Annotated in this window: 59 protein-coding genes (2 of these 59 only partly in view); 27 read left to right on the forward strand and 32 right to left on the reverse strand. The window is 42.2% G+C overall.

Features of this window, described 5'->3' with window-relative positions; all coding sequences use genetic code 11:
* Positions 1-500, reverse strand: partial view of a class I SAM-dependent methyltransferase gene (locus tag CWC29_RS10925; RefSeq protein ID WP_010370946.1) — the 5' portion only. The gene continues 250 nt to the left of window position 1, outside the view; the window shows 500 of its 750 coding nt (coding positions 1-500); the start codon lies at positions 498-500; the stop codon falls past the left edge of the window.
* Positions 501-552: 52 nt separating this feature from the next.
* Between CWC29_RS10925 and gloB the strand changes: the two genes are divergently transcribed.
* On the forward strand, positions 553-1,320 hold the full coding sequence (gloB, locus tag CWC29_RS10930; protein WP_128726884.1) for a hydroxyacylglutathione hydrolase: 768 nt from the start codon (positions 553-555) through the stop codon (positions 1,318-1,320).
* A gap of 227 nt (positions 1,321-1,547) precedes the next feature.
* On the forward strand, positions 1,548-3,122 hold the full coding sequence (locus tag CWC29_RS10935; protein ID WP_128726885.1) for a lytic transglycosylase: 1,575 nt from the start codon (positions 1,548-1,550) through the stop codon (positions 3,120-3,122).
* A gap of 230 nt (positions 3,123-3,352) precedes the next feature.
* On the opposite strand, the gene CWC29_RS10940 is transcribed toward CWC29_RS10935, so the two are convergent.
* The 4 genes from CWC29_RS10940 to CWC29_RS10955 all read right to left on the reverse strand — a co-directional run bounded on the left by CWC29_RS10940 (position 3,353) and on the right by CWC29_RS10955 (position 5,253).
* A complete protein-coding gene (locus CWC29_RS10940) occupies positions 3,353-3,553 on the reverse strand; it encodes a hypothetical protein (RefSeq protein WP_039496929.1) in 201 nt (66 codons plus the stop codon).
* 205 nt (positions 3,554-3,758) lie between these two features.
* Positions 3,759-4,202, reverse strand: coding sequence for a flavodoxin (locus CWC29_RS10945; protein ID WP_128726886.1), 444 nt, complete (start codon positions 4,200-4,202; stop codon positions 3,759-3,761).
* A complete protein-coding gene (truC, locus tag CWC29_RS10950; RefSeq protein ID WP_128726887.1) occupies positions 4,202-4,936 on the reverse strand; it encodes a tRNA pseudouridine(65) synthase TruC in 735 nt (244 codons plus the stop codon). The genes CWC29_RS10945 and truC overlap by 1 nt, the downstream gene beginning before the upstream one ends.
* Entirely contained in the window at positions 4,936-5,253 is a 318-nt protein-coding gene (locus tag CWC29_RS10955; protein ID WP_099029380.1) for a YqcC family protein, read from the reverse strand. The genes truC and CWC29_RS10955 overlap by 1 nt, the downstream gene beginning before the upstream one ends.
* 158 nt (positions 5,254-5,411) lie before the next feature.
* Between CWC29_RS10955 and CWC29_RS10960 the strand changes: the two genes are divergently transcribed.
* Together CWC29_RS10960 and CWC29_RS10965 are read left to right on the forward strand one after the other, a co-directional pair.
* Complete coding sequence (locus CWC29_RS10960) at positions 5,412-6,440, forward strand: DUF3549 family protein (RefSeq protein ID WP_128726888.1); 1,029 nt, start codon at positions 5,412-5,414, stop codon at positions 6,438-6,440.
* On the forward strand, positions 6,441-6,746 hold the full coding sequence (locus CWC29_RS10965) for a DUF3301 domain-containing protein (RefSeq protein ID WP_039496919.1): 306 nt from the start codon (positions 6,441-6,443) through the stop codon (positions 6,744-6,746). It begins immediately after the preceding gene.
* Between the two features lie 69 nt (positions 6,747-6,815).
* Here CWC29_RS10965 and CWC29_RS10970 read toward each other — a convergent pair whose 3' ends face one another.
* From CWC29_RS10970 to CWC29_RS10985, 4 genes are all read right to left on the reverse strand, one after another.
* Positions 6,816-7,109 carry a hypothetical protein gene (locus CWC29_RS10970; RefSeq protein WP_128726889.1) on the reverse strand — a complete coding sequence of 98 codons (294 nt, stop codon included), beginning with the start codon at positions 7,107-7,109 and terminating at the stop codon, positions 6,816-6,818.
* A complete protein-coding gene (locus tag CWC29_RS10975; RefSeq protein ID WP_128726890.1) occupies positions 7,088-7,351 on the reverse strand; it encodes a hypothetical protein in 264 nt (87 codons plus the stop codon). The genes CWC29_RS10970 and CWC29_RS10975 overlap by 22 nt, the downstream gene beginning before the upstream one ends.
* Before the next feature lie 22 nt (positions 7,352-7,373).
* Positions 7,374-7,721, reverse strand: a complete 348-nt coding sequence (locus tag CWC29_RS10980; protein WP_128726891.1) for a DUF805 domain-containing protein — start codon at positions 7,719-7,721, stop codon at positions 7,374-7,376.
* A 1,095-nt stretch (positions 7,722-8,816) separates the two neighbouring features.
* Positions 8,817-9,449: a GNAT family N-acetyltransferase gene (locus tag CWC29_RS10985; RefSeq protein ID WP_128726892.1), complete on the reverse strand. Its 633-nt coding sequence runs from the start codon at positions 9,447-9,449 to the stop codon at positions 8,817-8,819.
* Positions 9,450-9,718: 269 nt separating this feature from the next.
* Between CWC29_RS10985 and CWC29_RS10990 the strand changes: the two genes are divergently transcribed.
* The 3 genes from CWC29_RS10990 to CWC29_RS11000 all read left to right on the forward strand — a co-directional run bounded on the left by CWC29_RS10990 (position 9,719) and on the right by CWC29_RS11000 (position 11,051).
* On the forward strand, positions 9,719-9,946 hold the full coding sequence (locus tag CWC29_RS10990; protein ID WP_128726893.1) for a DUF2789 domain-containing protein: 228 nt from the start codon (positions 9,719-9,721) through the stop codon (positions 9,944-9,946).
* Between the two features lie 71 nt (positions 9,947-10,017).
* The gene (locus CWC29_RS10995; protein ID WP_045964353.1) at positions 10,018-10,278 is read left to right on the forward strand and encodes a hypothetical protein; all 261 of its coding nucleotides are present in this window, start codon (positions 10,018-10,020) and stop codon (positions 10,276-10,278) included.
* Entirely contained in the window at positions 10,278-11,051 is a 774-nt protein-coding gene (locus tag CWC29_RS11000) for a Zn-ribbon-containing protein (protein WP_128726894.1), read from the forward strand. The genes CWC29_RS10995 and CWC29_RS11000 overlap by 1 nt, the downstream gene beginning before the upstream one ends.
* A 28-nt stretch (positions 11,052-11,079) precedes the next feature.
* Here CWC29_RS11000 and syd read toward each other — a convergent pair whose 3' ends face one another.
* Positions 11,080-11,631, reverse strand: a complete 552-nt coding sequence (syd, locus tag CWC29_RS11005; protein ID WP_128726895.1) for a SecY-interacting protein — start codon at positions 11,629-11,631, stop codon at positions 11,080-11,082.
* Between the two features lie 127 nt (positions 11,632-11,758).
* Here syd and queF point away from each other — a divergent pair, with 127 nt between their 5' ends.
* Positions 11,759-12,604 (forward strand): NADPH-dependent 7-cyano-7-deazaguanine reductase QueF, encoded by an 846-nt coding sequence (gene queF / locus CWC29_RS11010; protein WP_138521218.1) that lies wholly within the window; start codon positions 11,759-11,761, stop codon positions 12,602-12,604.
* A 251-nt stretch (positions 12,605-12,855) separates the two neighbouring features.
* Here the strand turns inward: queF and CWC29_RS11015 are convergent, their stop codons facing one another.
* From CWC29_RS11015 to CWC29_RS11030, 4 genes are read right to left on the reverse strand one after another with little or no spacing between them, the layout of a single operon-like run.
* Positions 12,856-13,725 carry a peptidylprolyl isomerase gene (locus tag CWC29_RS11015; protein WP_138521216.1) on the reverse strand — a complete coding sequence of 290 codons (870 nt, stop codon included), beginning with the start codon at positions 13,723-13,725 and terminating at the stop codon, positions 12,856-12,858.
* Positions 13,726-13,727: 2 nt separating this feature from the next.
* On the reverse strand, positions 13,728-14,549 hold the full coding sequence (locus CWC29_RS11020) for a type 2 periplasmic-binding domain-containing protein (protein WP_138521214.1): 822 nt from the start codon (positions 14,547-14,549) through the stop codon (positions 13,728-13,730).
* The gene (gene tamB, locus CWC29_RS11025) at positions 14,546-18,205 is read right to left on the reverse strand and encodes an autotransporter assembly complex protein TamB (RefSeq protein ID WP_128726899.1); all 3,660 of its coding nucleotides are present in this window, start codon (positions 18,203-18,205) and stop codon (positions 14,546-14,548) included. Before tamB ends, CWC29_RS11020 begins: the two co-directional genes overlap by 4 nt.
* Positions 18,205-19,941 (reverse strand): autotransporter assembly complex protein TamA, encoded by a 1,737-nt coding sequence (locus CWC29_RS11030; RefSeq protein ID WP_138521212.1) that lies wholly within the window; start codon positions 19,939-19,941, stop codon positions 18,205-18,207. The genes tamB and CWC29_RS11030 overlap by 1 nt, the downstream gene beginning before the upstream one ends.
* 239 nt (positions 19,942-20,180) lie before the next feature.
* On the opposite strand from CWC29_RS11030, the gene CWC29_RS11035 reads away from it, so the two are divergent.
* Complete coding sequence (locus CWC29_RS11035) at positions 20,181-20,513, forward strand: ribonuclease E inhibitor RraB (RefSeq protein WP_128726901.1); 333 nt, start codon at positions 20,181-20,183, stop codon at positions 20,511-20,513.
* A 35-nt stretch (positions 20,514-20,548) separates the two neighbouring features.
* On the opposite strand, the gene CWC29_RS11040 is transcribed toward CWC29_RS11035, so the two are convergent.
* From CWC29_RS11040 to pyrC, 3 genes are all read right to left on the reverse strand, one after another.
* Positions 20,549-22,291: a DEAD/DEAH box helicase family protein gene (locus CWC29_RS11040; protein ID WP_138521210.1), complete on the reverse strand. Its 1,743-nt coding sequence runs from the start codon at positions 22,289-22,291 to the stop codon at positions 20,549-20,551.
* A 112-nt stretch (positions 22,292-22,403) separates the two neighbouring features.
* Entirely contained in the window at positions 22,404-22,709 is a 306-nt protein-coding gene (locus CWC29_RS11045; RefSeq protein WP_128726903.1) for an H-NS histone family protein, read from the reverse strand.
* A 171-nt stretch (positions 22,710-22,880) separates the two neighbouring features.
* The gene (pyrC, locus tag CWC29_RS11050; RefSeq protein WP_128726904.1) at positions 22,881-23,918 is read right to left on the reverse strand and encodes a dihydroorotase; all 1,038 of its coding nucleotides are present in this window, start codon (positions 23,916-23,918) and stop codon (positions 22,881-22,883) included.
* Between the two features lie 185 nt (positions 23,919-24,103).
* Here pyrC and CWC29_RS11055 point away from each other — a divergent pair, with 185 nt between their 5' ends.
* Positions 24,104-26,464, forward strand: coding sequence for a bifunctional diguanylate cyclase/phosphodiesterase (locus tag CWC29_RS11055; RefSeq protein ID WP_138521208.1), 2,361 nt, complete (start codon positions 24,104-24,106; stop codon positions 26,462-26,464).
* Between the two features lie 47 nt (positions 26,465-26,511).
* Here the strand turns inward: CWC29_RS11055 and metE are convergent, their stop codons facing one another.
* Positions 26,512-28,788 (reverse strand): 5-methyltetrahydropteroyltriglutamate--homocysteine S-methyltransferase, encoded by a 2,277-nt coding sequence (gene metE / locus CWC29_RS11060; protein ID WP_138521206.1) that lies wholly within the window; start codon positions 28,786-28,788, stop codon positions 26,512-26,514.
* Between the two features lie 290 nt (positions 28,789-29,078).
* Here metE and CWC29_RS11065 point away from each other — a divergent pair, with 290 nt between their 5' ends.
* The 3 genes from CWC29_RS11065 to CWC29_RS11075 all read left to right on the forward strand — a co-directional run bounded on the left by CWC29_RS11065 (position 29,079) and on the right by CWC29_RS11075 (position 31,348).
* Positions 29,079-29,966 carry a LysR substrate-binding domain-containing protein gene (locus tag CWC29_RS11065; protein WP_010370874.1) on the forward strand — a complete coding sequence of 296 codons (888 nt, stop codon included), beginning with the start codon at positions 29,079-29,081 and terminating at the stop codon, positions 29,964-29,966.
* 100 nt (positions 29,967-30,066) lie between these two features.
* Positions 30,067-30,831, forward strand: a complete 765-nt coding sequence (locus CWC29_RS11070; protein ID WP_138521204.1) for a YdcF family protein — start codon at positions 30,067-30,069, stop codon at positions 30,829-30,831.
* A gap of 145 nt (positions 30,832-30,976) precedes the next feature.
* Positions 30,977-31,348, forward strand: a complete 372-nt coding sequence (locus tag CWC29_RS11075; protein ID WP_010606607.1) for a hypothetical protein — start codon at positions 30,977-30,979, stop codon at positions 31,346-31,348.
* Between the two features lie 59 nt (positions 31,349-31,407).
* Here the strand turns inward: CWC29_RS11075 and CWC29_RS11080 are convergent, their stop codons facing one another.
* Positions 31,408-32,742, reverse strand: coding sequence for a PepSY-associated TM helix domain-containing protein (locus CWC29_RS11080; protein WP_138521202.1), 1,335 nt, complete (start codon positions 32,740-32,742; stop codon positions 31,408-31,410).
* Positions 32,743-33,091: 349 nt separating this feature from the next.
* Here CWC29_RS11080 and CWC29_RS11085 point away from each other — a divergent pair, with 349 nt between their 5' ends.
* A complete protein-coding gene (locus CWC29_RS11085; RefSeq protein ID WP_138521200.1) occupies positions 33,092-35,248 on the forward strand; it encodes a TonB-dependent siderophore receptor in 2,157 nt (718 codons plus the stop codon).
* 184 nt (positions 35,249-35,432) lie between these two features.
* On the opposite strand, the gene CWC29_RS11090 is transcribed toward CWC29_RS11085, so the two are convergent.
* From CWC29_RS11090 to CWC29_RS11110, 5 genes are all read right to left on the reverse strand, one after another.
* Positions 35,433-37,058 (reverse strand): methyl-accepting chemotaxis protein, encoded by a 1,626-nt coding sequence (locus tag CWC29_RS11090; protein ID WP_138521198.1) that lies wholly within the window; start codon positions 37,056-37,058, stop codon positions 35,433-35,435.
* Between the two features lie 216 nt (positions 37,059-37,274).
* Positions 37,275-37,469: a hypothetical protein gene (locus CWC29_RS11095; RefSeq protein WP_408004173.1), complete on the reverse strand. Its 195-nt coding sequence runs from the start codon at positions 37,467-37,469 to the stop codon at positions 37,275-37,277.
* Between the two features lie 38 nt (positions 37,470-37,507).
* The gene (locus CWC29_RS11100) at positions 37,508-37,675 is read right to left on the reverse strand and encodes a DUF1328 domain-containing protein (RefSeq protein WP_010378934.1); all 168 of its coding nucleotides are present in this window, start codon (positions 37,673-37,675) and stop codon (positions 37,508-37,510) included.
* A 10-nt stretch (positions 37,676-37,685) separates the two neighbouring features.
* Positions 37,686-38,132 (reverse strand): PA2169 family four-helix-bundle protein, encoded by a 447-nt coding sequence (locus CWC29_RS11105; protein ID WP_128726911.1) that lies wholly within the window; start codon positions 38,130-38,132, stop codon positions 37,686-37,688.
* Positions 38,133-38,297: 165 nt separating this feature from the next.
* Entirely contained in the window at positions 38,298-39,182 is an 885-nt protein-coding gene (locus CWC29_RS11110) for a mechanosensitive ion channel family protein (protein ID WP_138521196.1), read from the reverse strand.
* Between the two features lie 236 nt (positions 39,183-39,418).
* On the opposite strand from CWC29_RS11110, the gene CWC29_RS11115 reads away from it, so the two are divergent.
* The 5 genes from CWC29_RS11115 to CWC29_RS11135 all read left to right on the forward strand — a co-directional run bounded on the left by CWC29_RS11115 (position 39,419) and on the right by CWC29_RS11135 (position 42,402).
* Positions 39,419-39,982 (forward strand): BON domain-containing protein, encoded by a 564-nt coding sequence (locus tag CWC29_RS11115; protein ID WP_138521194.1) that lies wholly within the window; start codon positions 39,419-39,421, stop codon positions 39,980-39,982.
* Positions 39,983-40,044: 62 nt separating this feature from the next.
* Positions 40,045-40,620: an outer membrane beta-barrel protein gene (locus tag CWC29_RS11120; protein WP_128726914.1), complete on the forward strand. Its 576-nt coding sequence runs from the start codon at positions 40,045-40,047 to the stop codon at positions 40,618-40,620.
* 774 nt (positions 40,621-41,394) lie between these two features.
* A complete protein-coding gene (locus CWC29_RS11125) occupies positions 41,395-41,724 on the forward strand; it encodes a hypothetical protein (protein ID WP_138521192.1) in 330 nt (109 codons plus the stop codon).
* Between the two features lie 2 nt (positions 41,725-41,726).
* Positions 41,727-42,164, forward strand: coding sequence for a phage holin family protein (locus CWC29_RS11130; protein WP_128726916.1), 438 nt, complete (start codon positions 41,727-41,729; stop codon positions 42,162-42,164).
* Positions 42,148-42,402: a hypothetical protein gene (locus CWC29_RS11135; RefSeq protein WP_128726917.1), complete on the forward strand. Its 255-nt coding sequence runs from the start codon at positions 42,148-42,150 to the stop codon at positions 42,400-42,402. Before CWC29_RS11130 ends, CWC29_RS11135 begins: the two co-directional genes overlap by 17 nt.
* A 28-nt stretch (positions 42,403-42,430) precedes the next feature.
* Here CWC29_RS11135 and CWC29_RS11140 read toward each other — a convergent pair whose 3' ends face one another.
* The 6 genes from CWC29_RS11140 to CWC29_RS11165 all read right to left on the reverse strand — a co-directional run bounded on the left by CWC29_RS11140 (position 42,431) and on the right by CWC29_RS11165 (position 49,745).
* A complete protein-coding gene (locus tag CWC29_RS11140) occupies positions 42,431-44,383 on the reverse strand; it encodes a response regulator (protein WP_138521190.1) in 1,953 nt (650 codons plus the stop codon).
* Between the two features lie 113 nt (positions 44,384-44,496).
* Positions 44,497-44,946 carry a response regulator gene (locus CWC29_RS11145; protein WP_010606594.1) on the reverse strand — a complete coding sequence of 150 codons (450 nt, stop codon included), beginning with the start codon at positions 44,944-44,946 and terminating at the stop codon, positions 44,497-44,499.
* Positions 44,936-46,420, reverse strand: coding sequence for a sensor histidine kinase (locus tag CWC29_RS11150; RefSeq protein ID WP_138521188.1), 1,485 nt, complete (start codon positions 46,418-46,420; stop codon positions 44,936-44,938). The genes CWC29_RS11145 and CWC29_RS11150 overlap by 11 nt, the downstream gene beginning before the upstream one ends.
* Entirely contained in the window at positions 46,417-46,632 is a 216-nt protein-coding gene (locus CWC29_RS11155; protein WP_128726920.1) for a histidine kinase, read from the reverse strand. Before CWC29_RS11155 ends, CWC29_RS11150 begins: the two co-directional genes overlap by 4 nt.
* A 15-nt stretch (positions 46,633-46,647) precedes the next feature.
* A complete protein-coding gene (locus CWC29_RS11160; protein WP_138521186.1) occupies positions 46,648-48,051 on the reverse strand; it encodes a sigma-54-dependent transcriptional regulator in 1,404 nt (467 codons plus the stop codon).
* Positions 48,052-48,134: 83 nt separating this feature from the next.
* Positions 48,135-49,745 (reverse strand): diacylglycerol kinase family protein, encoded by a 1,611-nt coding sequence (locus tag CWC29_RS11165; RefSeq protein ID WP_128726922.1) that lies wholly within the window; start codon positions 49,743-49,745, stop codon positions 48,135-48,137.
* Positions 49,746-50,105: 360 nt separating this feature from the next.
* Here CWC29_RS11165 and CWC29_RS11170 point away from each other — a divergent pair, with 360 nt between their 5' ends.
* Together CWC29_RS11170 and smrA are read left to right on the forward strand one after the other, a co-directional pair.
* Positions 50,106-50,345: a hypothetical protein gene (locus CWC29_RS11170; protein ID WP_128726923.1), complete on the forward strand. Its 240-nt coding sequence runs from the start codon at positions 50,106-50,108 to the stop codon at positions 50,343-50,345.
* A gap of 108 nt (positions 50,346-50,453) precedes the next feature.
* Positions 50,454-51,035 carry a DNA endonuclease SmrA gene (smrA, locus tag CWC29_RS11175; protein ID WP_128726924.1) on the forward strand — a complete coding sequence of 194 codons (582 nt, stop codon included), beginning with the start codon at positions 50,454-50,456 and terminating at the stop codon, positions 51,033-51,035.
* Between the two features lie 27 nt (positions 51,036-51,062).
* Here the strand turns inward: smrA and CWC29_RS23990 are convergent, their stop codons facing one another.
* Together CWC29_RS23990 and CWC29_RS11180 are read right to left on the reverse strand one after the other, a co-directional pair.
* The gene (locus CWC29_RS23990; protein ID WP_268960311.1) at positions 51,063-51,197 is read right to left on the reverse strand and encodes a hypothetical protein; all 135 of its coding nucleotides are present in this window, start codon (positions 51,195-51,197) and stop codon (positions 51,063-51,065) included.
* Between the two features lie 136 nt (positions 51,198-51,333).
* Entirely contained in the window at positions 51,334-52,260 is a 927-nt protein-coding gene (locus tag CWC29_RS11180; RefSeq protein ID WP_138521184.1) for a 2-hydroxyacid dehydrogenase, read from the reverse strand.
* Positions 52,261-52,376: 116 nt separating this feature from the next.
* On the opposite strand from CWC29_RS11180, the gene CWC29_RS11185 reads away from it, so the two are divergent.
* From CWC29_RS11185 to CWC29_RS11210, 6 genes are all read left to right on the forward strand, one after another.
* The gene (locus CWC29_RS11185; RefSeq protein ID WP_128726926.1) at positions 52,377-54,098 is read left to right on the forward strand and encodes a GNAT family N-acyltransferase; all 1,722 of its coding nucleotides are present in this window, start codon (positions 52,377-52,379) and stop codon (positions 54,096-54,098) included.
* An 83-nt stretch (positions 54,099-54,181) separates the two neighbouring features.
* A complete protein-coding gene (locus CWC29_RS11190) occupies positions 54,182-54,664 on the forward strand; it encodes a TlpA family protein disulfide reductase (RefSeq protein WP_138521182.1) in 483 nt (160 codons plus the stop codon).
* Between the two features lie 109 nt (positions 54,665-54,773).
* The gene (locus CWC29_RS11195; protein ID WP_138521180.1) at positions 54,774-56,837 is read left to right on the forward strand and encodes a TonB-dependent receptor plug domain-containing protein; all 2,064 of its coding nucleotides are present in this window, start codon (positions 54,774-54,776) and stop codon (positions 56,835-56,837) included.
* A gap of 60 nt (positions 56,838-56,897) precedes the next feature.
* Positions 56,898-57,176 (forward strand): peptidylprolyl isomerase, encoded by a 279-nt coding sequence (locus CWC29_RS11200; RefSeq protein ID WP_010378882.1) that lies wholly within the window; start codon positions 56,898-56,900, stop codon positions 57,174-57,176.
* A 92-nt stretch (positions 57,177-57,268) separates the two neighbouring features.
* Positions 57,269-57,532: a GrxA family glutaredoxin gene (locus CWC29_RS11205; RefSeq protein WP_128726929.1), complete on the forward strand. Its 264-nt coding sequence runs from the start codon at positions 57,269-57,271 to the stop codon at positions 57,530-57,532.
* Between the two features lie 129 nt (positions 57,533-57,661).
* A protein-coding gene (locus CWC29_RS11210) for a DEAD/DEAH box helicase (protein WP_128726930.1) crosses the window boundary here: on the forward strand, positions 57,662-57,671 show its start. The gene runs 1,796 nt beyond the window's last position; the window shows 10 of its 1,806 coding nt (coding positions 1-10); it begins with the start codon at positions 57,662-57,664; the stop codon falls past the right edge of the window.

The raw sequence follows: 57,671 nt of genomic DNA on the forward strand, positions 1-57,671 counted from the left end.
CCGAGTAAGTCTAGCCAATCCTTCACCCGAGATGGAGTAAAGAAGCGCCCTGACCAAGGGAGTTTTTCTTTACTAAAGGGAAGCATTTGCGCCACACCACATAAACTAAACGGATTAAAACCTGAGATCACAATATAACCACCGGGAATAAGTGTGCGATGGGCTTCGCGTAGAATATGATGCGGATCAGAATGATATTCTAAGCACTGGCTTAAAATACAAGCATCGACTGAGTTTTCGTAAAAAGGTAGCTCGTCAATTTCAGCAAATACTCCGACATGTTTGCCTTGTGGGGCAACACAAACTTGATGCTTAATCGGGCTGGCAGAGGTATTCATTTGACCGCTCAAACAGCCGAGTTTTAGCATGTGGTAACCAAACATTCTTGGTAGCCACTCATCCAGTCGTTTTTGGATCCCCACTTTTAAATATTCACCGTGAGGAAAGTCCTGCCACTCATCGGGTTTGGGTCCTTGTAAAAAACTTAACGCTGGTTTCATTTACTAAGCTCGTTATACTGGTGTTATTAATCACTTTATAGAGCATTGCGTTATGGTGCAAGTCGATGCAATCAAAGCATTTGATGACAATTATATCTGGCTGATAAAAGACCCTCTACGTTCAAACTGTTGGGTGGTTGACCCCGGTGACGAACAACCTGTTTTAGATTACCTCGCCAAGTTTGATTTAACACTCCAAGGCATATTAGTCACCCATCATCATTGGGATCACACTGATGGCATTGCCCCGCTTTTATCACATTTTCCTAGCTTAACAGTCTACGGACCTAAAAATGGTAAATATAAAGGCATTACTCACGGCCTCAGTGAACATGATACGATCACACTTTTCGATACCACGCTGAACATTATTGCCACCCCAGGTCACACCTTAGATCATATCTGTTATGTAAATGATGAGCTGGCTTTTACGGGGGATACCTTATTCAATGCAGGTTGTGGCAGGCTTTTTGAGGGAACACCAAGCCAAATGTGGCACTCCTTTGAAAAGCTACTCACACTACCTGACACATGCAAAGTGTATTGCACGCACGAGTATACGCTCGCAAACCTTGCTTTTGCTGAGGCTGTTGAGCCCACTAACCAAGCACTGATCCAGTATCACCAACAAGCAAAGTCATTACGTGCCAGTAACGAGCGCACAATACCTACAACAATTGAACAACAAAAAGCAATCAATCCTTTTGTACGTGCCGCGAATGAAGCCATCCTCACCCATATTCCACCACAATTTATCACGTCAGAAAATACACCTGAAGCTCGCTTTAGTGCGCTAAGAAAATGGAAGGATAACTTCTAAAATATTCAATAGTGACCTAATGTAACGCCAAAATGACGCTTTTTTGGCGTACTTACATGGGAAGTATTGAATAAATTATCCATTTTCTTAGCAATGCCGCCAAAGATAAGCATTTCTAACGATTTTTAGGAAGTCGAAATAAAATAATAAAGAAGCTTTAAATGCTGATACAAACTCGGTAATATTGCCGAGTTTTTGTCCGAACCCCCAAGCAAAAGAACGCATTTATGAAAAAGCTCGCCTTTATTATTGCATCAACAGCAATATTAAGTGGTTGTGAAATCACACAAGAAACCCCATTGGAAGCTGCAACTGAACAAGTGAAGCAGGCCAACTTAGATCACGCGAGCCCTTATGATATCTCTCAAACACTCAGCACCTCATGGCAAGACGAAGATGAAGAGGCTGTGCCTGTATTTGACGATGTATGGGAGCGGATCCGTTATCAGTTATCTATCGAAGTACCGCAAAATAGACCTGTGGTCGCCGAACGTAATTACTATCAACGTCACCAAGCCTATTTAGACCGTATCGCAAAACGTGCAGAGCCTTACCTCTACTACATTGTTGAAGAAGTAGAAAAGCGCAATATGCCTGTCGAGATCGCGTTATTACCTATTGTAGAAAGCGCATTCGATCCCTTTGGCTATTCACACCGCACCGCTTCCGGTATTTGGCAATTTATGCCTCAAACAGGTGAACGCTTCAACCTCAAACAAAATTGGTGGTATGACGGCCGTCGCGATATTGTTGCATCAACGCAAGCGGCACTTGATTACCTCACCTACCTCCATAAAACGCTGGAAGGCGACTGGTTAAACGCAATTGCCGCTTACAATTCAGGTGAAGGTCGATTGCTCAGAGCAATCCGAAAAAACCGTAAAAAGCATTTGCCCACCGACTTTTGGTCTCTCGATTTACCTCGCGAGACCACTGCGTATGTTCCTAAATTACTTGCTTTGTCCGACCTATTAAAACGCTCAGATGAGTTTAAGGTCACGTGGCAACCTATCATCAATGCCCAAGTAGTTGATACTGTTGAAGTAGGGTCACAAATTGATCTAGCGCTTGCCGCTGAAATGGCTGATATTTCTTTAACTGAACTCTATCGCCTAAATCCAGGTTTTAATCGTTGGGCCACCGATCCAGATGGTCCACATCAGTTATTATTACCTATGGAAAAGGTTGACGCCTTTCAAGAGAAATTAGCTAAGACAGAAGTAAAAGATAGGCTTCGTTGGCAATATTATACGGTGCAAAAAGGAGATAGCCTGTCGGTCGTTGCGACTAAGTTTAATACTAGTATCGGCGCCATTCGCTCACTCAATAGCATCGATGGCAATATGATCCGTGTTGGCCAGAGGCTATTGGTGCCACTCAGTGATGGCGAATTGCAAAGTGAGCATTTACCACCAGAGGTGCGCCTTGCCGCCAACAAAGTGACCAAGAAAAAGCTCAGCCACACGGTAAAGTCAGGCGATACATTGTGGGATATCAGCCGCGAATATGATGTTACCGTTAAGCAATTAGCTAGCTGGAATAAGTTAAAAACCAATGCCGTTTTGCGCCTTGGACAAAAGCTTACCGTCTTTAAAGATGAAAAAGCAGCAAATCAAACCGTCCTCGTCAATACCGAACGCACAATCACTTACAAAGTGCGTAAAGGCGACTCACTAGCACGTATCGCCACTAAATTTAACGTTAGCGTGAATGAAATCGTCAAATGGAACAACCTGACTGGGCAGAAGTATCTCCAGCCAGGTCAAAAGTTAAAACTGAAAGTTCAGACGAAACGTGTTTAGCGCTAAGAGCTAGGGTTTAAAAATAAAAATCCAATATCAGTGATGATATTGGATTTTTACATATTAAAGCAGCACTTTTAACTCACTTTCCCTTAAAGATTACGATAGTTCTATCGTTTAAATACACAACTTTTCAACGTCGCTTATAGCTGATTTAAACCCAAAACTTTGGTTAGGCTTCAATACTGATTAAAATTATCTAAAGGAAGTTTCATAAAGAACTTATATCGTTAGTACATTATTGGCGTACCACCAATTCTCCTGCAAATTCTCGATGCGTTATCCGCGTCTCGATAATCAGTAAAAGAGTCAGCCCATAACAACTCACCATTTTTGTAACATTCAAGGTAAATTTCTTCGAATGCGGTAGCATTAGACGACATCGCGGTGGCAAAAATAGCAGATACAGCAAATAGAATCGGTTTAATCATTATTTTTTCCTTTTCATTAGTTTGAACTTTATAATATCGGTCAATTTTCATACAGCCAAGACTAATGTCACACAACGTAACCGAAATGTAAACATTTATGTTTTTTTGGTTACTATGACTATGCCGATGAGTTTGCTATTTAAGCAGGCAACGCGACCTATTAAGCCGCGTAAATTGAAAGGTAATGCTGAACAGAAGATAAAACCTAAAGGTTTTTTGCCAATGCTTGAAGCCAAGGCTCAGCAGGCTCCCAAGGCTCAAAATATTCACAGGCATCGATGTCTAGACGCGGTTGTACTCGAGTGGCGTTCAACTCTTCAATCAGGGTATCAATTTGTTTTCCTGCACCACAAAAAGTATCGCCATAACTAGAGTCCCCCAATGCGATGACCGCTACTTTTTTGCCCGTTAGCATCGGAAATTCGCTTTGCATTTGCAAAAATAAAGGCAACAAGTTATCGGGAATATCACCAGAGCCGGTAGTAGATGAAATAAACAAAATGTTTTCTGCTTGCGTTACATCAGTGATGGAAGCTGGTTCAATAACACTTGCCTCATGACCCGATTTATTCAAAAACTCAGCACTGTCATTTGCCAAGTTTTCAGCATTGCCGTACATACTTCCTACAAAAATGGAAACTTTTGCCATTATTTATAATCCTTCTCGTTATCTGACCAACCGAGCTGAGCGAAGACAGCTAATGCTTCTTCCCCCAAATCCGCGGTAATTGAAATCGTCGTGTTGGTATAAGGATGTACAAATTCCAATTTAGTTGCAAATAACATCAATCGACGTAAGCCAAAATGATCGACAAAAAAGTGGTTGTGTTTATTATCACCGTGATTAACATCACCAATAATCGGATGTGCTAAATAGTTGAGGTGGCGCCTGATCTGATGTTTTCTACCGGTTTTAGGAAAACACTCCACCAATGAGTAGCGGATACTTGGATACTTGCCAAGAGGAATTGGCAAGCTACCCTGCAATAAACAATTTATCTGTGTTTGCGCCTCCTGAGGAGCTTTATCCTGACAGGCAAACTTATCAGCGATTTTATCGAGCTCTTCTTTGAGTGGTCTGTCGACGAATCTAGATTCCGGAGCAAATCCGCGAACAAGCGCTAAATAGCGTTTTTGAATATTACCGCTAATAAAGACTTCATTCATGTCTCGCGCGGCCTCAGAACTTAGCGCAAACAGCAGCACGCCTGACGTCGGTCTATCTAAACGGTGAACGGGGAAAACATGTTGACCAAGTTGATCACGCAGCATTTGCATCGCAAATTGTGTTTCTCGCTTATCCAAAAACGAGCGATGAACCAATAACCCTGACGGCTTATTTATCGCAACATAATGCGCATCTTGATATAAAATCTCAAGCATTACGCGCTCTTTGCAATTGTATTATCAAGGTTTTTTAAGCACTGGTGCACTGCATTAAAATAAAGATGTTCACTCAATACCATTTCAGCCATTGGCGCAATCGCCATGTTTTCCGGTAATGCTTCGCCGCTCTCTACCATCGTTCGCATTTTACCCAAGAATACAAATTGCAACCACTGCGCGAAGGTCATCGTATCGCAACAAAATGGCTCTGTTGAGGTAAGCGCCTTAGCCGAAATTGGCTCATCTTGCCAAAGACCCGTTGCTTTTAAACAAGCCTCTAGTTCGTCTAACTGAATCAATAATTCCGAGTTCATCGGTTCCGTCTCTTTCTCAATTTTTTACATTATAGCAATTTGCATTATTTAGGAGCTAGCCAATTCTCTCAAGTGCACCTTTTTCATAGGCTTATCAGCGCCTCCAAAAGTAGCTATAATTGCCGCTATTGAAAATATAAGTAACATATAGAGCATTCATGACAGCGCAAATTTCAACTTTAGGTGAATTACTAACAAACGCCGGTACCCAGTGGCGAGTCTATGATATGGGTCGACGTATCACAAAAATAGATAAGAAGCAGTTTGCGCAAATCGAGAATACTCAAGTCCCTTATCCGTATCCGCTTGGTGGTCATGCCATCATGGCAATTCAATTTTGGGATAATGAAGCAACCGTTGATCCTTATGTTTGGTTTTTAAAATTTCCACTGGATGAGCAAAGCAAACTCATTATCGCCAGCCGTGACCACTTTGCCTCCATGGTACTCGAAGCATTAGGTACACAACTCACGGGCGAAACCGCTCAAGGGAAGCTTGATAACAACCCTTATGTCTTCACACCAAATGCGAACAAACTCGCAGCGTTCAATGCGCTATTAAAGCGTGAACTTAATCGCCCGGCTTCTCAATATTACGAGCACGCCGAACTCTATTTTTCTGGTAAGCTCGGGTTTGAACGCTGGCAAGAAATAGCGCTACAAGGCATTGCTGATTTTGCCCTACGTCTAGACCATGGTCATAATGCGAGCAACCTGCAACAGGTTTGGTCTGTTTTGCCGGCAGAAGTTAAAACCCCATTAGCCGCAATGCTTGAGCACGTTACGATCTCAACACCACAAACCGAAGACTTTTTAGCCGCTTTAACCCGCGCATGCTACGAGCAAAATAAGGACGCTGTAGTCACCAATTTGCGTGCAATGTCGGGAAGTCACGCGCTTGGTCTCATCGCGCAAGCAGTAGACACTATTTTAGCATCCGAGTTGGGTTCAGATGCAGATTGCTTACTCACTATTGCAGGGCGTGCTTGGGAGACATTAACCGACCAGCAAAGGCTCTTTATCTTTATGGAAAAAGCCGCTGAAAATAATCAAATCGATGGACTTTTCAGCAGTATTTTCGCAGACTTAGTTGCAATACCTATATTACGCCCACATGTTTTAGGGATTATTAGGGCAGAAAATCGCAGTGAAACTCTGTCTCGTGCAATTGGAAGGTTATTTTCTTAAATGACAACGCTTTGGCTTTTTATCATCGTATCATCTGTTATCGCGCTATTTTGGTATAGCCGTCAGATCGCAGAAGCGGCAAATAGGCATGCACAGCATCAAGCTGAAAGTTTGCAAGTGCAACTGTTAAGTGTTGCCTGCATTAAGCGCCGTTTCGGCGTATTAAAAGACGGCAAACTTGGAATAAAAAGCCAATTTATGTTTGAGTTTAGTTCAGATGGCGAGTCAGCCTATCAAGGTAAGCTTTACTTAGAAAATGAACGATTAGTCAAAAAAGAATTGCCCGCTTATAAAATCGCGAGCTAGTCTATTAAGTGTTGAAGTAGGTACTTAAATTAAATCGAATTTAAGTACCTATCAAAAGTGTTTAAGCCATCACTCAAAGCAAAATATACACACCCCGCGACGATGAGCCGTTGCCCGTTCTAAAAAGCCAACCAACTCTCTTAAATCGTCCTCGTCAATGCTATCTTCATCATACCGCTCTTCGGTCAATACAGTTTGAAACTTATGATGATAGTCTAACAGCGACTTGTTATTTCTGTATATTACTGCAGGCACACCATCGACACTGATAGGCATACCAAAATCATCTTCATCCCAATCATCAAATGGAAAGTCAAATAATTCAGGGGCGATATCTTCATCTAGGGTAAATTCAAAAGACACGGCTTGCCCATTAGTAAGATAAATACATGCTGAAGTGCTATGATAAGTTCGGCTGCATCTTTACTTTCAAGCGAGTCAGGGTGGCGACTATAACTTTTATCAAAAAGCCTTCTTAGCCCCCTTACCTCTTCATCACTTTTGTTCGCCACTATTTGTGAGAAAATCTCGCTATTAGAACCTGAACTGATCACATTATTAATGTCTTGATGCTCAACTTCATATAGATACATGGTGTGGCTCATTTTATTACCCCTGTGTCGTTAGTTACACATATCCTTTAACACTTGGTCCGTATTCATTCTCTCCAACATCACTATCCAGTACAGTAAAATATATGATGGCTATCAAACCAATAATAGGTACAAAACTTACCAAAACCCACCAACCAGAACGCCCAGTGTCATGAAGACGGCGAATGGATACAGCGACAGTGGGTACTAGTACCACTAAATAATAAATACCAGTTAAAATAAGGGTCCCTAAGAGCCCGTCAACTATCCCAATTACAAAGCCTATCAGCGCGTTGATCAGGATAAACATCCAATACTCTTTACGTCTTGAGCGTCCGCTAAAATCAGAATATCTTTTTAATACAGTTAGGTACCATTCCATTTTTTTTCCTTAGCTATTTTTGTTTGTTATAAGTTTCTGAGTACTGGATAGTCTCTCAATAAAGAGAGCCTGTAGCGCATTGACACCAATTGAATGAATTCTTCGACTACTTTGAAAGATGAAATAACATATGAGCTTCGTTAAAAATGTTTCTTTTAACCAAAAAAGGAAGCTTTTTACCCAGCGACTAAAGTTATTTTCACGTTTCGATGTAAATCAATTACTTAATAAAATCGGTATAAAACTAAAATGAAGGACTAATATTGCAATAAGCATAGAGATGGTTTGAAACTACAAGCCGATAGGTTTTGAGTATGATTCCAGAATAAGGAGCGATTACAGACTCGAGACGCCAAAAAACTAAGGCGCTAGCCTATTTGCTGCGCCTCAATCCTGACGATTATCCCAAGAGGTATCCGATTCCTCTGCTTTACAACCCAAAAGCAATCCGCCAATTCTTCTTCCCCTGAACGGGTATGTACTCCGACTTACCCTACTCTCATCCTTGTGTCATCCATTAGCACTTCCAGTGCATCTCCATTTTAGCCCTCTTGGCCTCCACTTCGCTTCCCGCGCTCCAACACCATCTTGGCTCCGCTTCACATAGTCCTTATGTGCTCCCTATACATTGTTACATCCAGTGTAACCCATCCGCTTCGCAATCATCCAGATTGCGCTCCTTCATCCTAAAGCCTTGCTCATCCCTATTTACTCTTCCTTGCTCCACTACGCTTCCCGCGCTCCTTGACACTCCGTGTGTCTCCTTATCCCTAGTGAAGTTCCACTTCACACTCGCTTCCTCGAGTTCCAGATCTTCCTTGCCTTATGCAATACATCCTTCTCTTGTTGTCAAATTCCTTATCCTTTGACGCTGAGCTCCTGCTCTTGTGTTTCCTTACATTGTTAAGTTTACGGAGATTGAGCATTTTTGTTAGATAGCTAGGAACAATCTTTTTCTTGTCATCTAAAGGAAAAATAAAGTAACTCTTTTAAAATCAGCACCATAACTCAAAAACACACTACAAATTCGGTACTACAAAGCGCCTTTACCCACATTCTCGTACGAGATCTCTCACATAGTAATTTCCATTGTTGCTATTTGTTCTTAAATAACAATGTGCCCTCTACAGAGCTAAACTCCATATTTTGTAAGATTTGATAACCATGACCTGCAAAAAACTGCGCTTGTTCCGGTTTGGTAATAAATACAGCCATCCCGTTTGTTTCTTTACTTTGTGTAATTAAGTCATCAAGTGCAGTAAGTAAATAGTGACCATAACCAAGCCTTTGAACATGAGGGTCAACAGCAATTAGGGATAAAAAGTGACACGGCTCATGTGCTTGCAACGCTTGTCTAATCGACTTTTCTTTCTCAATCAGCTGTTGCGTTTGCAAATACCCTGCGCTCATCATAAGTCGTAATCGCCAATGCCATTGTCGATTTGCACTCAATTCATCACTATTTGCAATAACACATGCTACCGCGACCAATCTATCTTGATGATATAACCCCACCATCGGCTGACCCGTTTGGCCAAATGCTGAAAGCTCTTCACGTATTAAAGATCTGAGCTTTTTTTCAAAGGTGGCTTCTTGTTTTGCCTCCAGTACCTGCTTGAGTAGCGGATCATCATGGTAAGCCTGATACAACACACTCGCGGCTACATTGATATCTTCTGGATTTAAATATCTAACGATTAATTCATGCTGAGAAGTTTCTACTGACATCACGGTTCCTTATTGTTATTGCCCCAAGCTTCTGATAATCATGTCGAAATACTACTTAATATCAAAACCTCAAAATTTTTGTGTACTCCAATAATGTGCGACTATTAATGACAGAAATTGATACTAGTCACAATTTATTCAGTCGTAGACTTGTATATTTATCATCGCATTGGTCATTATGGTTTTTATCGATGACGACTTGCTAAAGGTTTTACAACCACCTTTACTATAGTTAGTGAGTAAAATTCAAGCAAACGAGGGAGAATGATATGGATACTAGTCGCCACACTATGAGTACTTTATTTGCCCAACTTGGGCTGGATAACAATCCCAAGGCGATTGAAGGGTTTGTCAAACAACACCGCCTTCCTGACGGTATGCTGTTAAGCCAAGCACCATTTTGGAATGAAGGACAGCGTCACTTTATTGAAGAATCGCTGAAAGAAGACGCCGATTGGAGTGAAATCATTGACGAACTAGATGCGATGTTAAGATAGCTAAAGCAATCGCTCCTTGCGTAACTTGGTGCTATGATCAATTCCTATGATTAAGGCGTTTAGGAACCTCTATGCACCCTGCTGTTGCCAGAGCTATCAAAAAATTAGTCGATAGTGGAAAGACTCCAACCGTCGCGCTAACAAAAAGCAAATTAACTCAAAGCGTCGCAATGCCAGACGTTATCTCGGGCATTGCTGCGTACAAACAAGACCCTACCTGTATTGATCACTATCAAGAGGTTGAAGAGGTCGTCAAAGCAAGTTCACAAAGCCAATTAGATAGAATTGAAGCTAAGCTTGATAAGCTCATTGCATTATTGGAGAAGTCGTAGTGTTTGTTGTCGACTTAACGTTTGATTGCTATGAGGAAACCACCTTAGATGCTGCTGAGCAGGCCATCAACCGTGTGGTCAACGCACTTCGCTTTAATGGTCAAATCATTGGTGACGAATTTCCAACCGTACTTAAAGATGGTTATTTCATTACTCGCGTGATGTGTCCTGAAGAAGACGCTTTGCATCCATTAAACCATAGTCCTTTTGTGAAGTTTGCGATTGACCAACTACAGCAATCAGGCTTACTTGCACCTAAGGTCAAAGTTTTTGGACAAGATATACATGCCAACAGCGCTGATGCCTGTCATGAACCATCAAGCTACATTCTCTACACCACATACGTACACACTTGTAGTCCACTGTATTGTGGCGACGACTTTTTGCCAGTGCCTTTATATAAAATCCCAGCGATTGCCAACGGTGATTACAAAGCACTGATCAAATGGAAAGAAGATTGGCAAGCCTGCGACCAAATACAGATCAATGGTGCGACTCGCTGCGAATTTGCTGCACTGGAGGAAATTTCCAGCATGAGTAGCGATTTGTTTAGACGTGGCATGGATTTGAGCAAACGTATTCGCTATCTCACGAAAAAGCCGGTTTACTATTATCTGTATCGTGTTGGCGGCGAAAACCTCGCCGCAGAAAAAGCAAGAAAATGCCCAAGCTGCCAGGGAGACTGGTTACTCGAGGAGCCTTGGTTCGGCCTTTTCGACTTTCGATGTGAAACTTGCCAATTGGTCTCGAATATTTCGTGGGACTTTCAATAAGGAGCGCAAGCTCCTTTATATCAATTAGCTATATTGGATAGTTAACGGTCAGCTTTTCCACAAACTCCGCGATAGAATCTGCCAAAACATGGTGCTGCTTCTTACCGACAAACTCTAACCCAACTTGACCCGTAGCGACATCGACCGACACCAATAAGTCATCTGCTTCTGTTAAGCCAATAAATACGGTTTCAGGTTGTTTGAGCCTGCGCTTCATTAAAATATGCCCGGTGATATTTTGCTGCAAGCGCTCGAAGTCATCTTCATTCCATGCTTGCAGTAGCTCAATTTGCTTACCCTCAATAAATGCCACGATATTGCCAGCAAAGAAATCACCATACAGTCCGTTCAATCCCTCAGGAAATTGCGTTTCCAACGCTTTGGCTAAATCATTTAAATGCCCCACTGGCGAGCGCTCTACCGCTAGCCATTTTATCTCGTTAAGCTTGTTCGGTTCACCCTGCTCACATGGGCTTGGCCAACTTTCATCATACTCGGTACTCGGTAAATCTTTAAAGATCTGTTGATGATAATCTACATAGGCTTGATGCAAGCGCGCCATATTTACGGGCTGAGTCATATATAAAGCTCTCTTTATTTTTCTCACCTCGGGCTGAATACTTGTTTCGTTTAATTAAGCAAAATGCTATTAATCCCGAGGTAAACATTCGTTATAATGACCGCATTGTAACGAGATTTGAATTAACATGACAGACTACAGTAACTCGCCAGAGCTGCAATCTTCTGTGCTTGGTAAAACCACAGAATACGCCAGTGTTTATACTCCAAGCCTGCTGCACCCCATTGCACGTAAACTTAATCGTGACCAAATCAATGTTGATGAGTCCGCTTTACCATTCAAAGGTGAAGATACCTGGACAGGCTACGAACTGTCTTGGCTCAATAACAAGGGTAAACCTCAAGTTGCGGTTGCCACTTTTGTGTTTCCTTGCCAAAGCTCACATATCATTGAGTCAAAATCGTTCAAACTTTACTTGAATAGCTTTAACCAAAGTCGCTTTGATACGATGGAAACCGTGCGTCAAACGCTAGCTGCGGATCTGTCCACAGCATCAAATAGCCAAGTTAGCGTGACATTATTTGGCGCAGATGAATTCAATTGTATTCCTTTCACACGTCTCCCTGGTGAATGTATCGATGAGCTGGATATTGAAGTTGATACCTACACACCAAATAGTGACTTACTAAAGCTTGCCTCTGATGAAATGGTTGAAGAGACCCTTCACAGCCACTTACTCAAGTCAAATTGCCTGATCACTTCACAACCAGACTGGGCAAGCGTAGTGATCAGTTACCGTGGTAAGCAAATCGACCGAGAAGCGCTGCTTAAGTACCTAATCTCATTCCGTGACCACAACGAGTTCCATGAGCAATGTGTAGAGCGCATTTACTGTGAGCTTTGGCGCACCTTTAGCCCAGAAAAATTATCCGTTTATGCGCGCTATACTCGCCGCGGCGGGTTAGATATCAATCCTTATCGCTCGAGTGAACAAGATCAAACTCCGTATGCGGTAAGAACTAACCGACAGTAAAACGTAAAAAAGCCATGTTCTCACATGGCTTTTTATCACATCTAAGTATTACTATTTAACCTGAGGTTTGGATAAGGAATGTTCCAACTCATTGTTGTTAAAGCAAAACTTAGTTTTTTCCTTGTCTAGCCAGAGAGTTTTAGGGAAAACAAGGCGAATTTACGCACCAATAGCTGGCTATTGGAAGTGAATTCAACGCAGTTAGCGCTAAAACTAGCTGCTAGAAAGGCATTAATTATCCGCAGCTCAGGTTATTTATTCCCCTTCGCGTCTTCCATTTCAACCGGGACGGAGACCGAACATATATCTATATGGTTTGGCGTATCAACAAACCAATCTCCCGCTCTATTTTTACGCGCAGCAATTAGCGACTCAAAAATCGGCGTATTTGTTTTTAGCCTTTTAAACGAAGGCGCACCTTTTACATCAGCCAATACCGTAACGCCTTTGATAACATTGAACGCTTGTCCCGCAATCGGCTTACGATCTAGGTGCTGAACATGCTCCATTCCCGATAACAACTGTCCAAACACAGTGGTGTTTTTGTCTAGATATCGCTGCGGCGTCAACGTGATGTAAAACTCAGTACCACCACTATTAATATCGTTGGTTCTAGCCATGGCAAACGAACCAACGCAGTGTGTCATCCAAGTTTTGGTTCCAGCTTCATTTTGTCCTACGGCAAAACCATTTAGAAACCCGGTACGTGGCGCGTAGCCGTCCACAGCATCTAGCGATGTGATCTTCAAGGTTGATTCTGTGCTATGAAAAAACTCAGCGGCAATCGCTTTCTTTCCTTTTTGTGGCATTTTTTTGTCCGACATATCGCCACCTTGGGCCACAAAGTTTTCCACAAACCGATACATACTCAAATTAGTGTAAAAGCCCTCTCGTGCTAACGCTTTAATATTTGCCACATGATTAGGTGCAAGTTCAGGATTGAGCACGATGTAGACCGATCCTGTTTGTAATTCTATTTTGAGAATATTTTCAGGATCCAGTTGCTGCCAGTCGCTGCTGTTGGCCTCAGCAACGACTTCAGATGGTGACTTTGTGTAAGGTTTTGCTAAGACAAGAGATGAACTTATGACAAGCGCAATAGATAGTAGGGTTTTTTTCATTATTATTTTCCTTGTTTATACCAATAAAATGGTACCTCCAACGGCGCACTGGGTGGCAGACTTGGATTGTCTAATTCTATGACTGTTTTGTTTTTAAGATCTAGCTTTTCAAGGCGAGCGGAAAAATGTTTTAAAAATAAAGCCTCAAACCGGCCATCTTGCAGTGCATTTTTGAGACCTTTCTCAATTTGACTATGGAGCAACGGGTTGTTGTGAGAAACAAAAAAATATACCGCAGAAGGATAGTAAAACACCACATGCTGATCTGCTACCAAATCAGTGTCACTCAGAGCAGCTTCAATACTCACTAAATCACTTGGCAACACATCAAAACGTTTTTTCAACAGCATGTCATAACCACTGTCTTCTTGTGAAAAAGAGGTCACGCTGAGGCCATTACGCTCAAAAATCTGATGGTCAGGCCAATCTCTGCGTAAACCAAAAGTAACTCGACGCAAGTCGCCTGTATAACGCACGCCACTCAGTAAGGTTTTATTATGCTTGTGCACTAAAGGAATGCGATAACCTAAAATCCCTTTCACTAAGGGAATGCGAATTGCACTTGCGGCCTTTTCGCGCTGTGAGTTAGTCACTAACCAACTGACATCCAGCCCTCCTTTTTCTCCAAGCAGGCGCACCGCTCTGTCTTGAGAAGGGATGCTTCTCACTGATACAAGCCTTGATGACTCTACCTGGTAAGAGAGAGCTAAAGTGAGCAATTCTATAATGTACGGATCGGCACCAGCGCTAATTCTAATTTCCGTCGTTTCTTGTGCTTTGAGAGGAAATATCACAAAACCTAGAGCGAGCCAGAGCAGTTTCATTTGTCATCCCAATCAAACTTGTATAAGAAGTCTATACTGTTGTACAAACCGCTCGTGGCTTCAACATAAAACTTCGAAAAAACACGATAGCGCAGTGCAATTTCATTGATTGACTCAAACACCCCAACACGATAACTGACCTGAACATTGGGGGTGATATAGCCTGACACCTCGACTTGTGTATCGTCGCCACTGCCTTTTGCTGATAGATTGACATCCGAAAGTCCAAGCGATTCACCTGCCTTACTAAAGAATCCTTCACTGCGGTCAATTCCCTGTGAGAGTAAAAACTGCGTGAGTAGCGCATTGTTAGAGGTTTCAGACTCCCCTAAAGGCTGACCGTTAAGTAGGTAAGACAGCGCTTTGGCTTGATCCATTGCTGGCTCTGAAAATACAGTCAAACGCGGCTTAGCAATATTGCCTGTGAGCTCAACACCGGCTATCACATCATTGGCGGTTGTCGCTGGATTTCGAATAGCTCGAATGTTCAAATACGGTTTATCTAGTGCGCCATTGAAGCCAATTTGTCCTGTGCGGATCAACAAGTCTTGGCCAAATGCACGATATTTACCCTCTCTTAGTTGTAACTCTCCTGTTGCTAACATTGGCGACTCAACTTGCTTATCAATTTCGATTGCACCGGTAACAAAGCTATCTAGTCCTAAAGCCTTCACCCTAAAGTTATCTTTAACGGTCAGTTTTAAATCTATTTCGTGTTGCACTGGCACCGACATCTGCTTTTTCACCTTGGCATCAACAATGATTTCATCGTCGCTTGGAGATGTAACTCCCTCTGGCAGAGATTCAATATTTACTCGACCAAACGGCACCACAATTTCTCCAAGTATTCGCGCAATTTTATCTTTATAGGCAAGTGTTAAATCCGGGCTTGCGGTTAGTTCAATCTGCGAGTCTGGCTGCACGTAAATATTTTCGCCCTTTATTTTGATTTCGGCAGAGAGCTCAGGTGACCAAAAAGCTTCGCCAGTGAGCGCGACCTTACCGCCTTTTGCTGCAGTTAACTCAGCCTCTAGTTGAGCGGAAGTAGTATCAAAATCAAGATTGATGTGACCTTTATCGATTTCCACGGGCAAAGAGTCTGAAGACATAAATAAGCGCTGAGCCGTTAGTTTACCGTTCACTTCAGGGGCTGCGAGACTACCTGAGATATTTATATCCCCTAACACTTCCCCTTGCAGGTCAAAGCTTTGTTCCGTTACTCGGTTTAGTAGCGCTGACAAGTTAGCCAACTCAATTGACTCTATTTTTACGCTACCAGCTAATTGGGGGGACTGTTTATCTAACGGCACACGCGTATCACCACTGAACTGACCTAAAGTATCGGAGGTCATGCGCCAATCAGCGTGAATTTGTTTGTTATTGGTTTTTAATAACGCTCTAAATTCAGCAATTGAAAATGTTTGCCCATGAGTCGTAACACCGGCATCAACAATGTTCAGCTCGCCATCAGCTCGGGTCACTTGGCCGTTTTGCCACGCAAGTTTAGCCACGGCCTGAGTTTCACCTGTTATTTTGAGCTCTGCTGGCAACCAAGTTTGTAGTTTAGCCAGTGCCAACTTCTCTAGTTTAACATCGGCCTGCCCTTGTGTGCCTTTTTGCTCGGCTGCAAAACACAAATCAGTATCATCCATCTGCCAACACTGCTTTGCAATGCGCTGACTGACATCACTGATCATGATTGCGGCAGGACTTTGCAATGCTATCGTTTGCCCGTGAGAAGTTACCTCACCAGACGACAACTCTCCCTGCCAAGTAGACTGCTGCATCTTGCCATTGACTTCAAAGCTTGCAACCACTCGCTTATCACGAATATCCAATGTCGCATTATGTTGCTGCTGATTGCCTTTCACAGCTAAACGAATGTCTTCAACCATTTCAGAGTCAACAATCAAACGGTCTAGTGCCAGTTTAATTTGCCCAGTCATTTCATTGGCAATATCAACCGTGCCTTTCGTCGTGAGATCGTGTAGTGCTATATTCTGGTAACGCACGGAGTCAAACTTAATATCGGTCTGAATCCTCGGCTTGAGGTGGTCGCCCTGAACAAAGATTTCACCACTGCCCTTTAAGTCGGCTGGAATAAGCGTATTTGCCGCCTGCTCAAACTGAAAGTCAATATCGAGGTCCAACTGCTGACCAAGCTCACCGCTTACCGTCAGTCTATTTTTGCCATAATTCAGGCGTGCATGGCTAAACTCACCTAGTAGGCTCTCATCCACAACGACCTTAACGTCCGCATTAAGCGGGGCACCCGCTACTTTACCATCGAGCTTAAAGCGCTCAACATTAACCTGCCACTGCTCACCTTGACTGATAAAATCAAGCGCGAATTGACCTGCCAACATATCGTTTTCCGTAAGCCCTGCATCGTATTGCACTAGCCCTAGCAATCTATCGACGGGTAGCTGAGAAAAGTCCCCGTTCACTTTACCCTTCAATCCTTGCGACCAGTTCACTTGTCCCGCTATTTGCGCTTGTGCTTTTTCAAGCTGAAGCGCTGCTTTAGCTAGAGTAAACGCTTGTAGTCCACCTTGCCCTTCAAGTGTCGCGGTAACATCACCAAACTGCACAGTATTAACAGCGAGTGAGCCTGACAAATTATATTTTGAGGCATCTCCGCTCAAGCCGAGTGTCGCACTTTTTAAAGTTGTGGGCTCCGACGGAATAACTAATTTATCTATTTGACCCTGTAAATCAAATGGCCAGTTTGTCGTTGTCAAATCTGCATGGGCTTGCAGTTTTGCAAACGCCATCCCCTCGGTATTCAAAGTAAGCGTAAGATCATGAGGGCGACCCACCAGCGTTAAACTGGCTAAACCCTGTGGCGCACTCAAGGTTGATCTCAGGTCAATAGTCCAGTCGCTAAGCAAGACTTCTGCCGCCGCTGATATAAACCACTCTTGATAGTTAAGCTGAACCTGCTCCACGTCCACATTTTCATCTACTATAACTTGAGAAAGCTTGATATTCTCAAGCGTCTGCTCATCTATCGCGAGGTTGCTAATCTTTATCTCACCGAGCTCAGCGGTTAGCGGCAGGTCTATCTTAGGTAGTTGGAGTGGCGCTAATGCATTAAGTGGTGCCGACGATTTTGTAGGCACTGGCTGATCGGTTGCCTTTGCGGTCAACTTCACGCTGTCTAACAGCAAAGATGGGACATTAAAATGTGAGCCAGAACCTGAAAGCTGCGTGTCCAAGCCTTGCAATTGCACTTTAATATCAGGCGTTTCCAACGAAAATTGCTGAACTTGCGCACGTTTTATTGCAATTGGCAGTGGTAACTCAACTTGGCCACTTTCAGTAGTTTCCTCTTCGTTGACACTTTTCTGCTTTTGTACAATCGCTATCGCTTTTGCGTCTAGCTCAATGCAAACGCTGGCACAGGTCAACCACTCAACAGTGACTTTGGTGTCTCTAAGGCGAATATCAATATCGTCATTGTGATAACGCAACGTAAGATTGGCGCCAGATAGTAAGCGCTTGTCTAAACCATCGATTTCTATGCCTGAAACCGTTTTATTCGCTACCCAAACCAGTAACTTTTGCCCGGGCAAGGTAAAGCATAAACAAACCAACAGTAAAAATAGGCTAATAATGGCAGTAATAATTTTGATTCTTAAGCTTCTGAACTGCATTAGATTTCAGGTCCTATAACAATACTGAGACGCGTACTTTTACTTTCTTTGGTCAGCCCCCAAGCATGGTCGAGCCGGATTGGACCAACGGGGGTTAAATAACGAAAACCAAACCCAGCCCCAACTTCCCAAGCGTCCGAGAAATCGTTCGTCGCAGTACCCGCATCAACAAACAAAGCGGCTCGCCAACTTGGGTGGAATTGATAGTTATATTCCACTGTACCTGTGGCTAAATATCTGCCGCCAAGTATGCGCCCTTCGTCATCGCGAGGACCGATGGATTCATAGGCAAAACCACGGATACTTTGATCTCCTCCAGCAAGGAAACGGTGGGTAAACGGAATTTGGTCAATATCCTTTGTCACGATCGCCCCTAAGTCTAAGCGACCAAAAAATAAATGTTTGGTTTCAAAGCTTCTTAGCCATTCATTGTTCCATCTCACTTTCAACATATTTGCAGACGATAGTACAGAATCTGCTGCAGCTTCAATGGAGATCAGGCGCTCATTACCCCAATACGGTAGCGCGCCACCTTTACTTTCTTTCTTTAAGTAGCTAATGCCTGGAATTAACATTTCCGTGCGCTGCTTTTCGCCCAGCTGTTCCGTGGTTTCGTGTTCACGTTTCAAAAACGCCGTTCTCACCCACTCGTCATCCGTTAGCCATTGTCGCTGTACCTGCACGTTCCAAATTCGACTGTTGATCCCTTCCGTTACTTCATCCTGCACCTTATAACCACCTAACACACGCCATAAATCGTCGTTAGGATTGTCTACCGGGATAGTATAACTTGCTGTGATATCTTGTTGCTTTTGCGACAGCCTCAGATTGGACTCAAAGGAGTGGCCATCCTCAGTGATCCAGGGTTTAGTCCACTTAAAACGGGTTTTTGCACCCACATCATCACTGTAGCCAGCACCCACTTCAAAGCTATTTGCAGGTTTGTCTTCAACACTCACTCGAACTGGTACCTGATCGTTCGTACGGTCCTTTAACAGCGGATAAACCTTTATCGCACTAAAATAAGGAGTTGCATTTAAAGACAGATTAAAGTCAGACAAAAGACTCGCTTCAAAAGGTTGCCCTTTCGAAAATGGGCTTAGTGAACGTATATAGTTAGCCGCTTTGGTGTTTCCCTCAATAGCAAGATCACCAAATTGGTAACGTTTACCAGTGTTGAGCAGCAGTCGCACGCCAGCATAGCGATTCGCTTTATGAACAAGCAATTTGGACTCTTGCCATTGATAATCAAAATATCCAAGCTCTAGCAGCTCGCTCTCAAAGCGGCTTTTCGTTGCCTGGTAATCACCATGATTGACTTGCTTGCCAACTTGAATAGGTACATCTTTGATAAGCGAAACTAAATCCACATTATCCTTACCCGTGCCCGCAAGCTCAATATTAATATCTTTCCATTTCAGTGGTGCTTCAAGTTTGACTTCGGCTATGACGTTTTGTCCTTCTCCACTGATTTGAATATCAAAGTGATAATAACCTAAAGCATGCAAAGCGCGACGTATGTCCGCACGCACCTCTTTCATTACCCGAGGTATTTTTGGTTTACCTTGGTAAGATTTTAAAAAACCAGTGATGTTGTCTTCGACGTCGCCGTTTTCGACTTTGACTTCAATGTTGGAGATTTTTACTGATGCAGGGCGAGACTCAGCACCTACGTAAAACGAGGAAAAACAGCACAAAAAAAGCGCTAGTGTTAAACAAGAGAAATACGGCTTCATTAAAATAAAACGACCTAAATATCGCGACTTATGGGCATCGATAATGCCATTGTGCTTGCGAAAATGGATACTGTAAAACGACTTTTAAGAGAAAGTGCAATTTTACTGAGCTGAAGCTGAACATAGGGTGTATTTTATTGTAACGCAGTGGGTTTTATCGCACATTTATTTACATTCATCCTTTTTATTTTCTTGCAGATGACGGACAATAGCAGCAATTGAACCTGCAGAGTAAAATTATGCAATTTCCAAATGATGATAACGGTGAGCTTCTAGCTGAGATTGCCGCTGCTGGCGTTGATCTGACGCAAATGCAGAATATCGATTTTTATATTCTTTTCGAGCAAGCTGATGATGCTAAGCGTTTCATTAGCGCGATTGGAAAAGACGAATTAGCACCGAAAACCCAGTTACAACAATGTCCTGACACAGGTGTTTGGGAAGTTATCACCACGGTAACTATGGTCCCGATGCATGAGCTACTGAGTCAGACTGAACAATACCTAGAAAGCATAGCCAATGGCTATGAAGGGTATGGCGATGGCTGGGGCTTAATGGCTTCAGAAGAATAAATCGCCACGGAAAATCCGACTTTTATATAGAAAGGCTAACTTTTGTCAGCCTTTCTATAGCTACCTTGATAGTCAAACAGTTTTTCAGAAACCTGCCAACCAAACTTCTTGTGTAATTTAGCAATCACGAAATCCGGTGCAATTAAGTCAGTATCTACCACTTCTTCAGCTAACCGCCATTTCGCAGGTGCCGACGTAGACTTTCGCCGCTTTGCAAATTGCTGGTGGAATATAAATAGACTCTTTTGATTAGAAAAGTCATAGACCTCACAGCAACTTGCTCCATCCTCATCAAAGTAAGTGACTTTTAATCTGTTACCACTGAGCACTTCGCTACATAGCCCGCTGCAGCGTAGTACCATTGCATGTTTTAAATTCAATGCCGCACGCAACTTATCATCTGGGTCCGCCATTATTTCGCCACACTGATGACATTGTCTTGCAGCTATATCATTTTCGGCACCACACTGCTCACATTCTTTAAACTTAAAACGGTAATCACACTGCTGTGAGTGGCCTTCATCATCTTCAAGTAACCCCTGACAGCGCCTGCCGAAATGCTCAATAAGCTTGCCCTGTTCGTCTACTTTTCCCCAGAAAATATTGGCAAAGCCACAACCTGGGCAAAGCACCTGAACGGGCTCATTGTCTGAGTTTGGCTTTTTACTTCCGACTTCAGGTGCAAATAAATCAAAGTCGTTACCTGCATAATCAATGACAAAGCAATCTTCTTTGTTCTCATCTAACCTAAGTCCTCTGCCTACAATCTGCTGATAAAGGCTAACAGACTCAGTGGGCCTTAAGATAGCAATCACGTCAACATGGGGGGCATCAAATCCGGTAGTCAGCACAGAGACATTAACTAAATACTTAATTTCTCTATTTTTAAATTGGACGATAAGTGCATCTCTCACGGCTGACTTGGTTTCACCCGTTATTAGTGCACTATATTGCTTGGGCAAGTAGCCGATAATTTCTTTTGCATGCATAACCGTCGCGGCAAAAATCATTACCCCCATCCTATTTTCACTGAGCTCTAGCAAATGAGTGATAATGCTCTTTGTTGCACGAGTTTGTGCTTGTAATAATGTATTCATATCAGATTCTGAATAACGCCCAAATGAATCTGTACTTAAACTAGAAAAATCATAATTCTCAACGGCTGGGTCGATTTTATTTGGCGGCGTAAGATACGAGTTCTTTATCATATATCTAAGTGGTAATTCGTAAATACACTGCTTGAATGGTGATTCAGCTTTTCCTCTAACAAAACCATGATAATGTTTATGGTATATCCATCCCATACCCAACCGATAAGGTGTTGCTGTTAAGCCTAATAACTTTAGCTCAGGATTAAACTGAGCCAGTTGATTTAAAATTTGTTGATACTGGCTATTATCTTCCCCACTCACCCGATGGCATTCGTCAATGATAACTAATGAATAAAATTGATTGAGTTGTGATAAGTTTCGAGACAATGACTGCACACTGGCAAAAGTTACTTGATGCTGTAACGACTTTTCTTTTAATCCAGCAGAAAAAATGCTCGCTTGCAATCCATAGCTTTTATATTTTTGTGCATTTTGCTCTACCAGCTCTTTAACATGAGTCAATACTAATATTTTGTGCCTCGCAAGCCTCGCAAGCTCTGCAATTACGAGACTCTTTCCGGCGCCTGTAGGTAATACAATGACGGCGGAGTCGCTAGATTTACGAAAGTGAGCCAGTGTATTTTGTACCGCTTCTTGCTGATAAGGTCTTAGAACGTAAATAAGCACCTCAGGATATGAATAATTAAGTCAAAAAAGGCGTATCTGCTAAGATACGCCTTTTATTTAGGCTATTTAAAAAAGCTGCTCAATACCTAACAACCTTCATAATAACGCATAATTAGATTAGATAATCGTCTAGGTTAACACCTTGAAATACTTTAGGTGTTTTACCACGACCAGTCCACTCAATTACCTCACCGTCTTTTTCAATACGGTATTTTGCTTTCACTTTAGAACGACGGTCAGCAGAGGTAGAACCTACTAAATCATCAAGCGTAAGTCCTTTTTCTTTCAGCATAGCCAATACTTCTTCTTTAGCCTGCTGTTGTTCCTTTTGCTCATCCAGTGCTTTTTGGATTAGCTCTAAAGCTTTTTCTAAATCACCGTAACTTGCATTTTTAATAAAAGACTTGATCTCACGCATTGATACTCTCTCAATTAAGCTTAGTTAGTTTTAATATTTATATTGAATACTATATTAAAATTAATAAAAAACAAATTGGATTCTGTGATTTCTGATTTTGTTACGAAAAAAGCGCCATAATGGCGCTTTTCAGTAAAAATCAAGAAGATTTAATTACAATTTATTTAACTCTTATTCAACTTTCCAATCAATTGTCGCACTTGCTTTAATCGGAACAACCGTTCCTTCACCTAATTTATATGAATCGGGCACTTGCCACGGAGACTTAGTCAGCGTAATGGTGTCCGTATTGCGCGGCAGGTCATAAAAATCTGGACCAAAGTGACTAGCAAAGCCTTCTAACTTATCAAGTGCGTTTGCATCTTCAAATGCCTCTGCATAGAGCTCAATTGCAGCATGTGCGGTATACGCCCCAGCACAACCACATGCAGCTTCTTTTTTATCTTTCGCATGAGGGGCTGAGTCTGTGCCCAAGAAGAATTTTTTACTTCCGCTTGTCGCCGCTTCAATTAATGCTTGTTGATGCGTATTGCGCTTTAAGATAGGTAAACAATAATAGTGAGGGCGAATGCCACCAGCCAACATATGATTGCGGTTATAAAGCAAGTGATGAGCTGTGATAGTTGCGGCAACGTTGTCAGGCGCTTGATTAACAAAATCAACAGCGTCTTTTGTCGTGATATGTTCGAGTACAATTTTTAACGTTGGGAAGTTATCAACGACTTTGGATAATTTCGTCTCAAGGAACACTTTTTCTCTATCAAAGATATCAATAGAAGAGTCCGTCACTTCACCGTGTACGAGTAGCAACATGCCAACTTCTTGCATCGCTTCAAGCGCTGGATATACATTTTCAATATCCGTTACGCCCGATGCTGAGTTTGTTGTTGCGCCGGCTGGATACAACTTAGCAGCAACGATATGACCGGTTGCTTTCGCTTTTTTGATTTCTTCAGGAGTCGTGTTATCTGTAAGATATAACACCATTAGCGGCTGAAAGTTACCTTGAGGATTAGCGGCCATAATGCGGTCACGGTAAGCCAAAGCAGTCTCTGTGCAAGTTGCTGGTGGTACTAGGTTTGGCATGATAATCGCACGGCCCATGTAGCGACTAATATCTCTTACCGTATCGACCAAGACATCACCATCACGTAGGTGCACATGCCAATCATCTGGTCGTGTAATCGTTAGCGTTTGTTTGCTCGTCATTGCTCTCTTCCACTGCTGAATTTGCCCGATCATAGGCTGCGCATGGGTGTTAGTAAAGTTTTTCAGGCCAAGCGCAGATTATTTCATTTTGTCAGTTTACTTTTAGCTCGGTTTCATTTTTCGCAAAATTGGTAAATATATACAATTTAAGTTAACTTAGTAGCATCTTTTCATGAGAAATATGTATGCTATCTGAGAACCAAAAATTAGAATCAAAAACTGAGCAGCTTAGCATCATTAACCAGTTTTCCTCGTCGCTGCTGCATCTAACCAAACTTGACGAATTGTTTGAATACGTTACAACACAGGTCGTTAATCGACTGGGATTTGTAGATTGTGTTATCTACCTCGCTGACCCTTATCAAGAGTATTTAGAAGTCGCTGCAAGTATGGGCGTTTGCCATGCTAATGGGGATTATCGTGTTGAACAAACTAAGATAAAGATTGGTTCAGGTATTACCGGGCAAGTTGCAACGACTAGAGCGCCCTTTATTTCTGGGAACGTCGCCTCTCACCCAATGTATATTGCTGATTTACGGCCAGCCATGTCAGAGCTATGTGTACCACTTGAGTATGATGGCCACTTGATCGGTGTTATTGACTGTGAACACCCTGAGGCTGATTATTTTACCTCCGCGCATTTACAGATATTATCAACGGTCGCACATTTACTCAGCGCCAAAATCCATCAATTACGCACCTTAGAAAACCTCCAAACCACGATTACCCAGTTGCACCAAGCGCAGAATTTAGAAAAATCACTACTGAAAATTGCGAACATCACTTACCGCTTTGAGAACCTTGAAGCTTTTTATGATGACTTATATAAAATCATTGCCTCTCAGCTTTGCGCCGAGAATTTCTTTATTGGCCTTTATGATACTCAACAGGATATTTTAGAAATCGATTATTTGATTGAGGGAGGCGAAAAGTGTAATGCTCACCAAAAAGTATCAAAAGATCAGATTAAGCATACTGCATCCTACTATATTCTGAAGAACCAACGACCTCTGCTATGCGATAACGATCAATTTAGAGCGCACATTACGCGGGGTGATTTTAAGATGGTGGGTCGCTCGCCACGCTCTTGGTTAGGCGTACCATTTTTGGTTAATGATCAATATCAGGGCGTGATTGTGCTGCAAAGCTATAATAACGACCAAGCTTTCGTGAGTCATGATTTATCTATTCTGACTTATATAAGTCGTCAAGTCAGCATGGCCATAGATCGGCAGCTTTCAAGGCAGGCACTAGAACATAGAGCTTTACACGATGATTTAACAGGTCTAGCCAATCGCTATTTATTATTAGAGCGGATCAAACATGCTATTTTGAGGCTAGCGCGAGTGGAGTCCTCTAATTTGCACTGCCTGATCTATCTCGATTTAGACAGATTTAAAAGCATTAATGACTCACTTGGCCACGATGTTGGCGACCATTTCTTAATTGCTATTGTTGAGATGATAAATGGCTGCATTCGCAAAACCGACACCTTTGCGCGGCTCGGGGGGGATGAGTTTGCGATTTTTATGGAAAACGTCCAAGACCGGCAACAAGTCACTCTGCTTCTTAATAGGATCACCACCGCCATAACCAAGCCTCTCCATATAGATGGCCATGTTCTACAAGCTTCTGGCAGTATTGGCGTTGCATTCACTGATAACGAATCCGATAGCGCAATTAATTTACTGCAACAAGCAGATGCGGCAATGTACGAAGCAAAATCTTTGGGCCGAGGTCAAGTATGTTATTTTAATAACGCCATGCGCAAACGCTTAAAACAGCAGGCCGATATTGAAAATGATCTGCAGCATGGCATAAAAAACAATGAATTTTCGCTGTATTATCAGCCGATATTTTCCCTAACGACAGGCACTATTGTTAGCTTTGAAGCCCTCGTCCGTTGGTTTCACCCCAAAAATGGTCTAGTGTCTCCAGATGCTTTTATTCCGATTGCAGAGCAAACCGGACAGATCATTGAGCTTGACTTACATTTGCTGGAATTAGCAGCCAAACAACTCAAACGCTGGAAAGCGCAAAAGCAGCCAAAGATTCGTATTACCGTAAATGTTTCATCGCGACATTTCGCAAGCTTAGAGTTCGTAGATACAATTCAGCAACTTTATCATCGCTATGAGCTTACACCTGGTTCTTTATGTTTGGAAATCACAGAATCTGGATTGATCGCGAACCTAGCCCTCGCAACCAAAATTATTCAGGGATTAGAATCCCTTGGAGTGAAGCTTTATCTTGACGACTTTGGTACGGGTTACTCTGCATTAGGTTATTTGCACCAGCTGCCTATTCATGTGCTCAAGATTGATAAGAGTTTCATTGACCAACTAACTGAAAGAGAGAACCCCCTAGTTGATGCGATTTTGAAACTTGCGCAATCACTTAATCTGACCGTTGTCGCTGAAGGTATCGAGCTCGAAACCCAGTGGCAGCTATTAAAGCAAAAAGGCTGTCAATTTGGTCAAGGTTATATTGTTTCTAAACCATTAGCCGCAGATCAAGCGATGGCATTTTTACTGAGTAGAAACTAGCAAACACCTCATTGTATATAAACAATGAGGTATGTGGACTTTTTAGATTAACTTTTCCCTAATTCGCTTCTGAGCTCCTTGGTCGCTGTCACCATATTCTCAAGTGCGGCTCGGGTTTCTGGCCATCCTCGAGTTTTAAGCCCACAATCTGGATTCACCCATAATCTTTCTACTGGAATTTTCTTCGCTGCTTTGTGAATTAAATCTTTTATCCATGTCATCTCAGGGACGTTTGGCGTATGAATATCATAAACGCCAGGCCCGATGTCATTGGGGTAGTCAAAATGTTCAAAGGCGTCGAGTAACGCCATATTTGAACGTGACGTTTCAATCGTGATCACGTCTGCATCCATATCTGCAATGGCGGCGATAATATCGTTAAACTCCGAATAACACATATGCGTATGGATCTGTGTTTCGTCATTCACACCACTTGCGGATACCCTAAACGCATACGCCGCCCAAGCTAAGTAGGTTTGCCACTGACTGGCTTTGAGTGGCATCCCCTCTCTAAATGCAGGTTCATCGATTTGGATCACCTTAATTCCTGCATTTTGCAAATCCACGACTTCATCTCTCAGTGCTAGTGCAATTTGATTCGCGATGCTTGGCTTGTCTAAGTCATCTCTGACAAACGACCAAAATAAAATAGTCACAGGTCCTGTTAGCATGCCCTTCATCGGTTTTTTGGTTAAGCTCTGTGCATAACTCGTCCAATTAACTGTCATTGGTGCTGCACGCGAAACATCTCCCCAAATCACAGGGGGTTTAACACAGCGTGAACCATAACTTTGCACCCAGCCAAACTGAGTAAAGGCAAAACCTTCGAGTAATTCACCAAAATACTCAACCATGTCATTGCGCTCCGCTTCGCCATGAACCAGCACATCTAAGTTAAGCGCTTCTTGTTCTTCAACGGCATAACGGATCTCCGCTTCCATCTGGCTATGATAAGCATCAGCATTCAAGATACCCGCCTTATAATCACGCCGTGCCTTACGAATAGCTTGAGTTTGTGGGAAGGAGCCGATCGTTGTGGTTGGCAATAGGGGTAAATTTAGCGACTGTGCTTGTTTTTTAGTTCTGATCGCGAATTCACTATTGCGTTGACCATCTTTTGCTGTAAGCGCTGAAACACGCTGTTGTGCCTCGCTATTATTCACGCGAGTAGAGGTCAAGCGCGCTTTTACAGGCTTAGAATATTCGACCAACTGGGTAATATCACGTTGTTCCAATGCATTTTTCAATAATGCCAGCTCTTGCCCTTTTTGTTTGGCAAATGCGAGCCAAGACTTTAATTCACTGTCAAGCTGTTGCTCTTGCTCTAAGTCGACTGGCGTATGCAATAATGAGCATGAAGGAGCAAGCCAGAGATTATCACCACGACGTTCATGAACCTGAGTAAGTTGCTGGTATACGCCTTCGAGATCCGAGCGCCAAATGTTACGACCATTCACAATCCCGAGGGACAGTACACTATCTTGCCCAACGACTTCCTCTAACACGGCCAAGTCATAGTTTGCCGCTATGCAGTCAAAATGTACGCCTTCTACGGGGTAAGACTGGATATCTTCAAGATGCGCTTGTACGGAGTCAAAATAACTGGCCAATAACACTTTTACTCCTTGGCCGTTCAACGCATCAAAGCTTCGGCGCAGCGCGTTGCGATAAACATCGTCGATTTCCAATGCTAAAATAGGTTCATCAATTTGTACCCACTCAACGCCTTGCTCTGCAAGCTTGCCGAGTACCTGCTGATATACAATCAATAACTTATCTAATAAAGCCAATTTATCAAACGCTTGACCAACGCATTTAGCTAAGTAGAGATAGGTTACCGGGCCGACCAATACGGGTTTTGCTTGGTAGCCAAGTAATTGTGCTTCCTCTACTTGAGTAAATAACTCCGTCCAAGTCAGAGCAAAGTCCTGCGTTTGTGTTAACTCAGGGACGATGTAATGATAATTAGTGTTGAACCATTTTGTCATTTCACTGGCAGCACACGCACAGCCGCTAGGTGCTCGCCCCCTACCAATCCGAAATACAGTATCAAGATTTACCGGCTCATTATTTTTGTGACGACTAGGAATAGCGCCGACAAGTAATGAAATATTCAATACGTGATCATACCAAGCAAAATCGCCTACAGGGAGAAGGTCAACACCTGCGTCAGCTTGCAACGCCCAATTTTTTGCACGAATACGCTTTCCTTCTGCGATTAGGTCGTCTTTCGTTAAGTCACCTGACCAATAGCGTTCTACTGCAAATTTAAGTTCACGCTTTTTGCCTATACGAGGAAAGCCCAAGTTATGTGTTAATGCCATAATTTAAATCCCATCTAGAGGTTTAGATGTCTAAAATATAGTTTTCATGTTTAAAAACAACAATTGATGCTTTCTCAGAGTTCACATGAATAAAATTAAATTGTAATTTTTTGCAAAATTTTTACAGAAGTAGTGACAACGCTGTCATTTTTAGTGTTATAGTGGATTAGTGAATTTTTGAACAATTCACCGCAGGTATTTAGACGTCTAGACATTGATAATAACTAAATAGAATCGTAATATTGAGAAAAGCTGAGATTTGCTCACTTCAAATATGAGAATTGTTGATAATGATTGATATAAAGCACCTAAAGACTATCTCCACCTTGAAAGAAACTGGTTCTCTTGTGAATACTGCGCGAGAGCTATTCCTAACTCAATCTGCTTTATCACATCAGATCAAAGATCTTGAAAGCAAACTCGACTGCCAGCTTTTTGAGCGCAAAACGCAGCCTGTACGTTTTACCCCTCAAGGGATGTTATTATTGGAACTTGCCAACGATGTTTTACCTAAAGTTGAAGCAACCAAGTGTCGTCTGAAGGAAAGCCTTAATCAGCCTATCTCGCAACTCAGATTAAGCGTGGAATGTCATGCATGTTTTCACTGGTTGCTGCCAACAATTAAAGAATTCAATACCTTTTGGCCTGACATTAAGGTCGATTACGAGCGGGGCTTTAGCTACGACGCTATTCCTGACCTTATTGAAGATGAGCTGGACTTAGTGCTTACCTCAGACATTCGAGAACCCGAACAACTGGAATACGCGCACCTTTTTGACTTTAAATTAAAGTTAATCGTTGCACCAGATCACGAATTGGCCAAGAAGGCCTATGTCACAGCACTCGACCTAAAAGATGAAACCATCATTTCTTACCCTATTCCACGAGAGCGTCAGGATATATTTAAGCACTTCATTCAAAATGCACGCTTTGACGGTACACTAAAAACCGTCGATCAAGGTTTATTAATCTTCCAACTTGTCAGTGCAGGTATGGGGGTTGCGGCATTACCGGACTGGTTAGTGACCCCCTATGAAAGCCAAGGATTGATTAAATCTATTCCTCTTGGCGCACTTGGGTTAAATCGCCCGATGTATTTAGCTATGAAGAAAAGCATGAAAGACAACCCTGTCTATCGTCATTTCCTCAACACTTGCCGCAAAACCACCGCAAGATAATATACTGGGCTCTTTTTGAGCCCTTACTGTTATACATTTCTACAGCTTCAATCTCATGCTAGCATTGCGTTAGGCTTATCTAAATCTAGGACATGTTTAAATGTTTGAAGTCAAAAAGGTTGTCGGTCAACTTCTGATGCCTTTACCGTTATCTTTGGTTGTGCTTATGGGGCTTATGCTTTTTATGTCTAAGATGCGTAAAGGACCTTATATTGCAAGCTGGTTCGTCTTACTCACCACTTGGGCATTGTCGACTCCTTATGTCGCACAACATATTATCGAGAGAGATACTGGCACTCTCGCTGCATTCAATCCAAGTAAGCACAGCAACATAGATAAAATCGTTGTACTTGGCTGTGATTTATACCCAGATAACTCTCTCCCCAGCAACGCCCAACTCGGCAGCTGCGGTCTAGCTAGGTTAGTTGAAGGTGTAAGACTTGCTAATATTTACCCAAAAGCCCAACTGTATGTCTCTGGTTACGGCTATGGCCATGCAACAAGCGCGGGACTTATGGCAAGAACCGCACAGAGCTTAGGTATTTCCGCTACACGTATTAAGCAAAACCCCAATGCCAAAGACACAGCGGACGAAGCAAAAATGCTAGCACCTTTGCTAGTCGATTATGACGTTGCATTGGTTACATCGGCTGCGCACATGAAACGCGCAAAAAACCTATTTGAAGCGCAAGGTATTGAAGTGTTCTCTGCGCCGACGGAATTTTATAACTTCAAGCAATACCCACTAAGCAGGCTATTTATCCCGAACCATAAGGCCTTAGAAGTAGTCACCCGGATTTGGCATGAGCAAATTGGCAGTATGTGGATCACAATTCGTCGTATTATTGACCCAGAAGCACTATAAGCGTCGAAAAAGACATCAAAATCAGGCTAAAGTTCGATGAATTAGCGCTGAAAAACGTAAAAAATTGAAAATTTGCGCAAATATGGGTATAAATAGAGTTTAATCTTAACCCGCGTATCCGCGTACAACACGACTAGGATCTACGATGAGTAAACTAGATAAAACTGAAGTACTAAGCGCTTTCGAAGCTGCGTACGAAGCTGCACATGGCAAAAAGCCTGAAATCACTGCAAAACCAGGTTGGTATAGCATCGATGGAGGCAAAAACATGCGTCTTGCTGAAGTGGCTGAATTAACAGAAGAGCTAACTTCAGGGTCAGCTGTAGCAAGTGAGACAACGCAGGCACCTGCCAAAAAAGCGAAAACGACTAAGAAAGCGCCTAAGGCTGCAGCTGTAAAATCAGCAAGCTTTACTATCGTTACAGAAAACGAAGATGGCTTCAAAGCAGAAGAACAGTGGATTGCTGAATTAGCAGCAAAGGATCACGACTGTCGCTTACCTCGTGGTGTTGTTTAATCACAGTTTCATGAGTGAAGAAACCTCGCAGCAGCGAGGTTTTTTTTGGTCTGCAAAAATCAATTCATACCCAACTTGAACGAAGACCCCCGATTTTTAAGACATAAGTTAAGCAGAGCTGCGCTCCAAAGCACGATAATTAAGCAAGTGAACGACACCCAGGCCGATAAAAATATAAACGAAGCAAAGGGTAACTCTGGCCACCTTCCTGCAATACCATAACCCATAATAGTCTGTTGAGCGTAAAAGCAAATACATAAGATCATTCCAAAGCTTAAAGACAGTGACACTACAACACCTCGATGCTCATCTTTACGACGCAACTTAAACTGCCGTTTAATGTACATATAAGTACCACTGAGAACCAAAAATGAGATCACAATCCCAAATATAAACCACAATATTTTCCCCCATACACCCGCAAAGTTGCCAAAGTGTAGAGGGTCTGCAGTGTCAGATAAGCGCCAGTACAGACCTTGGCTCGATGCTGTTTGGCTGTATACAACTTCACCGCTGTAAGGGTTTACATATATTTTATTTGCCCTATCCCGCACGACCCAATCGTGGGATTGCCCCTCAGCATAAAAATAACCTCCAGAATAGCGGATCGCTTTCACCTCAAGGTCGGGTCTCGCCCCTTTTACTATTGCGAATAATTCTACTACTGACAATTGCGGCTTATTCTGTCGTGGTAGTTCGGGCAAAGGATTAACGGCAAAATCACCAACGTCGGTAAAGGCTGTTTTACCATCAACCAGATCCATTCGTACAAACTCAAATAGATACCAGATACTCGTGAATGAAATAACAATCGCAAGCCATAAGCCCCACACGCCACTTATTTTATGCATACTTGCCATTTTGGCTCGAGCATCCCCGCTAAGTGTTAAGGCAAATAACTTCTTCCACCAGCCGCGATATACATAAAGCGCACTCACAGTCGAAATACATAAAGGCACGGCAAAGATAAGCACAAGATAATATGAAATGATGCTGTCAAAAACGCCGAAAAAATGCATGTGAAAATCGCGAAAAAAGCGCTGAATATTAAAAAAGCTGGTTTCAGCTTGGATAGCTCCTGAATATGGATCGACATAAACATGTTGCCATGGACTATCTGGCATCCGCATCACGATGTCATGCGCAAAATAAGTATCAGGACCTGTAAAGGCAATCCCTATTTGGGCGTCAGGATACGTCTCTTGTACCATCTCATAAGCTGCTGCTAAATTTATGTTTGATTGGCCCTCTGTTGCCCTCACCGGCTCATTGAATAGCCAATCTAATTCGTGGGCAATACTCGCAAACGCGCCAGTCCAGCATATTATGAACAGCAACAACCCAAACCACACGCCACTCAAACTATGCCAGTTGAACCATTGTTTTGCCGTCATGTACCACCTAATAGCGAAGACATAAAACGACTTCACTCCCTTGCTTTGATATTCAAACACAGATAAGCCCCTGTGACAGCGCTATCTAACCTAATTGACACCCTACCTAACAATTAGATCCTGACCAATCTGAGATTTGGGTAAGCCATTATTTTTGCAATAATTCATTTTTTGAATTACCCCTTATGGTAACAAAAAGAATTATCATTTAGAATTGAAAATAATTTCTGTTTTCAGTTAGAACTGGTCGAAAGCTTGGTTCAATCTCAGAAAAATAGCTCCTACATTTCATAGGAACTTTCATCTTTATCTCTTGTGACGAAAAAACAATTTAGGAAAGGAAACACCCATGCAAACCAAAGCGCATCAATCTACAGCACTAGCTCTGATGTTATCACTCCTTTATTTTTCTCCAAATGCGGCAGCAGAAGTCGATCGCGACAATATTGAACGGATCAGTGTTGTTGGCCAGCCAATCAAGCGTAACTCGGGTCCCACAGGACTTGACCTTACTATTAAAGAAACCCCCCAATCTGTCACCGTTTTAAGTCACGATTATATAAAAGACTTCGAACTTAATGACCTCGAAGATATCATGGTACAAGCAACTGGTATCTCAAGATACAAATTTGGAGCGGGTGATAATACTGAGTTTACCTCTCGTGGGTATCTCGTCAATGCCTTGGTCAAAGATGGTTTACCTACTTCAATTGCTGGACCACAAGAGAGTCGCCTAGACACTATTGTCTATGACCGAGTAGAGGTTCTTAGGGGCGCTGCTGGCTTGATGGCTGGCGCAGGACAACCATCAGCAACACTAAATGTTATCACCAAGCAACCAGATCGAGGCGGTTTTGTTGAAGTTGGTGCCGAGATTGGCTCTTGGAATAAAATGCGTACACATGTAGATGCAACCGGAGCTCTCACTAAAGATGAAGCATTGGCCGGACGAGTTATTCTTGCCTATGAGGAAAAAGATAGCTTCGTCGATAAAGAAAATAGTAACAAGATCGTTGCATACACTCAGTTGCATCATTATTTCTCTGAAGATACAGAAGCCTCGTTTAGTGTTCATTACCAAGACAATGAACTGAAACTATCGCCGTGGGGATTGCCAATTTTTTACTCTGATGGTAGCTCTGTTGAAATAGACAAGAAAACAAATTTATCCTCGCCAGATAGTTACAACGGCAATACCCACCAAAGTTATCATTTAAAATTATCTCACCAAATCAATTTAGATTGGGCACTTAACTTTGGCGCACAATACAGTAAAACAGAAGCTGACATTACCTTAACCTACTTTAGTGGAAACCCAAACAAAGAAACGGGCCTTGGTCTTCAAGGCGGTGATAGACGTTGGATAGAAACCGTCGATGGGACTAATTTTATTTTGGGACTGGTTGGTCGATTTGAATTATTTAACCGATCGCACCAAGTAAATATCACCTATTTAAATGCAGATTTTGAATCTACTGACGATCGCTTCGAAGAGTTGGATGAAAATGCGAGGACAATTTTTTATCCACTCCAATCGATTAATAACCTTCACCCTGCTGCTCATTTAACCGCAACCGATAAGCAATTCATTGGCTATTGGGACAAAGCAACAAAAGAGCAGAGTATCGCCCTTAGCAGTAAATTAACGTTAACAGATGACCTTCACGCTATTCTAGGCGTCAAATTCTTCGATTATGAACGCACCAACGAGCGTGATTTTGCTTGGAGCGGATTCTCTAGCGATAAAGGTAAAGAAACTGGTGAAAGCCTATATGTGGGGCTGGTTTACAATATCAATGATCAGATCAGCACGTATGCAAGTTACACCGACGCCTATGAGCCACAACTGGATAAAATAGATGTGAACTTAAAGCAATTAGCGCCGATCACAGCGCGAAACTTAGAAGTAGGTATCAAAACCACACTATGGGACGACAAGTTACGCTTAAATGTCGCTTATTTTGATAGTTTAAAGGAAGACTTTGGTGTTGTTATCCCCGAATATGCGAATGAGCGACCAGCTAGGTATCGACCCGTTGATGGTGCAGAGGCTGATGGATTTGAAGTTGAATTAGAAGCAAAGCTAACAGAAGATTGGCAAGCAAACTTTGGTTACAGTGATTTCGATGTTGTCGACGAAAATGGTGAAGATATTAACTTGTACGCACCAAGAAAGACGCTCAATGCAAGTACTAAATATACTTATGGGGCTTGGAACTTAGGCTTAAGTGCAACTTGGGATACAAACAGAAAAGTTGATATTTTAAACGTTCCTGGTGTTGACCTTGGACTGCCAACAGGTGGCCGTCGAGGCGCAGTGCGCGCTGAGCTTGATAGCCAGCTTTTACTTAATGCACACATCAAATATCAATACTCTAGCCAGCTTAGCGTAAAACTAAATATCAGCAATTTAACAGATGAGACGTTTTACGACACGTACGGTTTCGTACCTAAAAAATATAACGAGCCTAGAGCATACAATTTAAGTATGGAATACCTGTTTTAACACAAAACAGTAGGGCCTGGGTTAGCAACTTATTTCAGGCTTGGTTAGGTATGCAAAACGCTTAAATATATAGAGCGGGTTTATGGACAAAACCCGCTCTATTCTAGCCCCAAATAATCAGCTTCATTGTGGTTTCTGACTTTAGCGCAAAACCTCTTAAGTTAATTATCAAGTAAAGCCATCATTAAACCTTGAATACCAGTACTTGACTGTTTAGTTTTTCAGCGAGCGCTTCTAAATCATTACTTACATCTGCGTTACTTTGTGCATTGCGAGTAATTTCAGAAATACTACTACTGAAGTCGTTTATGTTTTCACTTATTTCCGCAACCACCGTTGTTTGCTCTTCTGTCGCAGTTGAAACCTGAATGTTCATACCGACGATTTCATCTACCGCCTTGTCTATGTCGGTCATGATTTGAGCTGACTCATTAGCCCTATCCACTCCAGCTGCAGCGCTCGATTGCGCACTTTCCATGGATGACACTGCGTTTTGTGCCATGCCTTGTAACTTACTGATCATATCCCGGATCGATTCTGTGGCTTTTTGAGTATTGTGTGCCAACTGCCTGACTTCATCAGCAACAACTGCAAAGCCTCGGCCGGACTCTCCAGCCCTCGCAGCTTCAATTGCAGCGTTCAATGCCAACAGATTTGTTTGTTCTGCAACGCCTTGGATCATTAACACAACTTGGTTGATTTCATTAGACTGATCGTTCAATGCTTTAATCAACTGTGCATTATCCCCAACCTCATTAGCTAGGCGCTCAATAGCCTGAATATTTTGCGATATTACACTCATTCCTTGTTTCGCTAGCTTACCCGACATCTCAGCCTTGTTCGCAGTGTTCATCGCGCTATGTGCAACCTCCTGTATTGCACTACTCATTTCCGTCGCCGCAGTGGCTATCATCACCGTTTGCTGTTCCTGCTCTTGTGACGTACCAGCAATTGACTGGCTAATTCCATTTAGCTCATTGGACGTAGAAGAAAGGCTATTTACCATAGTAACTAGATTAGTGACTAGTTCATGTAAGCTCGACACCATAGTATTAAAATCATTACCTATCTCACTCAATTCATCTTCCCCTTCAATCACTACACGCTGAGTTAAGTCGGCATCTTTTGCGATATTACCAATGCGTAAACGCAGACGATTGAGTGGCTCATTGATTGATCTGAATATCAGCATACCAATCACTACCATAACTATCACAATGATGAAGGATGACGCGATCATGGCTGTTTTGGTTGCACTGGCTTCTGAGCGTCCCTTATCTCTCAGCGAACTTGCTTCGGCAAGCTGTAATTCAATCAACGCATTATAACTCTCACTTAAAGGGTCAAATACGGCGTAAAGGTCATGCACAAATTTATCGTAGGGAATTTCTTCAAATGTATTGGCATTTACTCTGCTGGTGTAATCAGCCAACAACTGTTTAACGGTCAGTTCTGCAGCCTCAACCTCTTTGACAAGCTCTCGTTCTTCATTTGTCAAATCGGTCGATAAATATTGTCGCCATTCTTTTTCCGCAACCTTCTTCGCTTCGTCGATTTGCTTTAATGCAGCGCTATTTGAGAGTTGATGACCTCGTAACTTATGAAAAGTATCAACAATAACCACCGCATAGTTATCTGACACCACTTTTATTTGCCTAAGTGGTACAACTCTGTCGTCATAGATATGGTCAATGTAGCTGATAAGGTTGGATAATGTTCCGATGGTGAAGATGGTAGCAAGAATAAAAAACACAGCAGGTATGCCCGAAAGCGACAACAATCTGCTTTTAACTGAAACCCTATTTAGCATAGTCTGATTTTTATTAAGTGAACATAGAAATAAAGTATTACTCAAAGTTCGTATATTACAATGATAAATGTAAATAAAGCGGCTCGTTTTTGACGTACATCACACTTCTTCGATGTATCTTCTGGTTGTATAAGTTTGATTTTTATATCTATTATAAAAAAAGAGGAGAAGCTTTGGGGCTTCTCCTCTTTTATTCCACGTCGAAACTATACTCACTTAGCACTCTTCGTTTTCAGCGTTCAGGTTCTCTTTTACGTCTTCACAAGCGTCTTCTACGCTATTTTCGACTTCTTGAACTGTTTCATCGAAGCGTTCGCCGGCATCTTCCGCTGGACCTTCACTACAACCAAATAGTGCTAAAATTGAAACAAAACCAAATGCTTTTGCTAATGTAATTGCTGAATTCATCATAATCTATCTCCTAAACCGTTTTTTGCGTTAAATCCCTTTTACCTGGGAGCTCGTGCTTTGCCAAAAATAAATGAAATAATCATAAAGGCGATAAACACAAAGAATAGAATTTTCGCCATTCCAGCCGCAGCGCCTGCGATTCCTGTGAAACCTAGCACAGCTGCGACAAGTGCTAGGAATAAAAACATTACAGCCCAACTTAACATAACGTCCTCCTTAGGCAGTCAGCTCTTGCAACTGCTTCATTTGATCGTGACAAGCTTGCATTCTGGTTTGAATTTGCAGTAATACACTCTTGCATTTTGGTGGAAGGTCTTTACTTAGCGCTTTATCAAGCTTGCTTAACACTTTGTCTTCCACTTCTTCTAGTTGCGAAATATAGGTGTGCTCTTTATCTGTGCTCACCATGCCAATCAGCTTGGTGTATGACTCTCGAATGTCGATGCTAAGCGCTGAATCAGTCTCGATTTCACCTTCGTCGATAAGAACAAATGGTTGTAGATCCGAAATTGCTTGCGCTTTATCTACAATCATTTGGTCAAATACTCGGTTTAATTCGATATTATCTAGCTTCTTTTTAGCTTCGGTGTAAAAATCAACACCACCATTTAATACTTTAATGAGCTCTTTTACCGGCTCCATATCGTAATTTGAATCTGCCATAAATAACTCCTTTCGTTTAAATATTTAATAAGTGCGTTTTGCAAATATTATCTTCTGTCAACTTTACTGATGCAGTTTAGATGCCAAAATATAAACCTTTATTTTTTAAGACTTTTTAATCTGACCGTGTACAGACAGGTGAAAATATTACAAGCTAGGTGTAAATTATTCCTGTGATAATTGCTCACTCAAGGTCGCGCTTCCCTTTGCATTGAAGTCCAGGGTTCTAATTGGGAAAGGAATTAAGATATCGTTATCAGCTAACACACGATTAATGGTGCAAATTGCTTTGTGCCTGACCACCATAAAGCCGGGATCTGCTGGATAGTCTATCCAAAACCACACGAGAAGATTGATAGAACTATCACCAAAAGACTCGGCATAGACATCCGTTTCTTTTTGGTTTACCACAAAATCAAGCTTATTAATTGCCTCGACAATCACCTCTCGAGCTTGCTCTGGGTCGTCCGCATAGGAGATACCAAAAGGTACTTCTATTCTTCGCTTGCCAAGTTTAGTGTAATTTTGTAGTTCATTTTTAAAGAGAATTTTGTTGGGAATATAAGACAGTTGGCCGTAAAAGTTCTCTACTAAGGTATTTCTCAAATTGATTTTGCTTACCGTACCAAAGCAATCCTTGGTTCTTATAATATCACCGACCATAAAAGGTTTTCTGACTCCCATCACAAATCCAGCAATGAGGTTCTCTGTCATGTCTTGGAATGCAAAGCCAATGGCAAGGCCTATGATCCCAGCCCCAGCCAACAATGACATCACGGCGCCTGATAGTTTCACGATATCTAGGGCAAAGAAAATCCCGATAGCAATAATAGAAACTTTAAATATAGAGCTAATAAGAGAAGCGACTTGTTCGGTCTTTATTGCTTTTCTTATCGCTTTAGAAAACCAAACAGATGATATTTTAGCTAGAATCGTAAAAAATATGATAACCATTAAGGCTAGGATCATATTGGGCAATAATTGCACACCAGATTCAAGCCAAGCGATTAACTTATCATTAATTAATGTCCAAAACTTTTCTAAGTTCATAATCACACATTCCTATATAAGTACTAAACAAAGTTAGGATGCAGTAATCATTCCTAGCTATATTAATTAGCGGTTCATTAAAAAGGTAATTATTACAAAGTAATATACACATTTTCTCGGTAAATTCTTCCTTCCTGTTTCCTATAAAAATATAAACCCCTTAATTTTCAATAAATTAAAAACTGGCACAACAGCTGCAATAAGTAATTCGACTACGAAATTAAAGGAGTTTCATTATGAAAAAGACATTAATTGCAACTGTACTTGTATCTTCACTTACTACTGCTTCAGCATTCGCCGCTGATAACTCTTGGGAAAAGGAGGCAAGTGATGCTTGGATCGATGGTAAAGCAGAAGCTACGCTGCTTTTCAACGGTGAATTGAACAGCTTCGACATTAATACTGACGTGAAAAATGGTGTTGTTGTACTTACAGGTAAAGTCGAACATTCAGTAGATAAAAAGTTAGCTGAAGAGCTTGTACTAGGTATCGACGGCGTAAAAGAAGTGAAAAATGACCTGACAATTGTAGAAATGTCAGATGAGCGCAAAAAAGAGCGTAATTATGAGAGCGACAGCGGATTTACTGACGCAAAAATCGCAACGGTAATTAAGTCTCGTTACCTGTTCGACACTGACGTAGATGGCACTGACATTGATGTTGATGTTGAAGGTTTAGTCGTAACGTTAAACGGTCACGTTGGCAGCGAAGCCGAGCGCAAGCTTGCTGTTCAAATCGCGAAAAATGCTAATGACGTTAAGGATGTGAAAGATAACCTTCGTGTAACCAAAAAATCATAAGCCAATTTTAATCTGAGGGGGAATTTCCCCCTCCCATACTTATATTGATTTAAGGAGTAAAGATGAAACAATTAACTATTGCCGCTGCGCTACTAGCCTCTCTAGGTCTTGCATCTACCGCTGCTCACGCGGAGTCTGATTTTGGACTAGATGATTATAAAATTTACACTGGTATCGGCTACGGCCAATACTCTTTCCAATGGGAAGATCGTGAGAACGACACCTCGTTCGACGATGACTCTTCTATGTTAAAAGCTTACGTGGGTACTAAAATCAATCCATATTGGAGCTTTGAGCTTGCCTACGAAAACTTCGACGAAGCAAGTGACATTGACAACTCCGCTGAAATCGACGGTATTTCTTTGTCGACGCGTATCTCAGCCCCATTAAATGAGCATTTCTCGGTATATGCAAAAGGTGGCTGGCTTGAGTGGGATGCTGATATCTACGCGGATATTCCAGCTGTAGGCCGTGTTTCATCTAACCTTGAAGGTGGCGACTGGCTTTACGGTGCAGGCGTTGAGTTTCACCTGAATGAAAACATTAATATGCGTTTAGAATACACGCGTTATGAACTTGAAGACGATATCGACCCAGATATGGACGTAGCTGCCGTCTCTATCGAATATCAGTTTTAAGCAGTAATTTTGGCTCCATAGTAGCCCCCAATTATTTCCCCTTTGACTCAGTCCTAGCTCTTCCACAAGAGCTTGGTTTCGGCGCTATCACTTGGTAGCGCCTTTTTTAGATTTCATTTTGGCATATTAAGTTACTCGCTATATGTTTCACTGTCCTCTACTTTTCAGCTCGGCTAATATCCATTGAACAATTTTTTCTTTGAGCGGGCTTTGTCAACTCACTATCTTCTATCCTTGAGTCCACGTTAAACATCAATTAAACAGCCATGAAGCAGACTTGAAAATCTATTTTTTGTCACCACCTTAGAGCTGAATTAATACAACTAATACCGAGTTATAAGACCTGAATTACTATATTGAGCTTGGAGGTTATATGGAATTGTCTCTCTATTTCGACTTTATGCTTTATATGTTGATCGGTATAAGTGCCGCACTGGGTTGCTTTGCTGTAGTAAATGTTTTTACAACGTGGGTCAGTAAAGTTCAATTCCGAAAGCATCGCTACCCGAACAACCACAGAGGGTTACAATAGCTTGGTCAATGGTTAGTGCCTTCTAGCAAGAAAATAGGGCACTAACCTTGCTCCAGCGGCAAGATTCAACCCTTACTCTCGCTACACGATACCCTGTACTTCTTCCATGAAATTTTTACAACCTTTGTAACTACGTATCAATCCTGAACAGAATGGATTATAAGCCACTGAATTTAAATCACTTTAATTATGGCAAAGCCTTTGCATTAGTAAGAGTGAACTAAACGAATAAGGAGTAGTTTATGAGTAATCAAGCAAATCAAACACAAACAAGCAACACAGCTAAACCGCAGACAAATGGACACGATTCTAGCCATCCTGTTACGGATCAAATCGCAGACACATTGCATGCCTCTGTAGATTCACTGCACGCTTCAGCTTCTCGCACTGAAACGTCGCTGCGAGAGAAGAGCCACAATTCAAGCGAAGCCATCGGTGCTAAGCGTAAAGAGTGGGAACGTGCGTGGAACACATCAGGTATCAAAAAGTATGCCACCGAAAATCCAGTAAAAACGGCTGGTATCGCATTTTCACTCGGTATGTTGGCAACTATGCTATTAAGGAATAAGTAATCATGCAAGACCAAGCTCAAGTAAGAGACCGTCAAGCAGCTGCTCACGAGCGCACTCCAGCGCTCGCTGAGCTTAAAGACTCTGTGTCTCTATTAATAAACAGTTATCAGCAAATCGCCGAAGCACAAATTAGCTTATTAGGAGCCAAATTTAGAGCTAACCTTAAAACCTTATGTATTGCACTAGGGTTGATCCTATTTTCGTTAATATTAACGGCAATGGTGTGGGGTAGCCTACATGCGTTATTCGCGTATGCACTAACCTATGCAGGGCTTAGCTGGTTTATTTCAGCAGGCATTGTTCTGACTATCAATATTGCGGTGATATATTATTTAATTGTGACAGGGCTTAAGCTGTTCAATAACAGCATAAATGATCTTACATCCGGTTTTTTTACCCCGGTAGTGAAGTCGGAGGCAAGCAATGACGAAACTCGCTGAGTTTATTACAGATAAATTGCACCAAGAGGTAGTGGCGGAGAAGAAAAGACTTATCGATGCTAAACAATTTAATCGACTGACTCATGTAAAAGCCAAAAAGGTATTCACCGGCGCGATCAGCTCGCCGCAAGGAATGGGCTTTGTTTTTATGTTTGGCGCGCTCAGCGCTAAATACGGCAAATTTGGTGCATTAAGGAAAATAGTGCTGTTGCAAAGAATGGCTCAAGGCTTAATTTAACTCCTCGAGCTATTCTTTACTACTTCCTTTAATCCAGCTTTTCTTTAACTTCCTTCAGGTCCACCAAGGTAATAGGCTTTAATAACACCTCATCCACTTGCGACTCTGCCAACTTTTCCGGCTCAGGATCAAAACCGCTAGCAATCACAATATGTTGACTGGGATCTTGTTCCTTGATCTCTCGCGCTAGCGTAAGTCCGGACTTATCAGGTAGACCTATGTCCAGTAAAATAGTGTCAAAGCGCTCAGAACCAACGAAGTGTTGCCAACAGTTTTGTGCACAATCGGCCGTAACCACATTCACTTGTAATGAATTCAGTAGCAACTTCAATAAGTTGCGCGTATCTGCATCGTCTTCTACCACTAAAAACTGCAATGCACCATTGGCTTGCGTCATATCAATGCTAGGTGATGGCAACTTATCACTCAAGTAATGCTCTAAACACTTACCCAGCTCAGGCACATTAATAGGCTTGCTCATCATATCGCTAAAGCCAAGCGCCTTTAACTCTTCTTTTGTGCCTTTTTGGGCTGCAGCGGTCAATGCGATAACAGGTAAGTCAATATCACGCTCTCTAAGTGCAACAATAGTATCTCGACCATCCATTCTTGGCATATGCAAGTCCATAAAGACTAAATCATATTTATTTGGGTTATCCTTAAGCATCGCAAGCGCTTCAATGCCATCGCCTGCAATTTCAGCCGTTGCACCTGTTTGGCCAATCAAAGTACGCATTAACATCTGTATCTCACTAATGTCTTCAACGATAAGGATATGCCCTTTTAGGTCCGATGGGAGCGCTTTATTAGCTGCATTTTGCGTTTTATCTAACACAAGTGGAGCAAGAGCCGCTCCGTCTACCTTCTCTAGATCGATACAAAAGCCAAATTCACTCCCCTCTCCCAAGGTCGACTCAACCGCCAGCTCACCGCCCATCAATTTAATCAGTGCTGAGCTAATAGCTAACCCAAGACCAGCGCCCTCATCCGTGCGTGTTGTAACGTTTTGTACTTGTTCAAATGGCTTGAATATACGTTTAAGCTTGGCTGCAGGAATACCAATGCCCGTATCAATTACCTTGAATTCAAGCTTTGCATCCGCTTGTAGTGTGATCTCGACCTTCACAAAACCAGAACTCGTAAACTTAATCGCATTATAAATAATGTTGATAAGTACCTGTTTTAGCCTTGTTTTATCGACTTTTACATCTTGAGGGAGTGGCGTTTTAGCTTCAATACTAAAACTCAAGCCTTTTTTCGCAGCAGCCATTTTGAACAAACTATACAAGTCGCTAAGAAAACTACTCAAGCATGTGTCTTGTTTATTGAGCTGTAATCGGTTTTCTTTTAGCTTTGACAGGTCGAGCACATCGTTGAGTAAATTAAGTAGATGCTCGCTGTTATTATTAATAATAGATAGCTCAGGCTTAACATTTTGTAATTCTTCCCGGGATAGGAGGAGATTGGTGTACCCCAAGATAGAAGTGAGTGGCGTTCTTAGTTCATGACTTAAATGAGCCAAAAAGCGGTCTTTTGCTCGACTGTCAGACTCTACTCGCAATCGCTCAAGGCGCTCACGTTCAAGCTCTTTCCGTGCCAAAGCATAACGGATAGAGCGAATAAACCGCGCGCTGCTTATTTCTGACTTAAGTACGAAATCTTCAGCGCCCGCTTTCAATGCGTCGTTATCCAAGACTTCGTCCGATTGTCCCGTCAACATGATTATCGGCGTATGAACCTGTCTTGCTTTGGCTTCTTTTAACACACTTAACCCAGTTTGCGGGCCTAACTGATAATCCAACAAGCAAAGATCAAAGCCATTGCTCTCCAGCGCTTCTAGAGCTTGGTGGTATTGGCTCTGCCAAACGAGATTAAATTTAAAGTTAGGGATCGACTCCAAATAATCTAAGGTTAAAATATAATCGTCTTCGTCATCTTCAATGAGTAACACATTGACTTCACTGACTGACTCCTTTGTCATATTGGCCTCCGTAAATGAAGTGATAGTAACTCGTTTAGGTCGTCACGATAGGCTGAAACAAGTATAGGACGACTTGGAGTGAGTGAGCGCTTGCTTGCACAAGCGCAATAAGATTAATTTGGCAGTTCTACTATTTCAATCCAGTACTTGCCTAAGTGCTTCATCAAATCCACTAAGCCATCAAAATCAACAGGCTTAGTAATATAAGATGCCGCGCCAGAGTCATATCCTCTTAGCTTATCTTCTTCCTCTTTGGAGGTAGTTAAGATCACCACGGGAATAGAGCGCAGTATTGGATCCTTTTTAATTTCTTGTAGCGCTTCTCGGCCATCCATTCTTGGCATATTCAGGTCAAGTAAAATGAGGTTTGGTCTTGGGTACTGTTGCTTATCAGTAAACTGGCCCTCATTTCTTAAATATTCTAAAAGCTCAACCCCATCCTTAACAAATTGAAACGCATTGAGTACACGGCTCTCTTCTAGCGCATCCTGAGCTAGCAAGCGATCATCTTCGTCATCATCCGCCATCAAAATATGGATCGGCTGAGTTTTTTTATAGTTCATTTTTCAGTTCCTGAATAATTGGTGTTGGTTCAACGAGTAATGTGATCGTGAATTTAGCACCTTTACCATCTTCACTGGTTGCTGAAATTGCCCCACCGTGCCGCTCAACGATGCGTCTACACACGGTTAAACCAATACCAGTACCAGCATATTTTTTTCTATCATGTAGCCGTTGGAAAGGCGAGAATATTTTATCCGCGTATTCAACGTCAAAACCAACACCGTTATCTTCCACTACTAAAGTATAGGCATCTTGGCCCATCAATTGGCTGTTTTCAACTGAAATCGTAATAACCGGGTCGCGCCCGTCTACTCTAAACTTGATAGCGTTAGAAAGTAAATTTAAAAATAGTTGGTGTATTTGGCTGGCATCACATTTTATTGTCGGTAAAACGGCGGCATTTACACTTGCATTGCTGTCCTTGATCGCAATTTCTAAATCTTCCAACACAAACTGTAAAACTTGATTGAGATCTTGCTCTTCAAATGGTTTTGCTCTGGTGGTGACACGGGATAGCTCAAGCAAGTCAGTGATTAGCGTCGACATACGCTGCGCAGCACCTGTCATCCGAGCCAGATAATCCCTCCCTTTATCATCCAGATGTTCACTATAATTTTTTTCGATACGATCACCAAAAGCGCGGATCTTTCTTAGTGGCTCTTGCAAGTCGTGGGAGGCAACAAACGCAAAATCTTCGAGTTCTCGGTTACTTCGGTTAAGCTCTTCAGCGTAATGTTCTAACGCTTCAGTACGCGCCTGTACCTTTTCTTCGAGATGGTCATTCGCTTGTTCTAACTCGTGCTTTGCTCGTTTGGTGCTGCGCAGATTTGCAACCAATAGTAGCAATATGGCAAAAATCATCACGGCACTTAACAAAGTAAACACCACGATATTAGTCTGTGCTTCCTTTCGTACCCGTTTTAACTGATTTAATTGAATAGCTCGAATATCCACTTCCGCGGCCATGATCCGAGTATACTCTTCCCGCAGATCGCCACCAGAGTCCGAAGCGCGATCAAGTAATAAAACTTCATTCCCCGTATCGGTATTACGCGCAACGACTATCGTACTCTGTAACGTTTTAAATCGCCTCTTCACACCGTCAATATAGCTATTTATTTTTTGCTGCTGCACATCACTTTCAGAGTGATTCTGAGCAACTCTCGCAATACTCTCATTAAGATTTTGCAATGACTTTTCAAACGGCGCTAAGTCACTTTCTTTATTTGAGATTAAAAATGCTCGCTGTCCAGCTTCTGCATTTAACATCGCGATATGAAGCTGATCCAGAGACATCATCACTTCGCTGGTATTACGAATACTCTCTTGAACTTGGTTTAACTCTTTAACATTGTTAAAGCCGATTAGCGCATTGGACGCTACCAGCCCTACGCTCACAATCACGGCAAACCAGATGAAACTCAGTTTATTGCTTAAGTTCATAAAAGCGCTTACTCTGGATTCATTGTTCACTCATTATTTCCTTGCTCCACCAGCGTCTGTAACAACTCGCTGCATTCTTTAGTTGCCTTAATAATCGTATTAGCTATCTCGATTATCTGTTGTTGAGAACCTGGTTGTTCAGCTATAAGCTTAATCAACTCTGAGTTCATTGAAATTTGATTCAAAGGTTTGCGTGCGTCATGCACTAATTTCGCAAGCTCACCTTGACCATGTTGTGTCATTGTTCCTCCCCGAAATTATGACTGTGTTTCTCCTTCATAGGCGTTTAAACGGTTGTAGAGTGTTTTTGTACTGATCCCAAGCATTCGCGCAGCCAGTGTCTTATTACCTTCTACTGATTCTAACGTCTGGTAGATCAGCTCTCTTTCTACCTCTTCAATCGTTTTACCAGGCTTCATTTCAGGCGTCGGTACTTGAATGGCGTTTGCTCTACTTGACGTGCCCACCTGTGGTGGAATTGGAGTGCGATTAAGCTGTGCATGCTCCACCATGCGCTTTGCCTGCGCAAATGGTGAAGCGAAGTTCGCATCAAATACTAAACTGTGATCATCGTGATCTGCCATAATATAGGCACGATGAATCGTGTGCTTAAGTTCACGCACATTACCAGGCCAGTCATATTCAACTAAGCGATTCATATCCGCCGCCTTAATCACAAATTGACTATTACCTTTCTTGTTTAACCCTTGCAGAAAATGCTCAGCGAGCAAAGGAATGTCTTCTTTTCTCTCTCTGAGCGGTGGAATATGGATTGGAAATACTGCCAAACGGAAATAAATATCTTCTCGCAGTACATCATTGGTAGCAATGTCTTCAACACTGCGGTTGGTCGCAGATATGACCCGACAGTTTACTTTTATTGGTTTAGTACCACCAACTCGTGTCACCGTATGCGTTTCAAGTACACGTAATAGGTTTGGCTGTTGCTCAATTGGCATCTCGGTTAATTCATCCAAAAATAAAGTGCCATTCTCTGCTTGTTCAAACACTCCGACTTTTTGAGCATTTGCACCTGTAAACGCCCCCTTTTCGTGACCAAAGAGTTCGCTTCCAATCAAGTCTTTCGGGATTGCACCACAGTTTACGTTAACCAAATCCCCAGTTACTGTACTGGCATTGTGAATGGCGCGTGCAAACATCTCTTTACCTACACCACTTTCCCCCATCAACATCACATTAGCGTCGGTGCCCGCCACGCGCTCTATCATCTTATATAGATGTTTCATTTTGGCAGACTCACCCAGCAGCACACCAAAGTGCGCTTGACTCTCGGTTCGTTTAGTTTTGTTTTTAGAAGGGCTTAGCGCATTTCTAAAATCGTCTGCATCAACGGGTTTGGTGAGATAACTTACCCCGTCATGACAAAGTTGAGACAAGGCTGACTTTACTGATGGATGTCCCGTAACCATCGTTATAGGTGTACGGATCCCTGCAGCTCTAACTTCGTCCACTAAATGTAAACCACTGCCATCCGGCAGCATAAAATCAAGAAAGATATGATCAAAACTTTGCGTTTCTAACCATTGTCTGGCCGACGCCAAATCATTTGCTAAACACGCGTCATGTCCCAAGTATTCAACTATACGACAAGCCAGCTCTGCAAAATCATGATCGTCATCTACTAATAAAACGGTTTTCAATTGAGTCCCTCTCTCAATGCTCTAATAGTGTTTCCACTTTTGATCTTTATCTTATGCACACTAAGTGAATGGCCGCAAAATACCTAATTCGGAACCATTACGTTCAGCGCGTGTTTTTGGATCACTATTTCAATATTTTTCGCACTCAGCACTTCACCATCTAATGCAAAGTGTTGTTCCTGCTCAAACTCGATACTTATCTTTTCACACTGTTCTGTGCGAATATTAGAAGGTTTGCCGTCTAATTTAGGTAAAATAAGTTCGGCTACCGTAAGGTTCTGCGCACCATCCGGCTCGACCGGTAAAATCGTAATGTCCAGTTTGCCATCGTCATAGATTGGTTCTCCATGACCTTGAGCAAGAATGGTGGTTTTAGGTGCCGCATTCGCTATAACCAGACTAACACAATCTATTTGAGATTGCTCAGCACCATCAAAGCTGACTTTAAAATTGAGGGGCTTATTTTCACTCACTGCCTGCCATAACCCTCTAATGTAGGCAAGTTGTCCTGAGCTATTCTTTTCTTCACGCCCAGCCTTTTCGATCATTTCCTGCCCAAATCCAATTGCCGCAGCTAAAAGTGCGGTGCGACCATTACAGTTCATTATATCAATAGGCTTGGTTTTACCCTCTAATATTGCTTCACAAGAACGGTTAATGGGATCTATTTTGGACAGTGAGCCGAGTAACACGGTCGCTAGAGAATTAGCAGTTCCTAAAGGCAAAATACCAAACAGTACATCACTTTGATGCATCCCATGAGCAACACTCGCTAGTGTACCGTCACCGCCTCCTGCAATTACGATATTTGGCTGTTTTTCGGACATGACTCGAGTAGCCAATGCCGAAACGTCTGTGTCTTTCTCTGTAAAGTGAATGGATAAGTTATATTTTTCCGTCAGCATACCCACAATGTCATTTTCGTAGGTGAACCATTTTCCTGATCCCGATACTGGATTAATGATTAACGCGGCCCGTTCGTTATGGGTAAAAGTTTGGCTATGATGTAGCTTTGTTAGTCCTTTTAGCTGATGCTTGTTTAGCCTTGCCGTTTCACGGCGGTTTTGGATTTTCTCCAGCGCTTCACGGACGGTATAATCGGGGTTGGTTGCAAGCAAATATGCAGTGCAAAAGAACACTGAGCGTCCTCGCCCCAACGCACAATGCACCACAACCTTTCGCTTTAATTCATGCTGCGCTGCTATCCATGCCATGCCATGCGCTAATTGCTCTGAGGTGGGTGCTTGATGATCTAGCACCGGAATATTGAGGTAATGTAGGCCTTGCTGCTCCGCAGACCAGTTTAAACCATCAAACTCGGCAGTTACGTCTAAAATAGCCTCTATCCCTTCTGCCTTGAGCATATCCACGTCGCTTGGGAATAAGCGACAAGCAACAAATAAGTCATCAGTTAGCGGCTGAAACGCGTCCACAACATCTCTGCCTCGTTCAATCGCATTGTACAAATGTACGCACCCTAAATAGGGCCAAAATAGCCAAGTTGCATACCAAGGGATCTTGCCTGTACCGTGCTTTCTAAATATATGGGGGTAGTTGGTAGCATAAGCAAAAGTAACTAACGATATCGAGACGGTAAACCACGCAAGCGGCAGCATTAACCAAGAGCCTATACTGTGGACCGTGAGTGCAGCTAAACAGAGACTTGCAAACAGGTAGTACTTGAGCATTTTCATTGCCTTTCCTTAATTATTTTTGTCGCCTATGGCTTTTTGTTATCGCCTTGTGCGGAATTCTCTTAGGTTTGTACATATGTAACTAAGTATAGATATGCATTTCTTAATCTGCGCTGATTCATAAACTTGTTTATATTTATCATTAAGATACTCAATATTAACCCAGTCAAGTCATAAAGAAATTAAAAGCGTTAACATAGATTTATAACGACTTATGCAACAGCCGTAACATAACTATTCAGGCACTGTTAATCCATTAAAATTTCTAATGTGAAAACAATAAAATATATTAGTTGAATGAAGCTTAAATGATCACCATAATGGCGATCCTTTAAACGTATTTGGAGAACCAAACAGACAATGGCAAACGAGCTCGACTGGCTACTTAACTTAGTATTACTTACTTTAGGTTTTGGTGCCTTTTTTATTAACCATAAAACGCTACTAAGAGTAGCTGCTGTGTGCGCATGTGGCGTACTTTTTATCTCGTTTAGCCTTGATCTGATGAACACCAGTGTAATTTCTAACCTAAGCCTGATTTTGATAAATACTTTTTATCTATTCAAAGTCTACACCTTTGGTCAAATGGAAGTTCACTAGTTCTCCGCTGCAACTAGTTCCTAGCGACTAGTTCCCAGCCACTAGTTCCCTATTTCACTTCGGTGCGCTAAAATTATGGCCATCATTGCTTGTTAATGGAGAAGCAGTATGGCCATAACTGATGAAGAGCTATTTTTAGCTTCAATGGGCGACGTCACTCCTCTCGCTCAAGACAAAAAAGCAGAATTACGCCGTCACAAGAACGAACCAACCATTTCGCAACTCGCAAAACGCGAAGCCGCCGAGCAAGAACTGGAGTTTGATCCTAATTACTTATCTACAGAGTACGTTGATCTATTAGATCCGCACGATCTACTCGCCTATAAAAAAAGTGGTGTTCAAGATGGCGTGTATAAAAATCTCAGATTAGGTAAGTATCAAGTTGATGCCACCTTAGACTTACATGGCAAACCCTTTCATGATGCCCGTAGAGCTTTGTTTGACTTTATTACGGATTGCCATGCAAAAAGTATTCGGGTGTTATTGTTAAGGCACGGCATTGGTTTAAACAGTAAACCCTTTCCTGCAGTACTCAAAAGCTATACAAACAAGTGGTTGCAAGAAATGCCGCAAGTATTGGCGTTTCACTCAGCGTTAAAATGCCATGGTGGTAGCGGTTCTACGTACGTACTGTTAAGAAAAAGTGAAGAGAAAAAACATGAAAACAGAGAGCGCCACGCTAAACGCTAAAAAACAAAAAGCCGAGTAAAACTCGGCTTATTTGCTATTTGCGGTGGGTATCGTCCCCTGAAGTTCACCAGCACTTGCTTGATTAAACCAAGCAGATACGCCTAACAAAATAACCGAAACCACAACAAGTGATAATTTCGCGCCACCTTGACTTTGCTTCATGGGTTCGACCTTTTTATTATTGTTTTTTTGTTAAATTAATGCATCATTCATAAACTCTCAAGATGTTTTTTTATACAGTAGTTTATACTATTCTCTTTGCACCTTACTCTATGGCTAATTACCACCATTTAATCAATTAGTAGCCCTGCTTTTTCTGAACTAAATGAACGAGTGCTCTGCCCTCCTGCATCGCTAAATAGTTGTTAGCAATTTGCTCAGCAGCCGTATTCAAACTGGTTAATGCGGCAACATGTGGAGTAATGCTAAGGTTTGGCTGCTGCCAAAAGGCATGTGATGCTGGAAGCGGTTCTGTGTTAAATACGTCTAAAATAGCTCCTCCAAATGTCTCAGACGCTAACGCGTCGAGTAAATCCGTCTCGTTAAGATGGCCACCTCTTGCGACATTTATAAGTACGCAATGATCCGGCGCGAGTGCAAACAGCTGGGCGTTCAATATTCCTTTGGTATGTTCAGTCAATGGTAGAAGACACACAAGGTAATCAAGGTCTGCAAGAAAGGCTGCGAGCTCTTCTTGCCCACTGAAGTGCTCAATATTGTCGAGTTGTTTTGCAGAGCCGGACCAGCCTTTGATATTAAACCCATTTACGTATAGCTTTTGCGCGACCGCAAGGCCTAGTTGTCCCATCCCCATAATACCAACCGTGCGACCTGTTCTTGCGCGCCTTGGCTTCCATATTTGCTGAGATTGATTGTGCCCATATTCTCTAACTCGAAGCTTATGACTTAATAGTTGGCCTAATACATATTCAGCCATATCATCAGCTAAATTTGGGTCAACGATCCGCGCAACCTCTACATGTGGTGGTAACAGCCGCATCGGAATGCTATCAACACCGGCACCATAAGAATGCACAACTTTTAAATTTGGAAGCTGTGACCATAGCGTCTCTGGCGCGTTCCATGCCAGTACAAACTCGACCTCCTTTAATAAGCTAACATCATCAACGGGCCATTCAAGCAAGGTTTGCTGCGGCAGCAGCGCTGCTAACTCAGCAACTAACTTGTCATTATTACGACCAGTAACACAAATAAGTAAAGCCATATTGTTCCTTTATTTTCGCTATACGCTATCACTGCAAAATAAATGACATACCAATGCAACATGCTTGTCATTAATAGTTTTTACTCTTGCAAAAAAGCGCCAACAGGTGATGAAAAATGATCAGTGTAGATAAAGTCATTGAAGCAAATCTTCCACAACTTGAAAACTCCCCAAAGGTAAAAGGTTTAGTAAAAAAAGGACTTGGTTATCTCTTGCATGAGCAAGAGTTTGTCGCGTTTGCTGATACCTACCCTCATTTGCAGGGGCTCGAGTTTGTGGAACAAGTACTTGATGAATTAGATTTTGACGCTCGTTTTAAACCAAAGCAAATAGAGCATATCCCAAGCGAAGGGCCGGTGGTGATCGTCGCAAACCACCCAATTGGCTCTTTAGATGCACTGGCACTAATCAAAGTGCTGGCACAAGTACGACCTGATTTGAAGGTCGTCGCTAATCGGATGTTGATGTCGGTTACACCAATGCATCCCCTATTACTGCCTGTTGATAACCTCTCAGGAACCAGTAAAAAGCAAGAACTGGCAAATATTCACAAGCATTTGAAGTCTGAGGGAGCATTACTTATCTTCCCTGCAGGCGAAGTTTCTCGCTTAAGCCCAACCGGTATTAAAGACTGTAAATGGAACTCTGGCTTTTTAAGAATGGCTAAAAAAGCCAATTGCCCCATTCTACCCATTTTTATCAAAGCGAAAAACAGTCCACTCTTTTACGGCACCAGTATGATTTACAAGCCTTTAGCCAGCTTATTATTGGTCAAAGAGATGTTTAAACAAAGGCAAAAGTCGCTAGAATTTGAAATAGGCGCCAGCATTCCTCCAGAGTCTTATCTTATTGATAACCTTAAAGACAAAGAGATAGTCGCGCTTATTCGTAAGCAACTCTATCGTCTTGCCAGTAAAAAACCACTGCCACTCAAAACACAAACCCCGATAGCAGTTCCAGAAAATCGTAAAGAACTAAAAAAGGCAGTGGAAGCATGCGAGTGTATCGGTGAAACACCTGATGGCATGCAAATATACGTTTACCAATACACCGGCAGCTCGGTGATATTTAGAGAGCTTGGACGCCTTCGAGAAATTGCCTTTAGGGCAGTGGGAGAAGGAAGTGGTAACCGGCGTGATATCGACAAGTATGATATGCACTACCACCATTTGTTGCTATGGGATACGAAACAACTCGAGCTGGTGGGGGCTTATCGACTTGCAAGTGCCAAGAGAGTGATAGAGGAGCATGGACAAGCGGGGCTTTATACCGACAGCTTATTTTCGTACAGTGAAGCCATGACCCCATACTTTGAAAAAGGCCTCGAACTTGGTCGCAGCTTTGTGCAGCCCAAATACTGGGGTCGCAAGAGCCTAGATTACCTGTGGTATGGGATTGGTGCATTCGTAAAGCGCTACCCAGAGCACCGTTATATGTTTGGTGCAGTCAGTCTATCAAACGCGTTACCGGATGAAGCAAAAGCCATGTTGGTATATCACTACCAACATTACTTTTCAAACCTTGCTGATATCGCCACGCCGAACAACGAAATGAAGCTGAGTAATGATCAGCTTAACCGTTATCAACACATGTTCAGTGGCAATGACATCAAAGAAGATTTCGCTGAGCTCAAACATATTCTTGCTAATATGGGTGCGCAAGTACCAACCTTATTTAAACAGTATACTGAGCTCTGCGAAGAGCAAGGCGTGAACTTTCTGAGCTTTAGTATAGATCCCGACTTTAATAACTGTATCGATGGTCTGGTACTCGTTGACTTAGCTAAATTGAAAGAGCAAAAAGCGAAACGCTACCTAGGCGACAACCCCTACGCTTAAGCTCAAATACATTGATCCGCTGCAATAAAGATCGCTACACTGCGGTCTTTATAGTTGCTTACTGTTATTACGGGATCATTTGTATGCTCAAGCTACTTGGCCAAGCTTTCATCATTGTGCTGGTGTTTTTCGCCGTTTCAGCCTATCAAGAAAGAAACATGCTTACCGACTCGGGAGAACAAACGGCGCCGCCATTTCATCTACCCATTTTACAATCCAAGCAAACTTATTCGTCTATTCAGCTTAAAGGTCAACAAAGTATCGTGTATTTTTTTGCGCCTTGGTGCGGCGTATGTCGAGTAAGCATGCCGAATATTGATAAACTACATCAGCAAGACAAAGTCAAAGCAGTGGCGATTGCACTGGATTATCGTTCCACTGAAGAAGTAACAAAGTTTGTCAACGATCTACAATTAGACATGCCTGTATTACTCGGCAATCAGACCACGGCACAAGCGTATAAAGTGCAGGCTTACCCTACATATTATGTACTTGATGAAGACTTCAAAATAACTGAGCGCTCTGTTGGTTACTCATCCGAGATAGGGATCCGAGCGAGATTGTAAGAAACCTCGGTATACTGCTTACAGTTAATTACGACTCTCTGAAATTAATCAACAATTATTTCGTTTAGGCTAACGCACATCTTAACAAAGGATGAATAGGAAGCCGACCATGCGCCACGCCACGAACTTTACGCTCAGTAAAATTTCACTCCTCGTGCTCTGCACTACCCTTGCCAATAACGCATTAGCCGATGAGGAGAAAATTGAACACATCGAAGTTATTTACAAACGCAGCTCAGTTATTTCAGAAATTACCGAAGATGCACAAAAACTTGTAGACATGCCAGGAGCTATGGGCGACCCACTCAGGGCTGCTTTTGCTCTGCCTGGCGTTGTTGCCGCGGGTGGTTCAATGGGCGCACCTGCCGTGCGAGGCTCCTCTCCTGACGACAATATCTTTGAAGTAGACTTTATGCCCGCAGGATATATCTTTCACGATTTCGGCAGCTCTATTTTCAACCGCAATACAATTCAAGATTTTCAGCTAAATTCTGCTGGGTTTGGTACCAGTTACAGCAATGCCACTGGTGCCGTGTTTGACGTCACGCTGCGTAATCCAAAATACCAAGATATTGCCACCACACTAGATTTAACCATGTTTAACGCAGGTATTTTTGTTGAAGGTAAAGCGACTGAAAACTCTGCATTCTATGTGTCAGCAAGAAAAAGTACCCTACCGCTATTTTTTAGTGATGGCGAGGAGCTTGAGGACGATGATGGCAAGCCTACAGGGATCACCATTAACGATCCACCGGATGACCACGACTATCAAGCCAAGTGGCTGTGGGATATCAATGCAAATAATACCTTAACGGTAAATATCAATGGCGCGGAAGATTCGGTTGCGGCTGGGTTTTCAGGTGCGTCAGATCTTGCTCTTAAAACTCCAGAATATCAGGGTGATGCTCGCTATATTCGTAAATTTAATAGTCAGAACATTTTGTGGGACCACTACGCCAAAGACTTACATATTCGCGCAGGCGTCGGGTATCTCAATCACCAAGCCACCATGCGCTACGGTCAACGTGCGACTTTATCTGATGGCTATTTTGAGAATTTTGAAGAAGAACAACTCAGTTATAAAGTACGAGCCAGTTATAAACTAAATAAAGAACAACGTGTCATTGCTGATGCTGGCTACTACGACAAAAAATCCACCTACCGCTACGACGCTTTTAATTATGTTTGCACCGAGTTTGATCCCGACTGCGACCTAAATAAAGGTGAAAGGATTAAGGGCACATCGAGTGCTGGAACAGATTCTGCCTTTATTGGGATTAATCATGTTTGGCAGTTTTCACCAAAATGGCAAAGTGAATTAGGAATAGTAGGCGAATATTATGACTACAGTGATGAGACCATTGTCCATCCACGCCTTGCGCTCAATTACTTCTATAACGATGACACCGTGATCTCAGCCAAGGCTGGTACTTACAGCCGTATTCAAGATCTTGAATACATTTTACCTGTTGTTGGTAACCCTGAACTTGAAGCACAGCGTTCAACTCACTATACCTTGGGCTTTAAACAGGAGTTAGAAAATGAGTGGTCATATTCCGTCGAGACCTATTATAAAACTATGGATGACCTGCCAAAAAGTGCCCCTTTATCTCAGGTAAACTACATCAATGGGACTTCCGGTACAGCCTACGGTGTTGATTTTATTATTAACAAAAACAAAACCGATGACTGGTATGGTTGGGTTGCAGTAAGTCTTGCAAAAAGTGAGCGTGAGGATGAGCTAACCGGCATTAAGCGTGACTATTATGCCGATACTCCTTTTATTCTGAATGCCGTGTTTCACTATCACTTTGGTGAAAAGTGGTCTGGCGGCTTTAACTTTACCGCTCGCAGCGGTCAAGCCTATACCCCAATTGTGGGTGTAAAAGAGAATCCTGAATTTGCGAACCGCTACTTGCCTGTGTATGGCGACCCATTCTCAGAGCGTTTTGACACTTATCACCGTCTAGATATTCGTTTTGAACGCAAAACAGAATTATTTGGTCTCGATGGCAAGCTAATTTTGGAGCTAATGAATGCATATGGCCAAGACAATACTGCCTATGTTGACCTTGACTACGATAGAGTCAAATCAATCAATGATTTATATATAGAAGAGGAAAGCGATGACTTTGAAATGCGTCCTTCTATAGGTTTCAGCGTAACATTTTAACTTGCCATAGGCGCACAAGCTCTGCATGATCGCATTTATTTTTGTAATGAGAGTCCCTTCATGCCTAAAGCGTGCGCCTATCATATTTTAGTAAAAACCGAAAAAGAGTGTTTAGATATCAAAGCCAAACTAGCCAAAGGTGCTGACTTTGGCAAATTGGCTAAACAGCATTCCCTTTGCCCTTCAAAAAAGCGCGGTGGCGACCTTGGTGAGTTCAATAAAGGGGATATGGTGAAGGCCTTTGACGATGTGGTATTCAAGAAGCCGCTATTTGAAGTACACGGCCCAGTAAAAACCAAGTTTGGATTCCACTTGATCAAAACCGTCTATCGGAGTTAATCGCTTTTTTGGATTAACCCCATCATGTTAATTCAATTTACCTTCATGATTAATTCTCTATACTAAATTTATTCATTTAGAGGAGAAAAAATATGTTTACTGTTATTTTTGGTCGTGAAGGTTGCCCGTTTTGTGTTCGTGCTAAAGAAGTAGCGGAACGTTTAACGCAAGAGCGCGATGATTTCAATTTTCGCTATGTTGACATCGTAAAAGAAGGGGTAAGCAAAGCCGACCTTGAAAAGTCAGCGGGTAAACCTTGTCCTACCGTACCCCAGATTTTTATTGACCAAGCTCACATTGGTGGCTTTACTGAATTTGAAGCCTACGCAAAAGCAAATTTGGGCCTCTACCAGTAAATTAGCAAAACCATGCAGATTAAATTTTAATCAATATCATGCACATATAAAATAGTGTGAATTTATGCAAGCTTTTGTTTTATCTTTCCTGTACAATTCGCGCCTCTTTAAAATAGTTGAGGCGCATTAATGTCAGAAC

It is taken from the genome of Pseudoalteromonas galatheae, from assembly GCF_005886105.2.
Taxonomy (GTDB): domain Bacteria; phylum Pseudomonadota; class Gammaproteobacteria; order Enterobacterales; family Alteromonadaceae; genus Pseudoalteromonas; species Pseudoalteromonas galatheae.

Coding starts and splice junctions, on each gene's coding strand:
- CWC29_RS23990 (WP_268960311.1), bottom strand. CDS start 51,197: ATGAAGCAAAGTCAAGGTGGCGCGAAATTATCACTTGTTGTGGTTTCG.
- CWC29_RS11065 (WP_010370874.1), top strand. CDS start 29,079: ATGATTGATATAAAGCACCTAAAGACTATCTCCACCTTGAAAGAAACT.
- CWC29_RS11170 (WP_128726923.1), top strand. CDS start 50,106: ATGGCAAACGAGCTCGACTGGCTACTTAACTTAGTATTACTTACTTTA.
- CWC29_RS11195 (WP_138521180.1), top strand. CDS start 54,774: ATGCGCCACGCCACGAACTTTACGCTCAGTAAAATTTCACTCCTCGTG.
- CWC29_RS11105 (WP_128726911.1), bottom strand. CDS start 38,132: ATGGCAGATTCAAATTACGATATGGAGCCGGTAAAAGAGCTCATTAAA.
- CWC29_RS10945 (WP_128726886.1), bottom strand. CDS start 4,202: ATGGCAAAAGTTTCCATTTTTGTAGGAAGTATGTACGGCAATGCTGAA.
- CWC29_RS11125 (WP_138521192.1), top strand. CDS start 41,395: ATGAGTAATCAAGCAAATCAAACACAAACAAGCAACACAGCTAAACCG.
- CWC29_RS10985 (WP_128726892.1), bottom strand. CDS start 9,449: ATGTCAGTAGAAACTTCTCAGCATGAATTAATCGTTAGATATTTAAAT.
- CWC29_RS10975 (WP_128726890.1), bottom strand. CDS start 7,351: ATGAGCCACACCATGTATCTATATGAAGTTGAGCATCAAGACATTAAT.
- CWC29_RS11070 (WP_138521204.1), top strand. CDS start 30,067: ATGTTTGAAGTCAAAAAGGTTGTCGGTCAACTTCTGATGCCTTTACCG.
- CWC29_RS10940 (WP_039496929.1), bottom strand. CDS start 3,553: ATGATTAAACCGATTCTATTTGCTGTATCTGCTATTTTTGCCACCGCG.
- CWC29_RS10955 (WP_099029380.1), bottom strand. CDS start 5,253: ATGAACTCGGAATTATTGATTCAGTTAGACGAACTAGAGGCTTGTTTA.
- CWC29_RS11015 (WP_138521216.1), bottom strand. CDS start 13,725: ATGAAAAAAACCCTACTATCTATTGCGCTTGTCATAAGTTCATCTCTT.
- CWC29_RS11200 (WP_010378882.1), top strand. CDS start 56,898: ATGCCTAAAGCGTGCGCCTATCATATTTTAGTAAAAACCGAAAAAGAG.
- CWC29_RS11075 (WP_010606607.1), top strand. CDS start 30,977: ATGAGTAAACTAGATAAAACTGAAGTACTAAGCGCTTTCGAAGCTGCG.
- CWC29_RS11090 (WP_138521198.1), bottom strand. CDS start 37,058: ATGCTAAATAGGGTTTCAGTTAAAAGCAGATTGTTGTCGCTTTCGGGC.
- CWC29_RS11020 (WP_138521214.1), bottom strand. CDS start 14,549: ATGAAACTGCTCTGGCTCGCTCTAGGTTTTGTGATATTTCCTCTCAAA.
- CWC29_RS11155 (WP_128726920.1), bottom strand. CDS start 46,632: ATGACACAACATGGTCAAGGTGAGCTTGCGAAATTAGTGCATGACGCA.
- CWC29_RS11140 (WP_138521190.1), bottom strand. CDS start 44,383: ATGACAAAGGAGTCAGTCAGTGAAGTCAATGTGTTACTCATTGAAGAT.
- metE (WP_138521206.1), bottom strand. CDS start 28,788: ATGGCATTAACACATAACTTGGGCTTTCCTCGTATAGGCAAAAAGCGT.
- gloB (WP_128726884.1), top strand. CDS start 553: ATGGTGCAAGTCGATGCAATCAAAGCATTTGATGACAATTATATCTGG.
- CWC29_RS10965 (WP_039496919.1), top strand. CDS start 6,441: ATGACAACGCTTTGGCTTTTTATCATCGTATCATCTGTTATCGCGCTA.
- truC (WP_128726887.1), bottom strand. CDS start 4,936: ATGCTTGAGATTTTATATCAAGATGCGCATTATGTTGCGATAAATAAG.
- queF (WP_138521218.1), top strand. CDS start 11,759: ATGACAGACTACAGTAACTCGCCAGAGCTGCAATCTTCTGTGCTTGGT.
- CWC29_RS10960 (WP_128726888.1), top strand. CDS start 5,412: ATGACAGCGCAAATTTCAACTTTAGGTGAATTACTAACAAACGCCGGT.
- CWC29_RS10995 (WP_045964353.1), top strand. CDS start 10,018: ATGCACCCTGCTGTTGCCAGAGCTATCAAAAAATTAGTCGATAGTGGA.
- CWC29_RS11180 (WP_138521184.1), bottom strand. CDS start 52,260: ATGGCTTTACTTATTTGTGTTACTGGTCGTAATAATGACAAGTTAGTT.
- smrA (WP_128726924.1), top strand. CDS start 50,454: ATGGCCATAACTGATGAAGAGCTATTTTTAGCTTCAATGGGCGACGTC.
- CWC29_RS11095 (WP_408004173.1), bottom strand. CDS start 37,469: ATGATGAATTCAGCAATTACATTAGCAAAAGCATTTGGTTTTGTTTCA.
- CWC29_RS10935 (WP_128726885.1), top strand. CDS start 1,548: ATGAAAAAGCTCGCCTTTATTATTGCATCAACAGCAATATTAAGTGGT.
- CWC29_RS11110 (WP_138521196.1), bottom strand. CDS start 39,182: ATGAACTTAGAAAAGTTTTGGACATTAATTAATGATAAGTTAATCGCT.
- CWC29_RS11205 (WP_128726929.1), top strand. CDS start 57,269: ATGTTTACTGTTATTTTTGGTCGTGAAGGTTGCCCGTTTTGTGTTCGT.
- CWC29_RS11130 (WP_128726916.1), top strand. CDS start 41,727: ATGCAAGACCAAGCTCAAGTAAGAGACCGTCAAGCAGCTGCTCACGAG.
- CWC29_RS10980 (WP_128726891.1), bottom strand. CDS start 7,721: ATGGAATGGTACCTAACTGTATTAAAAAGATATTCTGATTTTAGCGGA.
- CWC29_RS11185 (WP_128726926.1), top strand. CDS start 52,377: ATGATCAGTGTAGATAAAGTCATTGAAGCAAATCTTCCACAACTTGAA.
- CWC29_RS11030 (WP_138521212.1), bottom strand. CDS start 19,941: ATGAAGCCGTATTTCTCTTGTTTAACACTAGCGCTTTTTTTGTGCTGT.
- CWC29_RS11165 (WP_128726922.1), bottom strand. CDS start 49,745: ATGAAAATGCTCAAGTACTACCTGTTTGCAAGTCTCTGTTTAGCTGCA.
- syd (WP_128726895.1), bottom strand. CDS start 11,631: ATGACTCAGCCCGTAAATATGGCGCGCTTGCATCAAGCCTATGTAGAT.
- CWC29_RS11080 (WP_138521202.1), bottom strand. CDS start 32,742: ATGACGGCAAAACAATGGTTCAACTGGCATAGTTTGAGTGGCGTGTGG.
- CWC29_RS11145 (WP_010606594.1), bottom strand. CDS start 44,946: ATGAACTATAAAAAAACTCAGCCGATCCATATTTTGATGGCGGATGAT.
- CWC29_RS10990 (WP_128726893.1), top strand. CDS start 9,719: ATGGATACTAGTCGCCACACTATGAGTACTTTATTTGCCCAACTTGGG.
- CWC29_RS11100 (WP_010378934.1), bottom strand. CDS start 37,675: ATGTTAAGTTGGGCTGTAATGTTTTTATTCCTAGCACTTGTCGCAGCT.
- pyrC (WP_128726904.1), bottom strand. CDS start 23,918: ATGACGAGCAAACAAACGCTAACGATTACACGACCAGATGATTGGCAT.
- CWC29_RS11135 (WP_128726917.1), top strand. CDS start 42,148: ATGACGAAACTCGCTGAGTTTATTACAGATAAATTGCACCAAGAGGTA.
- CWC29_RS11115 (WP_138521194.1), top strand. CDS start 39,419: ATGAAAAAGACATTAATTGCAACTGTACTTGTATCTTCACTTACTACT.
- CWC29_RS11120 (WP_128726914.1), top strand. CDS start 40,045: ATGAAACAATTAACTATTGCCGCTGCGCTACTAGCCTCTCTAGGTCTT.
- CWC29_RS11045 (WP_128726903.1), bottom strand. CDS start 22,709: ATGCGTGAGATCAAGTCTTTTATTAAAAATGCAAGTTACGGTGATTTA.
- CWC29_RS11190 (WP_138521182.1), top strand. CDS start 54,182: ATGCTCAAGCTACTTGGCCAAGCTTTCATCATTGTGCTGGTGTTTTTC.
- CWC29_RS11035 (WP_128726901.1), top strand. CDS start 20,181: ATGCAATTTCCAAATGATGATAACGGTGAGCTTCTAGCTGAGATTGCC.
- CWC29_RS11055 (WP_138521208.1), top strand. CDS start 24,104: ATGCTATCTGAGAACCAAAAATTAGAATCAAAAACTGAGCAGCTTAGC.
- tamB (WP_128726899.1), bottom strand. CDS start 18,205: ATGCAGTTCAGAAGCTTAAGAATCAAAATTATTACTGCCATTATTAGC.
- CWC29_RS11085 (WP_138521200.1), top strand. CDS start 33,092: ATGCAAACCAAAGCGCATCAATCTACAGCACTAGCTCTGATGTTATCA.